This is a genomic window from Streptomyces sp. NPDC037083, assembly GCF_055606485.1.
Genome location: NZ_JBVJSQ010000007.1, coordinates 135154 through 191684, shown reverse-complemented (window position 1 = coordinate 191684; position 56531 = coordinate 135154). Strand labels below are relative to the sequence as shown.

General features: G+C 71.4%; 51 protein-coding genes and 1 tRNA gene (1 of these 52 running past the window's edge). 35 read left to right on the top strand and 17 right to left on the bottom strand.

Annotation, left to right across the window (positions count from 1 at the left end):
* The 8 genes from gap to ACZ7DE_RS20575 all read left to right on the top strand — a co-directional run.
* Window positions 1-197: the end of a type I glyceraldehyde-3-phosphate dehydrogenase gene (gene gap, locus ACZ7DE_RS20610; protein ID WP_470763193.1), read on the top strand. The gene continues 814 nt to the left of window position 1, outside the view; 197 of the gene's 1011 nt are visible here — the last part of the coding sequence; the start codon falls outside the window, past its left edge; the stop codon is at window positions 195-197.
* Window positions 198-341: 144 nt separating this feature from the next.
* Window positions 342-1553, top strand: a complete 1212-nt coding sequence (locus ACZ7DE_RS20605; protein WP_470763191.1) for a phosphoglycerate kinase — start codon at window positions 342-344, stop codon at window positions 1551-1553.
* A 6-nt stretch (window positions 1554-1559) separates the two neighbouring features.
* The gene (gene tpiA, locus ACZ7DE_RS20600; RefSeq protein ID WP_470763189.1) at window positions 1560-2336 is read left to right on the top strand and encodes a triose-phosphate isomerase; all 777 of its coding nucleotides are present in this window, start codon (window positions 1560-1562) and stop codon (window positions 2334-2336) included.
* Between the two features lie 153 nt (window positions 2337-2489).
* On the top strand, window positions 2490-2726 hold the full coding sequence (secG, locus tag ACZ7DE_RS20595; protein ID WP_470763187.1) for a preprotein translocase subunit SecG: 237 nt from the start codon (window positions 2490-2492) through the stop codon (window positions 2724-2726).
* 211 nt (window positions 2727-2937) lie between these two features.
* Window positions 2938-3273 carry an RNA polymerase-binding protein RbpA gene (locus ACZ7DE_RS20590; RefSeq protein WP_003957010.1) on the top strand — a complete coding sequence of 112 codons (336 nt, stop codon included), beginning with the start codon at window positions 2938-2940 and terminating at the stop codon, window positions 3271-3273.
* 152 nt (window positions 3274-3425) lie between these two features.
* A complete protein-coding gene (locus tag ACZ7DE_RS20585) occupies window positions 3426-4694 on the top strand; it encodes an MFS transporter (RefSeq protein WP_470763184.1) in 1269 nt (422 codons plus the stop codon).
* A 73-nt stretch (window positions 4695-4767) separates the two neighbouring features.
* Entirely contained in the window at window positions 4768-6420 is a 1653-nt protein-coding gene (gene pgi, locus ACZ7DE_RS20580; protein ID WP_470763183.1) for a glucose-6-phosphate isomerase, read from the top strand.
* 108 nt (window positions 6421-6528) lie between these two features.
* Window positions 6529-7455, top strand: coding sequence for a hypothetical protein (locus ACZ7DE_RS20575; RefSeq protein WP_470763181.1), 927 nt, complete (start codon window positions 6529-6531; stop codon window positions 7453-7455).
* A 17-nt stretch (window positions 7456-7472) separates the two neighbouring features.
* Here the strand turns inward: ACZ7DE_RS20575 and ACZ7DE_RS20570 are convergent, their stop codons facing one another.
* Genes ACZ7DE_RS20570 through ACZ7DE_RS20560 form a run of 3 tightly spaced genes read right to left on the bottom strand, consistent with a single transcriptional unit; the run spans window position 7473 to window position 11070 of the window.
* Window positions 7473-9755 carry an ABC transporter permease gene (locus ACZ7DE_RS20570; protein ID WP_470763179.1) on the bottom strand — a complete coding sequence of 761 codons (2283 nt, stop codon included), beginning with the start codon at window positions 9753-9755 and terminating at the stop codon, window positions 7473-7475.
* A gap of 53 nt (window positions 9756-9808) precedes the next feature.
* Window positions 9809-10558, bottom strand: coding sequence for an ABC transporter ATP-binding protein (locus tag ACZ7DE_RS20565; protein WP_470763177.1), 750 nt, complete (start codon window positions 10556-10558; stop codon window positions 9809-9811).
* The gene (locus ACZ7DE_RS20560; protein ID WP_470763175.1) at window positions 10555-11070 is read right to left on the bottom strand and encodes a PadR family transcriptional regulator; all 516 of its coding nucleotides are present in this window, start codon (window positions 11068-11070) and stop codon (window positions 10555-10557) included. The genes ACZ7DE_RS20565 and ACZ7DE_RS20560 overlap by 4 nt, the downstream gene beginning before the upstream one ends.
* 122 nt (window positions 11071-11192) lie before the next feature.
* Here ACZ7DE_RS20560 and ACZ7DE_RS20555 point away from each other — a divergent pair, with 122 nt between their 5' ends.
* The 5 genes from ACZ7DE_RS20555 to ACZ7DE_RS20535 all read left to right on the top strand — a co-directional run bounded on the left by ACZ7DE_RS20555 (window position 11193) and on the right by ACZ7DE_RS20535 (window position 17882).
* Window positions 11193-12464, top strand: a complete 1272-nt coding sequence (locus ACZ7DE_RS20555) for an ABC transporter substrate-binding protein (protein WP_470763173.1) — start codon at window positions 11193-11195, stop codon at window positions 12462-12464.
* A gap of 206 nt (window positions 12465-12670) precedes the next feature.
* Window positions 12671-14293, top strand: coding sequence for a glycoside hydrolase family 13 protein (locus tag ACZ7DE_RS20550; RefSeq protein ID WP_470763171.1), 1623 nt, complete (start codon window positions 12671-12673; stop codon window positions 14291-14293).
* Between the two features lie 59 nt (window positions 14294-14352).
* Window positions 14353-15681: an ABC transporter substrate-binding protein gene (locus tag ACZ7DE_RS20545; protein ID WP_470763169.1), complete on the top strand. Its 1329-nt coding sequence runs from the start codon at window positions 14353-14355 to the stop codon at window positions 15679-15681.
* A gap of 6 nt (window positions 15682-15687) precedes the next feature.
* Entirely contained in the window at window positions 15688-17046 is a 1359-nt protein-coding gene (locus ACZ7DE_RS20540; RefSeq protein WP_470763167.1) for an ABC transporter permease subunit, read from the top strand.
* The gene (locus ACZ7DE_RS20535) at window positions 17043-17882 is read left to right on the top strand and encodes a carbohydrate ABC transporter permease (RefSeq protein WP_470763165.1); all 840 of its coding nucleotides are present in this window, start codon (window positions 17043-17045) and stop codon (window positions 17880-17882) included. Before ACZ7DE_RS20540 ends, ACZ7DE_RS20535 begins: the two co-directional genes overlap by 4 nt.
* Window positions 17883-17957: 75 nt before the next feature.
* Here the strand turns inward: ACZ7DE_RS20535 and pgl are convergent, their stop codons facing one another.
* From pgl to tkt, 5 genes are read right to left on the bottom strand one after another with little or no spacing between them, the layout of a single operon-like run.
* Complete coding sequence (gene pgl, locus ACZ7DE_RS20530; protein ID WP_470763163.1) at window positions 17958-18740, bottom strand: 6-phosphogluconolactonase; 783 nt, start codon at window positions 18738-18740, stop codon at window positions 17958-17960.
* Complete coding sequence (opcA, locus tag ACZ7DE_RS20525) at window positions 18737-19867, bottom strand: glucose-6-phosphate dehydrogenase assembly protein OpcA (protein ID WP_470763161.1); 1131 nt, start codon at window positions 19865-19867, stop codon at window positions 18737-18739. The genes pgl and opcA overlap by 4 nt, the downstream gene beginning before the upstream one ends.
* The gene (gene zwf / locus ACZ7DE_RS20520; protein ID WP_470763615.1) at window positions 19864-21387 is read right to left on the bottom strand and encodes a glucose-6-phosphate dehydrogenase; all 1524 of its coding nucleotides are present in this window, start codon (window positions 21385-21387) and stop codon (window positions 19864-19866) included. The genes opcA and zwf overlap by 4 nt, the downstream gene beginning before the upstream one ends.
* Window positions 21388-21390: 3 nt before the next feature.
* Window positions 21391-22509, bottom strand: a complete 1119-nt coding sequence (gene tal / locus ACZ7DE_RS20515) for a transaldolase (protein WP_470763159.1) — start codon at window positions 22507-22509, stop codon at window positions 21391-21393.
* A gap of 33 nt (window positions 22510-22542) precedes the next feature.
* Entirely contained in the window at window positions 22543-24630 is a 2088-nt protein-coding gene (gene tkt / locus ACZ7DE_RS20510; protein ID WP_470763157.1) for a transketolase, read from the bottom strand.
* Between the two features lie 356 nt (window positions 24631-24986).
* Between tkt and ACZ7DE_RS20505 the strand changes: the two genes are divergently transcribed.
* The 3 genes from ACZ7DE_RS20505 to ACZ7DE_RS20495 all read left to right on the top strand — a co-directional run bounded on the left by ACZ7DE_RS20505 (window position 24987) and on the right by ACZ7DE_RS20495 (window position 27582).
* Window positions 24987-25940, top strand: a complete 954-nt coding sequence (locus ACZ7DE_RS20505; protein ID WP_470763155.1) for a heme o synthase — start codon at window positions 24987-24989, stop codon at window positions 25938-25940.
* 95 nt (window positions 25941-26035) lie between these two features.
* Window positions 26036-26392, top strand: a complete 357-nt coding sequence (locus ACZ7DE_RS20500) for a hypothetical protein (RefSeq protein WP_470763154.1) — start codon at window positions 26036-26038, stop codon at window positions 26390-26392.
* Between the two features lie 83 nt (window positions 26393-26475).
* Window positions 26476-27582, top strand: a complete 1107-nt coding sequence (locus tag ACZ7DE_RS20495) for an amidohydrolase family protein (protein WP_470763151.1) — start codon at window positions 26476-26478, stop codon at window positions 27580-27582.
* Window positions 27583-27838: 256 nt separating this feature from the next.
* On the opposite strand, the gene ACZ7DE_RS20490 is transcribed toward ACZ7DE_RS20495, so the two are convergent.
* The 4 genes from ACZ7DE_RS20490 to ACZ7DE_RS20475 are packed head-to-tail and all read right to left on the bottom strand — an operon-like array spanning window position 27839 to window position 31481.
* Window positions 27839-28849, bottom strand: coding sequence for a COX15/CtaA family protein (locus tag ACZ7DE_RS20490; RefSeq protein WP_470763149.1), 1011 nt, complete (start codon window positions 28847-28849; stop codon window positions 27839-27841).
* Window positions 28850-28902: 53 nt separating this feature from the next.
* A complete protein-coding gene (locus ACZ7DE_RS20485; protein WP_470763613.1) occupies window positions 28903-29619 on the bottom strand; it encodes an ABC transporter permease in 717 nt (238 codons plus the stop codon).
* Window positions 29620-29669: 50 nt separating this feature from the next.
* A complete protein-coding gene (locus tag ACZ7DE_RS20480; RefSeq protein ID WP_470763147.1) occupies window positions 29670-30593 on the bottom strand; it encodes an ABC transporter ATP-binding protein in 924 nt (307 codons plus the stop codon).
* A 3-nt stretch (window positions 30594-30596) separates the two neighbouring features.
* Entirely contained in the window at window positions 30597-31481 is an 885-nt protein-coding gene (locus tag ACZ7DE_RS20475) for an AAC(3) family N-acetyltransferase (protein WP_470763145.1), read from the bottom strand.
* Window positions 31482-31664: 183 nt separating this feature from the next.
* On the opposite strand from ACZ7DE_RS20475, the gene ACZ7DE_RS20470 reads away from it, so the two are divergent.
* The 8 genes from ACZ7DE_RS20470 to ACZ7DE_RS20435 are packed head-to-tail and all read left to right on the top strand — an operon-like array spanning window position 31665 to window position 38225.
* Complete coding sequence (locus ACZ7DE_RS20470; protein ID WP_470763143.1) at window positions 31665-32408, top strand: helix-turn-helix transcriptional regulator; 744 nt, start codon at window positions 31665-31667, stop codon at window positions 32406-32408.
* A complete protein-coding gene (gene sufB, locus ACZ7DE_RS20465) occupies window positions 32405-33826 on the top strand; it encodes a Fe-S cluster assembly protein SufB (protein WP_470763141.1) in 1422 nt (473 codons plus the stop codon). Before ACZ7DE_RS20470 ends, sufB begins: the two co-directional genes overlap by 4 nt.
* Window positions 33827-33885: 59 nt before the next feature.
* A complete protein-coding gene (gene sufD, locus ACZ7DE_RS20460; RefSeq protein ID WP_470763139.1) occupies window positions 33886-35067 on the top strand; it encodes a Fe-S cluster assembly protein SufD in 1182 nt (393 codons plus the stop codon).
* Window positions 35067-35384 carry a non-heme iron oxygenase ferredoxin subunit gene (locus ACZ7DE_RS20455; RefSeq protein WP_470763137.1) on the top strand — a complete coding sequence of 106 codons (318 nt, stop codon included), beginning with the start codon at window positions 35067-35069 and terminating at the stop codon, window positions 35382-35384. The genes sufD and ACZ7DE_RS20455 overlap by 1 nt, the downstream gene beginning before the upstream one ends.
* A 7-nt stretch (window positions 35385-35391) precedes the next feature.
* The gene (gene sufC / locus ACZ7DE_RS20450) at window positions 35392-36156 is read left to right on the top strand and encodes a Fe-S cluster assembly ATPase SufC (protein WP_470763135.1); all 765 of its coding nucleotides are present in this window, start codon (window positions 35392-35394) and stop codon (window positions 36154-36156) included.
* Complete coding sequence (locus ACZ7DE_RS20445; RefSeq protein WP_470763133.1) at window positions 36153-37409, top strand: cysteine desulfurase; 1257 nt, start codon at window positions 36153-36155, stop codon at window positions 37407-37409. Before sufC ends, ACZ7DE_RS20445 begins: the two co-directional genes overlap by 4 nt.
* Before the next feature lie 19 nt (window positions 37410-37428).
* Window positions 37429-37896, top strand: a complete 468-nt coding sequence (gene sufU, locus ACZ7DE_RS20440; protein WP_470763611.1) for a Fe-S cluster assembly sulfur transfer protein SufU — start codon at window positions 37429-37431, stop codon at window positions 37894-37896.
* Window positions 37893-38225, top strand: coding sequence for a metal-sulfur cluster assembly factor (locus tag ACZ7DE_RS20435; protein WP_030677253.1), 333 nt, complete (start codon window positions 37893-37895; stop codon window positions 38223-38225). The genes sufU and ACZ7DE_RS20435 overlap by 4 nt, the downstream gene beginning before the upstream one ends.
* A gap of 86 nt (window positions 38226-38311) precedes the next feature.
* On the opposite strand, the gene ACZ7DE_RS20430 is transcribed toward ACZ7DE_RS20435, so the two are convergent.
* A complete protein-coding gene (locus tag ACZ7DE_RS20430; RefSeq protein ID WP_470763131.1) occupies window positions 38312-39130 on the bottom strand; it encodes an AbfB domain-containing protein in 819 nt (272 codons plus the stop codon).
* Window positions 39131-39313: 183 nt separating this feature from the next.
* Between ACZ7DE_RS20430 and ACZ7DE_RS20425 the strand changes: the two genes are divergently transcribed.
* Both ACZ7DE_RS20425 and ACZ7DE_RS20420 read left to right on the top strand, forming a co-directional pair.
* Window positions 39314-39634: a DMT family transporter gene (locus tag ACZ7DE_RS20425; protein WP_470763129.1), complete on the top strand. Its 321-nt coding sequence runs from the start codon at window positions 39314-39316 to the stop codon at window positions 39632-39634.
* Window positions 39634-40269 carry a TetR/AcrR family transcriptional regulator gene (locus ACZ7DE_RS20420; protein WP_470763127.1) on the top strand — a complete coding sequence of 212 codons (636 nt, stop codon included), beginning with the start codon at window positions 39634-39636 and terminating at the stop codon, window positions 40267-40269. Before ACZ7DE_RS20425 ends, ACZ7DE_RS20420 begins: the two co-directional genes overlap by 1 nt.
* Here the strand turns inward: ACZ7DE_RS20420 and ACZ7DE_RS20415 are convergent.
* On the bottom strand, window positions 40160-41122 hold the full coding sequence (locus ACZ7DE_RS20415) for a winged helix-turn-helix transcriptional regulator (RefSeq protein ID WP_470763125.1): 963 nt from the start codon (window positions 41120-41122) through the stop codon (window positions 40160-40162). The genes ACZ7DE_RS20420 and ACZ7DE_RS20415 overlap by 110 nt on opposite strands.
* 188 nt (window positions 41123-41310) lie before the next feature.
* Between ACZ7DE_RS20415 and dapD the strand changes: the two genes are divergently transcribed.
* Entirely contained in the window at window positions 41311-42300 is a 990-nt protein-coding gene (gene dapD / locus ACZ7DE_RS20410) for a 2,3,4,5-tetrahydropyridine-2,6-dicarboxylate N-succinyltransferase (RefSeq protein ID WP_470763123.1), read from the top strand.
* 100 nt (window positions 42301-42400) lie between these two features.
* Here dapD and helR read toward each other — a convergent pair whose 3' ends face one another.
* Complete coding sequence (gene helR / locus ACZ7DE_RS20405; protein ID WP_470763121.1) at window positions 42401-44569, bottom strand: RNA polymerase recycling motor ATPase HelR; 2169 nt, start codon at window positions 44567-44569, stop codon at window positions 42401-42403.
* Between the two features lie 594 nt (window positions 44570-45163).
* Window positions 45164-46099 (bottom strand): 4-hydroxy-tetrahydrodipicolinate synthase, encoded by a 936-nt coding sequence (gene dapA / locus ACZ7DE_RS20400; protein WP_470763119.1) that lies wholly within the window; start codon window positions 46097-46099, stop codon window positions 45164-45166.
* 210 nt (window positions 46100-46309) lie between these two features.
* Between dapA and ACZ7DE_RS20395 the strand changes: the two genes are divergently transcribed.
* From ACZ7DE_RS20395 to ACZ7DE_RS20380, 4 genes are all read left to right on the top strand, one after another.
* Entirely contained in the window at window positions 46310-46729 is a 420-nt protein-coding gene (locus tag ACZ7DE_RS20395; RefSeq protein ID WP_470763117.1) for a phage holin family protein, read from the top strand.
* Window positions 46726-47259, top strand: a complete 534-nt coding sequence (locus ACZ7DE_RS20390) for a DUF3618 domain-containing protein (RefSeq protein WP_470763115.1) — start codon at window positions 46726-46728, stop codon at window positions 47257-47259. The genes ACZ7DE_RS20395 and ACZ7DE_RS20390 overlap by 4 nt, the downstream gene beginning before the upstream one ends.
* 141 nt (window positions 47260-47400) lie before the next feature.
* Window positions 47401-48204: an ArsR/SmtB family transcription factor gene (locus ACZ7DE_RS20385; protein WP_470763113.1), complete on the top strand. Its 804-nt coding sequence runs from the start codon at window positions 47401-47403 to the stop codon at window positions 48202-48204.
* A 57-nt stretch (window positions 48205-48261) separates the two neighbouring features.
* Complete coding sequence (locus ACZ7DE_RS20380) at window positions 48262-49005, top strand: SRPBCC family protein (RefSeq protein WP_470763111.1); 744 nt, start codon at window positions 48262-48264, stop codon at window positions 49003-49005.
* A gap of 15 nt (window positions 49006-49020) precedes the next feature.
* On the opposite strand, the gene ACZ7DE_RS20375 is transcribed toward ACZ7DE_RS20380, so the two are convergent.
* A complete protein-coding gene (locus tag ACZ7DE_RS20375; RefSeq protein WP_470763109.1) occupies window positions 49021-50847 on the bottom strand; it encodes an endonuclease/exonuclease/phosphatase family protein in 1827 nt (608 codons plus the stop codon).
* A 291-nt stretch (window positions 50848-51138) separates the two neighbouring features.
* Here ACZ7DE_RS20375 and ACZ7DE_RS20370 point away from each other — a divergent pair, with 291 nt between their 5' ends.
* The 4 genes from ACZ7DE_RS20370 to ACZ7DE_RS20355 all read left to right on the top strand — a co-directional run bounded on the left by ACZ7DE_RS20370 (window position 51139) and on the right by ACZ7DE_RS20355 (window position 56286).
* Window positions 51139-52566 carry a hypothetical protein gene (locus ACZ7DE_RS20370; protein WP_470763107.1) on the top strand — a complete coding sequence of 476 codons (1428 nt, stop codon included), beginning with the start codon at window positions 51139-51141 and terminating at the stop codon, window positions 52564-52566.
* Window positions 52567-52723: 157 nt separating this feature from the next.
* Window positions 52724-54181 carry an alkaline phosphatase PhoX gene (locus tag ACZ7DE_RS20365; protein ID WP_470763105.1) on the top strand — a complete coding sequence of 486 codons (1458 nt, stop codon included), beginning with the start codon at window positions 52724-52726 and terminating at the stop codon, window positions 54179-54181.
* Between the two features lie 59 nt (window positions 54182-54240).
* Window positions 54241-54310: transfer RNA gene (locus ACZ7DE_RS20360), tRNA-Met, on the top strand.
* A 392-nt stretch (window positions 54311-54702) separates the two neighbouring features.
* Window positions 54703-56286 (top strand): TROVE domain-containing protein, encoded by a 1584-nt coding sequence (locus ACZ7DE_RS20355; RefSeq protein ID WP_470763103.1) that lies wholly within the window; start codon window positions 54703-54705, stop codon window positions 56284-56286.
* The last annotated feature ends 245 nt before the right edge of the window (window positions 56287-56531 follow it).

Sequence of the window (56531 nt, the reverse complement as noted above, 5' to 3'; positions counted from 1 at the left end):
AGGGCTACCTGTCCTACACCGAGGACCCGATCGTCTCCTCGGACATCGTCAGCGACCCGGCCTCCTGCACCTTCGACTCCTCCCTGACCATGGTCCAGGAGGGCAACTCGGTGAAGATCCTCGGCTGGTACGACAACGAGTGGGGCTACTCCAACCGTCTCGTGGACCTGACGGTCTTCGTCGGCGGCCGGCTCTGATCGACAGACCAGGCACCTCGATGTGAGTGCAGGGCTCGGGCGGCGCAGGGACGCGCCGCCCGAGCCCTGCGTCACGTACCGATCAGCCCCCTCACGAGCACGAGCGATCACGAGCACCACGAGCCCTCCTCAGGAGTCCCCGTAATGAAGACGATCGACGAACTTCTCGCCGAAGGCGTCGCAGGCAAGCGGGTCTTCGTCCGCGCCGACCTCAACGTGCCGCTCGACGGCACCGCCATCACCGACGACGGCCGTATCCGCGCCGTCCTGCCCACCGTCAAGACCCTCGCGGACGCGGGCGCCAAGGTCGTCGTGGCCTCGCACCTGGGCCGTCCCAAGGGCGCGCCGGACCCGGCGTTCTCCCTCGCCCCGGCCGCATCCCGGCTGGGCGAGCTTCTCGGCGCCCCCGTCGCCTTCGCGTCCGACACGGTCGGCGAGGCCGCGAAGTCGACGGTCGCCGGCCTGGCCGACGGCCAGGTAGCGGTCATCGAGAACCTGCGCTTCAACGCCGGCGAGACCAGCAAGGACGACGCCGAGCGCGGCGCCTTCGCCGACCGGCTCGCCGAACTCGCCGATGTCTACGTCGGCGACGGCTTCGGCGCGGTGCACCGCAAGCACGCCTCGGTCTACGACCTCCCTGCGCGGCTGCCGCACGCGGCCGGCTTCCTGATCGCCACCGAGGTCGGCGTCCTGAAGAAGCTCACCGAGGACGTCAAGCGGCCGTACGTCGTCGCGCTCGGCGGCGCCAAGGTCTCCGACAAGCTCGCCGTCATCGACCAGCTGCTCGGCAAGGCCGACCGCATCCTCATCGGCGGCGGCATGGCCTACACCTTCCTCAAGGCCCAGGGCCACGAGGTCGGCATCTCCCTCCTGCAGGAGGACCAGGTGCCGGCCGTGCGGGAGTACATCGAGCGCGCGGAGAAGACCGGCGTCGAGCTGGTCCTGCCCGTCGACGTCCTCGTCTCCACGGACTTCCCGGACCTGAAGGCCAAGGCCCCGACGAACCCCACCACCGTCGCCGCGGACGCGATCCCGGCCGACCAGGAGGGTCTGGACATCGGTCCCGAGACCCGCAAGCTGTACGCCTCGAAGCTCGCCGACGCCGCCACCGTCTTCTGGAACGGTCCCATGGGCGTCTTCGAGCACCCCGACTACGCCGAGGGCACCAAGGCGGTCGCCCAGGCCCTCATCGACTCCCCGGCCTTCACGGTCGTCGGCGGCGGCGACTCCGCCGCGGCCGTCCGCCTCCTGGGCTTCGACGAGAACGCATTCGGCCACATCTCGACCGGCGGCGGCGCCTCCCTCGAATACCTCGAGGGCAAGACGCTTCCCGGTCTCGCCGCACTGGAGGACTGACCCCGCATGACCACTCGCACGCCGCTGATGGCGGGCAACTGGAAGATGAACCTCAACCACCTCGAGGCCATCGCCCACGTCCAGAAGCTCGCCTTCGCCCTGTCCGACAAGGACTACGACGCCGTCGAGGTCGCCGTCCTGCCGCCGTTCACCGACCTGCGCTCCGTGCAGACCCTGGTCGACGGCGACAAACTGAAGATCAAGTACGGCGCCCAGGACATCTCGGCGCACGACTCCGGCGCCTACACCGGCGAGATCTCCGGTCCGATGCTCGCCAAGCTGAAGTGCACGTTCGTGGCGGTCGGCCACTCGGAGCGCCGTCAGTACCACAACGAGACCGACGAGCTGGTGAACGCCAAGGTCAAGGCCGCCTACAAGCACGGCCTGACCCCCATCCTGTGCGTGGGCGAGGAGCTGGACGTCCGCGAGGCGGGCAACCACGTCTCCCACACGCTCGCCCAGGTCGAGGGTGGTCTGAAGGACCTCCCGGCCGAGCAGGCCGAGTCCGTCGTGATCGCCTACGAGCCCGTGTGGGCCATCGGCACCGGCAAGGTCTGCGGAGCCGAGGACGCGCAGGAGGTCTGCGCCGCCATCCGCGCGAAGATCGCCGAGCTCTACACCCAGGAGCTGGCCGACGGGGTCCGCATCCAGTACGGCGGCTCCGTGAAGTCCGGCAACGTCGCCGAGATCATGGCGCAGGCCGACATCGACGGCGCGCTGGTCGGCGGCGCCTCGCTGGACGCCGAGGAGTTCGTCAAGATCGTGCGGTTCCGCGACCAGTGATCCGACGGTGACCCACAGTGATCCGACGGTGATCCGAGCTGTGAGTATGCGGTAGCGGCGATCCGTCGTACCCTTGCGGGGGCATAGCGGCTGACGCTATGCCCCCGCTGTTCATCCGAGTCGTTATCCGAATCCGAGGAAGTTGGTCCAGCCGTGGTTTTGGGGTTCTCGATCGCCCTGATCGTCTTCAGCCTGTTGCTGATGCTGCTGGTGCTGATGCACAAGGGGAAGGGCGGCGGCCTCTCCGACATGTTCGGCGGCGGCATGCAGTCCTCCGTCGGCGGCTCCTCGGTCGCCGAGCGCAACCTCGACCGCATCACCGTCGTGATCGGTCTGCTGTGGTTCGCCTCCATCATCGTCCTCGGCATCCTGATGAAGACGAACAACTGATCAGCCTTTCACAGGCACGCACATTCCGGTACGTAAGGCCCCATGTTCGGTACGCGCAGCTGAGCGCGGCCTATCATGGGGCTTGCGTCTAGGTGTGGGAGCTGTAACTCCAATCACTGGACGCGCGTTGGGCCTTACGTAGACTGAGGCGCTCGCAGCGAAGCGAAACGCCGACTCGCTTTGCGGCACCATCACGCAGGGAGTTACGACCGTGGCAAGTGGCAACGCGATCCGAGGAAGCCGGGTCGGGGCGGGGCCGATGGGCGAGGCCGAGCGGGGCGAGTCCGCGCCCCGTCTGCGCATCTCCTTCTGGTGCTCCAACGGACACGAGACGCAGCCCAGCTTCGCCAGCGACGCGCAGGTCCCCGACACCTGGGACTGCCCCCGCTGCGGGTTCCCGGCCGGACAGGACCGGGACAACCCCCCGGACCCGCCGCGCACCGAGCCCTACAAGACGCACCTCGCCTATGTGCGGGAGCGGCGCAGCGACGCGGACGGCGAGGCGATCCTCGCCGAGGCGCTCGCCAAACTGCGGGGCGAGATCTAGGAGTCGGGACCGGCCGGGCGCTGAGGGCGTCCGGCCGCACTCGTTCCGCGTGGACGGCCCTCCGTCCGCCGGGCGATTGTCAGTGGTGCCCTCTACGGTTTTCGCAGCGGTTCCCGTGTGCACGGTGAACCGGCGAGCCGTGAGGGGGAGTTGTGGCGACAGTCGGCACGACGGGGGTGCGCGCACCCGCGTGGCGCGGGGGTTTCGGGCGGTTGTGGGGCGCCGCGGTGATCTCGAGCTTCGGTGACGCGCTGCGGGCGACGGCGCTGCCCCTGCTCGCCGTCCGGCTCACCGACGAGCCCCTGGTCATCGCCTCCGTCACCGCCTGCGGCTACCTTCCGTGGCTGCTGTTCGGACTGCTCGGCGGAGCCGTCGCCGACCGGGTCGACCAGCGGCGTGCGATGTGGGCCGTGGACACCGTGCGCGGTCTGCTCGTCGCCGCCTTCGCGCTCGCCGTGGGCCTCGGCCACGCCTCCCTCCCCCTGCTGCTCGCTCTCGCCTTCCTGCTGACCACGCTTCAGACGCTCTTCGACAACGCGTCCACCGCCCTGCTGCCCTCCCTGGTGGACGCGGAGGTCCTCGGCGGGGCCAACGCCCGTCTTATGACAGGCCAACAGCTCGCGGGCGGTCTGCTGGCCGGCCCGGTCGTGCCGCTGCTGTTCGGTATCGGCGCGTTCCTGCCGTTCGCGGCTGACGCGGGCACGTATCTGCTGGCCGCGGCGCTGGTGGCGTCCCTGCGGGTGCGGCCGCCGGCGCGGGAGCCGCGCCCCGCGGGCAGCACCCTGCGCGCCGAGATCGGCGACGGTCTGCGTCATCTGTGGCACGACCGCGTCCTGCGGTCGGTCTGCCTGGCCACCCTGCTGTGCAACATCGGCATGGGCGCCCTGATCGCCACCCTGGTGCTGCACGTGACGCGCTGGCTGCACGCCGGCGACACCGGGTTCGCCGCCGCCATGACGGTGTACGCGCTCGGCAGCCTCGGCGGCGGTCTCCTCGCCCAGCGGATCGCGCGCCGCGTCGGCCGGGCCCGAGCCCTGCTGCTCGGCGGGTCGATCCAGACGGCGTCGCTGCTGCTGATGGGCACCGTCCAGCACCTCGGCGCCCTGTTCGTGGGCATGCTGCTGCTCGGCTCCATGAACATGGTGTGGAACGTCAACCAGATCACGCTGATGCAGCAGCGCAGCCCGGGGCCCATGGTGGGCCGCATCGCCTCCGCGTTCCGGACGGCCTCCACCTCCGGCGCCCCGACCGGCGCCCTGCTCGGCGGAGCGGCGGCGGGGGCCTTCGGTCTCAACGCGCCCGCACTGCTGGCGGCCCTGCTCTTCGCACTCGCCGTCGCCGCGTTGATACCCGCGGGCAAGGCGGACGTACCTGTTGTTGCCCCGCAGGGCGGTGCCGCGACCGCTCACGTCACCTCCTGATCAACTAGGTTGGGAGCGGCGGGGCAAGGCGTGCTGAACAGCACGGACAGGTGAGGAAGGGCTGAAGTCCGACATGAACGCAGACGGCCGTACGAGGCTCAACCAGACGCCCGAGTGGACCGCTCTGGCCAAACACCGCGAGGAACTCGGCGAGGCAGGGCTGCGCGAGCTGTTCGCGGCCGACCCCGAGCGCGGCGCCGGATACACGGTGCAGGTCGGTGACCTGCACATCGACTACTCCAAGCACCTCGTCACCGACGAGACGCTGCGGCTGCTGCGCGAGCTGGCCGCCGCCGCCGACGTCTTCGGTCTGCGGGACGCCATGTTCCGCGGCGAGAAGATCAACACCACCGAGGACCGCGCGGTCCTGCACACCGCCCTGCGCGCCCCGCGCGACGCGGTGATCGAGGTCGACGGGAAGAACGTCGTCCCCGAGGTGCACGCCGTCCTGGACAAGATGGCCGACTTCGCCGAGCGTGTCCGCTCGGGCGTCTGGACCGGCCACACCGGCCGGCGCATCAGGAACGTCGTCAACATCGGCATCGGCGGGTCCGACCTGGGCCCGGCGATGGCCTACGAGGTGCTGCGCGCCTACACCGACCGCGACCTCACGGTCCGTTTCGTGTCCAACGTGGACGGCGCCGACCTGCACGAGGCCACCCGCGACCTGGACCCGGCCGAGACGCTGTTCATCATCGCCTCCAAGACGTTCACCACCATCGAGACGATCACCAACGCCACCTCGGCCCGCACCTGGCTGCTGGACGCGCTGGGCGGGGGAGAGGCGGCCGTCGCCAAGCACTTCGTCGCCCTGTCGACCAACGCCGAGAAGGTCTCCGACTTCGGCATCGACACCGCCAACATGTTCGAGTTCTGGGACTGGGTCGGCGGCCGTTACTCCTACGACTCGGCCATCGGCCTCTCCCTGATGATCGCCGTCGGCCCGGACCGCTTCCGCGAGATGCTCGACGGCTTCCACGTGGTCGACGAGCACTTCCGCACCGCGCCGGCCGAGTCCAACGTGCCGCTGCTGCTGGGCCTGCTGGGCATCTGGTACGGCAACTTCCACGACGCCCAGTCGCACGCCGTACTGCCCTACAGCCACTACCTGTCCAAGTTCGCCGCCTACCTCCAGCAGCTGGACATGGAGTCCAACGGCAAGTCCGTCGGTCGGGACGGCAAGGAGGTGGAGTGGCAGACCGGTCCCGTCGTCTGGGGCACGCCGGGCACCAACGGGCAGCACGCCTACTACCAGTTGATCCACCAGGGCACGAAGCTCATCCCGGCCGACTTCATCGGCTTCGCCGAGCCGATCGCCGAGCTGAGCGACGAACTCAGGGCGCAGCACGACCTGTTGATGGCCAACTTCTTCGCCCAGACCCAGGCGCTGGCCTTCGGCAAGACGCCGGAGGAGGTGCGGGCGGAGGGCGTGCCGGAGGAGCTGGTGGCCCACAAGACGTTCAAGGGCAACCACCCCACGACCACGATCCTCGCCCGTGAGCTGACCCCCTCGGTCCTCGGTCAGCTCGTCGCGCTCTACGAGCACAAGGTGTTCGTGCAGGGCGCGGTGTGGAACATCGACTCCTTCGACCAGTGGGGCGTGGAGCTCGGCAAGGTCCTCGCCAAGCGCGTCGAACCCGCCCTCACCGAGGGGGCGCAGGTACCCGGACTGGACGCCTCCACCCGGGCCCTGGTCGCCAAGTACCGGGAACTGCGCGGCCGGTAGCGGCGCCGGGCGGGAGAAGCCCGCGACGGGAGGCGGACGGCGCGTGTGCGTCCGTCTCCCGTAGACTCCCCGGCGATCATGTGACCGATGGCTCGGGGGAGTCGCGACGTGACCAGTGCACGCAGGAGATGGACCGACGGCTCGCTCACCGTCCGCTCGTTCCTCAAGCCCCATCGTGTGGCGCGGGCGGTGTTCCACCCGGTGTGGATACCGCCCTCGCTCGATCCGACGGTCGAGACGCTCAAGCGGGTCAGGATCGTCGCCGGGGCGGTGGCGGCGATCGGCGTCTACACCTTCGTCGAGGGCGGTTTCGCCGTCGAGGAAATGCTGGAGAACACGGCGATCGCCTCCGCCGTGCTGTTCTTCCTCACCCCGCTGACGGTCGGCGTGATGCTCTTCGTCTGGCGACGCACCGGCACCGTGCGGCAGCTGAAGGTCCCGCTCGTCGACTCGCTCAAGCTGCTGCTGCTCTTCATCGGCTGCGTGTTCACCACCGTCGGGATCTTCCAGTGGAGCGAGTCGCTGGGGGTGGTCCCGAGGATGCTGCTCACCCTTCTCGGCCTGTGGCTGGCGATCTTCGTGATGGCGGGCGCCGTGCGCCTCTCCGGCAACTTCTTCGGCACCGCCGCCGTGCACCGCTGCCTGCCGCCCCTGCTGGCCACGGTGACGACCTGGCTGATGGCCGTCCCCGACCTCGTCACCGGCGACCTGCACGGCCTGAGCCTCACCATGGGCGTCGTCTTCATCCTGGGCGCTCCGCTGACCGTCACGGGCATCGCCCTGCTGGAGACCCGCCGGCTCAAGCGCCGTTACGGCATCCGCCTCACGGCCCACCCGGCGACCCTGCCGCCGTCGCTGGCCCAGGTCCCGCCGCCGGGGAACCCGTACGGCAACCCGTACCACCACCCCTACGGCGTTCCGTTCGCGCCGGGCCAGGGGCAGCCGTACCACCGGGGCAACCCGTACGGGGACGGCGGTGCGAACCCGTATGCGCCGAGGCCGCCGTACCGCGACGGCCGTTCCCGCGGCGGGTGACCGGGAGGGCCGCGGGGTCAGGCCACCGCGCTCAGGGTGTCCGCGAGTCGCCGCCGGGCCGCGCGGGACGCCGGCAGGGCGGCGAGGGCGGACGCGCCCAGCACCGCCGCCGCGCCGAACAGCGCCAGCAGGACCGGGGACGGTCCCCGGGCGATTCCGGCGCCGATGCCGCTCGACCTGCCCTGGACGTCGATCAGCCAGTGGGCGAGGGGTGTGCCCAGGGCCGTGGCGGCCAGGACCGCGGCCAGCGCGGTGCAGCCGGTGGCCGTGACGGTGACGGCGGTGATCTGCCGGGGGGACAGGCCGACGGCCTTGAGGGCGAGCAGGTCCCGCTCGCCCTCGCGTACCGTGCCGCCGATCGCGGTCAGCAGCTCGATCAGCCCGATCAGGGCGAGGACGGCGATCAGGCCCGCGACCACTCCGCGCAGGGGTGACAGCCCGTCGGCCGGGTTCGTCACGGCGTGCACGTCCAGATGACCCTGCCCGGCGGCGGTCAGCCGTCCGGCCACCTCCCGCGGGTCGGCGCCGGGGCGCAGCCGGAGCTGGTAGAGGGTGGGGCCGAGGCGCGGGTCGTTCTCGCGGAGGGTGTCCAGCGAGGTGGTGATCACCCGCCCGGCGTTCTCCGGTTCGATGCTGCGGCCCACGATGTGCAGGATCTGCGGCTGCTCGCCGACGGTCATCCGCACCCAGTCGCCCACCCGCACGTCGAGCAGGTCGAGGAGGCCCTGTCCGGCCACCGCCTCGTCGCGGCCCCGCGCGGGGCGGCCCTCCGCCAGGGCGTAGGGGTAGGGATCCCGGCTGGTGCCGAGGCCGCGCAGCGCGATGGTGGCCGTCTGGCCCGGCACCAGGGCCGCCACCTCCACGCCGGGGTGGGCGGCGGCGACCTGCGGATCGCGCTCGAGCAGGGCGCGGGCGTCCGCGTCGCTCAGGCCGGAGTCCGCGTGGGCGGTGAGCGCGGCGGGCAGGCCGATCTGCTCGGGGCTGCTGTGGAACCGGTCGATGGTGGTCCAGGCGCTCATCGCGACCACGATCAGCAGCAGCGGCAGGGTCAGCCGGGCCACCGTCGCCAGCGACCGCGGGCGCCCCGGGAACGCCTTGTGCCAGCCGAGCACCAGCGCGGGCGGCAGCCGCAGCCCGAGCGCCCGGCGCGCGAGGCCCGAGAGCCGCCCGCCCACGGCGGCGGCCGGTCGCGGCACCGGCACCGGCGGCACCCGCCCCGCCCGCCAGGCCGCGAGGCCGGTCGTCGCACCGATGAACAGCACCGCCCCCGCCGGCACCGCGGACAGCGCCACGGCGTGGCCGGGCAGCCCCTGCCACACGCCGACGGCGTCGCCCAGGCGTCCCGGGATCCGGCTGCCCAGGGCCTGGGTGAGCGCCGCCGCGGTCACGGCGCCCAGCAGCGCGTACGCGATGTGCTGGAACAGGAAGACGCGGACGACCTGGCCCGGAGTGAAGCCGATCGCCTTGAGGACGGAGATGTCCCGCAGATGGCCCCGGATGCGGGTGGCGATCGCCCCGTGCACCGCGAGCCCCGCCGCGACCAGCGCGCCCAGCCCGAACAGGCCCAGCACCTGCCCGAGGAGCCGGTTGTCGCCCTGTGCCTCGGCCCGGGCCTGCTGCCAGGTGGAGACCTCGCTCACGGCGCCGGCGCCGAGCACCGTCACCGCGCGCTGCACGGCGTAGTCCGTGTCGTCGGGGTCCGCCAGGCGCAGTCCGATCACCTCGCCGTCCGGATCGGGCACGGCGGACGGGAGCGCCCACACCAGCCCCGGCTGCTCGCCCGGGCGGTAGCGCGGCTCGGCGCTGTCGGCGACGCCGAGGACGGTCAGCCTGCGCGCGGTGCCCGGCAGGGTGAGGACGTCGCCGGGTTCGGCCAGCAGCGCGCGGGCGAGGCGGCTCTCCAGGACCACGCCGTCCGCGGTGGCGGGGTTCAGCCAGGTGCCGGACGTCAGGAGCGGACGGCCCACGGTGGGCCGTGCGGGCGTGCCGCGCAGTTCTACGAAGGCGCGTGCGCCCCGGGAGGCGAGGGTGGCGGAGGCGGTGGGGTAGGGACCCGCGGTGGACTCGACGCCGTCCAGCCCCGCCACCTTGTCCACCTGCGCGGACGGGCCGGTGTGGATCCACACGTGCGCGCCGCGCGCCTGCGTGAAGACCCGCTGCCAGGGGTTGGTGGCGTACCCGAACAGGGCCGTGGCCAGCAGCAGCGAGACGACGATGCCGGCGGTGGCGAGGACGAGGAACAGCGCCTCGCCGCGGTGGGTGCGCAGATCGGAGTGCGCCCAGCGCAGGATGGCTCGCACGGGCTCAGCCTCTCGTCTCGCGCCACGCGACGGCACGGTCGTCCACTCGCATGTCAGTCCCTGAGCTCCAGCACGCCGGCCGTCCCGGCCGCGCGCGTGGGCGGGCCGTCCAGTTCCGCGTCGTCGGCGATCCGTCCGTCGAAGAAGCTGATCACCCGGTCCGCGGCGCTCGCCAGCCGGGCGTCATGGGTGACCAGCACGATCGTCTGGCCGCGCTGGTGGAAGCGGGTCAGCAGCCGCGTCACCTCGCGGGTGCCCTTGCTGTCCAGGCTGCCCGCGGGCTCGTCGGCCAGCAGCAGCGGCGGATGGTTGACCAGGGCCCGGGCCAGCGCGACCCGCTGCTGCTCGCCGCCGGACAGCTCGCCCGGCATGCTCCGCTCCTTGCCGGTCAGCCCCAGCTCGGCCAGCAGCCCCTCCCGCTCGGTGCGCGCCTGGCGGGGGGAGACCCCGGCGAGCAGGGCGGGCAGCTCCACGTTGTCGGCGACCGACAGGTTCGACACCAGGTTGAAGAACTGGAAGACGATCCCGATGCGCTTCCTTCGCTCCACCGCCCAGCGCGCCTCGCTGTAGGCGTCGGTGCACTCGCCGTCCAGCCAGATGCTGCCGCCGTCCGGCCGCTGCAGTCCGCCCAGCAGGTGCAGCAGCGTCGACTTGCCGGCGCCGGACGGGCCGGTGATCGCCACGAACTCGCCCTGCCGTACGCGCAGGTCGACCCCGCGCACGGCATGCGCCGGGGCGCCCTCGCCGTGGTGCGTCTTGACGAGGCGTTCGGCGCGCAGCACGGGAGCGGGACTGTCGCTCACTCCAGCTCCTCCAGCTCTTCCTGGCACCGTTCCAGCCAGTCGAGGTCGGCCTGCAGGTGCAGCATCGCGCCCTCGATCAGGAGGTGCGCGACGCGGTTGTCCCGGTTCTCGGCGGCGGCCAGTTTCGACAGGTTGCGCATGGTGGTGAGGTACTGGCGCCGCTGTTTGTTGATGAGGGCGATCTGGTCGGCGAGGCCGGTCTGCGGGGCGAGGGCCAGCTTCATGAAGAACTCGTCCCGTACCCGCGGCTCGTCCGCGGTCTCCGCGTACCAGGCGCGCAGCTCGTCCCGCCCGGCGTCGGTGAGACGGTAGATCTTCTTGTTGGGCCGGCTCGACTGTTCGACCTCTTCGCCCTCGATCAGTCCCGTCTTCTCGAGGCGGCCGAGGGTGACGTAGATCTGGCCGACGTTGGGCTGAGGGTACGCGGACCCCAGCAGTTGCTCAAGGTCCTGCTTGAGCTCGTAACCGTGGGCGGGGCCACGCGCGAGGAGGGCCAGCAGGGGCAGGCGCACTCGTGCTGTCCTCCTCGTCGGCGTAATGTGCTCCAGGCCCTAGTATCGCCCATACCTAACGGGTATACATGGCCCCTGACGAAGGGCGAAGGCGCCCGGCGCCGGTGTACAGGGAGGAACCTATGCGGTGGATCCACGCCGCCGGTAGGGGCCTTCTCGTCCTCGTGGTGGTCCTGACCGGTCACGTCGCCTCCGGCGCGCACGCCGACGACGGGACGGCGGGGGACCGCGGCCCGCTCACCCTGGCCACCGCGGGGGACCTCACCGGCTACCTCGGCCCCCTCCTCGAGGGCTGGAACCGCGCCCACCCCGGCGAGCGGGTCACGCTGGTCGAGCTGCCCGACTCCGCCGACGAGACCCATGCGCAGATGGCCACCGACCTGCGTGACGGCGACCGCAGCCGGTTCGACGTCCTCAACATCGACGTCAACTGGACCCCGGAGTTCGCCGCGGCGGGCTGGATCCGTCCGCTCCCGCGCGACCGCTTCCCGCTGAAGACCTTCCTGCGGCCGGTCGTGGACACGGCGACCTACGACGACCGTCTCTACGCCGTCCCGTACGTGACCAACGCCGGCCTGCTCCTCTACCGCAAGGACGTCCTCGCCGCGGAGGGCGTCCCGCCGCCGCGCACCTGGGCCGAGCTGGAACGGGACGCGAAGACCATCGCCCCGAAGCACGGGCTCGACGGGTACGCGGGCCAGTTCCTGCCCTACGAGGGCCTCACCGTCAACGCGGCCGAGGCCGTCTACTCGGCGGGCGGCACGATCCTCGGCGACGAGGGCGCCCGGGTCACCGTGAACTCCGCGGCCGCCCGCGAGGGCATCGGGTTCCTGGCCCGGGGCGTGCGCGAGGGCTGGATCCCGAGACAGGCGCTGACGTACAAGGAGGAGGAGTCCAAGCGGGCCTTCCGGGACGGCCGCCTGCTCTTCCTCCGCAACTGGCCCTACGCCTACGCCGTGGCGTCCGCCGAGGGCTCCCCGGTCGCCGGGAGGATCGGCGCCGTGCCGCTGCCCGGACCCGACGGGCCGGGCCGGAGCGTCCTCGGGGGCTCCAACCTGGCCGTCAGCGCCCACGCCCGGCACCCCGACTCGGCCGCGCGGCTGCTGGCGTACCTCACCAGCGAGCCCGTCCAGCGCCAGGTCCTGACGCGCGGCGCGCTGCCGCCGGTCCGCGCCGCGCTGTACGAGGACCCCGAGCTGGTGCGGCGATTCCCGTATCTGCCGACCCTGCGCGCGAGTGTGCTCACGGCCGCCCCGCGCCCGAAGAGCGCGCGGTACGACCAGGTCAGCCTGGTGGTGCAGGCGGTCGTGCGCGACGCGATGACCGGGCGCGAGACGCCCGAGGACGCGGTGCGGCGGCTGGCCCGGGAGCTCGCGGCCATTTCGAACCGCTGAATCCCTCCCTAGTTACATGTTAGGTAACGCAGCGGTCTCACCTTGCCTCATAGTGCCCGGATAAGTCCGGATATCACTGGCCAACTGCTCAGTAGCTTGCGCCTATTCATTGACACCCTCGCGACACCCCTACTTAACATGCATGCATAACCGCAGGGCTTACCGCGGGTCTTACCGCAGGGCTTTCACAGAGACGGGTCAATGGGTTGAACAGGCTCCCTTGGTGGCGCGACGCCGTGATCTACCAGGTCTACGTCCGCAGCTTCCTGGACAGCACGGGCGACGGGATCGGCGACCTCGCCGGGGTCCGGGCCGGACTGCCGTACCTCAGGAAACTGGGCGTCGACGGGATCTGGCTGAGCCCCTTCTACCCCTCGCCGCAGCACGACCACGGCTACGACGTCGCCGACTACCGCGACGTCGACCCGGTCTTCGGCGACCTCGCCGAGTTCGACCTGCTGATGGCGGCCGCCCGGCGGCTCGGCGTCAGGGTGCTCCTCGACATCGTCCCCAACCACTGCTCCAGCGAGCACCCCTGGTTCCGCGAGGCGCTCGCCTCCGCCCCCGGCAGCACGGCACGCGCCCGCTTCCACTTCGCCGACGGTCGCGGACCGGACGGCGCCGAACCGCCCAACAACTGGCACGCCATGTTCGGCGGCCCGGCCTGGAGCCGGGTGACCGAGGCCGACGGCCGCCCCGGCCAGTGGTACCTGCACATGTTCACGCCCGAGCAGCCCGACTGGAACTGGCGCAACCCCGAGGTGGCCGAGGAGTTCGACCGGACGCTGCGCTTCTGGCTCGACCGGGGCGTCGACGGCTTCCGCATCGACGTGGCGGCCGGCCTCTTCAAGCACCCCGGTCTGCCCGACTCCCCGGACCCGGAGGCCGACGCCCGCACCCGCGACTCGGTCAACCCGCTCGCCTGGAACCAGCCCGAGGTGCACGACGTGTGGCGGCACTGGCGCTCGGTCTGCGACGCGTACGCGGCACGCGACGGACGCGAGCGGCTCCTCGTCGGCGAGGTCTCGGTCCCGACCGCCCGCGAACACGCCCGGTACGTCCGCCCGGACGAGCTGCACCAGGCCTTCTTCTTCGACCTGCTCAGCGCCCCCTGGGACCCCGAAGCCTTCCGCAAGGTCATCTCCGAGGCCATGCAGGACATCGCCGGCACCGGCTCCACGGTCACCTGGGTCCTCAACAACCACGACCAGGTCCGTACCGTCACCCGCTACGGCGAACCCGCCACGGAAGGCAGCGGGCTCGGCCCCGCCCGCGCCCGCGCCGCCGCGCTGCTGATGCTGGCGCTGCCCGGAGCCGCGTACATCTACCAGGGCGAGGAACTCGGCCTGCCCGAGGTCGTGGACCTGCCCGACGACGTGCTCACCGACCCGATCTTCCACCGCACCGGCAGCCGCGCCCGCATCCGCGACGGCTGCCGGGTTCCGCTGCCCTGGTCGGGGCAGGCGTCACCGTTCGGCTTCACCTCCGGCGCCGAAAGCGCCCGGCCGTGGCTGCCGCAGCCCGAGTACTTCGCCGAGTACGCCACCGACCGCGCCCTCGCCGACACCCGCTCCTTCTGGCACCTGTACCGCGACGGCCTCCAACTGCGCGCCGCACTCCCCCAGTTGGGCGAAGGCGCGCTGCACTGGCTGGACACCCCGCCCGGCGTCCTCGCCTTCGCCCGCGGCGACGGCCTCGTCTGCGCCGTCAACTTCGGTACGACGCCCCAGCCCGCGCCGGTCTCCGGCACACCTCTGCTGTCCAGCGGCCCCTGCCCGGCCGGGGTGCTCCCCGGTTCGACGGCGGCCTGGTGGCTCGGCGACCTCTGACCCACCCCCGATCGACCCGATCGACCGTCATTTCCCCACCCCCCGAAGGGACATCAACGATGATGCGACGACGTACCGCCCTGCTCGCGAGCTGCACCGCCCTCGCCCTGGCGCTCGGCGCCACCGCCTGCGGAGGCGGCGGCCCGGTCGCGGCCGGCGGCGGCGACCAGGCGCTCAGCGGTCAGACGGTCACCGTGGCCGGCGTCTGGTCCGGCAGCGAGCAGAAGAACTTCCAGAAGGTGCTGGACGCGTTCAGCGAGAAGACCGGCGCCAAGACGCAGTTCGTGTCCACCGGGGACAACGTCTCCACCGTCGTCGGCAGCAAGATCGAGGGCGGCAACGCGCCCGACGTGGTGATGGTCCCGCAGGTCGGCGTGTTGCAGCAGTTCGCGAAGAGCGGCTGGCTCAAGCCGCTGTCCAAGACCACGCAGCAGGCGGTCGACGCCAACTACGCGAAGGTGTGGAAGAACTACGGCAGCGTCGACGGCACGCTCTACGGCCTCTACTTCAAGGCCGCCCACAAGTCGACGGTCTGGTACAGCCCCGACGCCCTCACCCAGGCCGGCGTCAAGACGCCGACGACGTACGACGACCTGCTGAAGGCCGGACACACCGTCTCCGACTCCGGTCTCGCCGCCTTCTCGGTGGCCGGGCAGGACGGCTGGACGCTCACCGACTGGTTCGAGAACGTCTACCTCTCCCAGGCCGGACCCGAGAAGTACGACGCCCTCGCCGCCCACAAGCTGCCGTGGACCGACGCGTCCGTGGTCAAGGCGCTCGGCACGCTCGGCGAGCTGTTCAAGGACAAGCAGCTGATCGCGGGCGGCCAGAAGGAGGCCCTGAACACCGACTTCCCGGGCTCGGTGGAGAAGGTGTTCGGGCCCAAGGCCGAGGCGGGCATGGTCTACGAGGGCGACTTCGTCGCCGGTGTCGCCAAGGACCAGTTCGGCAAGACGATCGGCCAGGACGCGAACTTCTTCCCCTTCCCCGCGGTCGACGGCGGCAAAGCCCCGGTGGTCAGCGGCGGCGACGCGGCCGTGGTGCTGAAGGACGGCAAGAACGCCAAGGCGGGCATGGCGCTCCTGGAGTACCTGGCGACCCCCGAGGCCGCGGCCGTGTGGGCGAAGACCGGCGGCTTCCTGTCCCCCAACAAGGCGCTCGACCTCGCCTCGTACGGCGACGACGTCACCCGCGCGACCGCCAAGTCCCTCGTGGGGGCCGGGGACTCGGTCCGCTTCGACATGTCCGACCAGGCCCCGGCGGCGTTCGGCGGCACCAAGGGCGCCGGGGAGTGGAAGCTGCTCCAGGACTTCCTGCGCGACCCGTCGGACCCGAAGGGGACCGCGGCACGGCTCGAGGCCGCGGCCGCCAAGGCGTACAAGGGCTGACGGGGCATGACCGCGACCCTTGTGAAAGAGGCGGGTGCACCGCCCGCCGGCGCCGCCGCCCGTACCCGGCGCACACGGCGGCGTGGCCGGATCATCGCCCTGCTGTTCGCGTTCCCGGCGCTGCTCCTGCTCGGCGCGCTCGTCGTCTATCCCGTGCTGTTCTCGATCGGCCGTAGCTTCTTCGACGCGTCCGGCACCCGCTTCGTCGGCGGCGAGAACTACAGCGAGATGTTCCGCGACCCGGCCACCCTCAAGGCCGTCCGCAACACGGCCGTCTGGGTCGTCGTCGCGCCGGCCCTGCTCACCGGCCTCGGCCTGGTCCTCGCCGTCCTGGTGGAGAAGGTCCGCTGGGCGACGGCCTTCAAACTGCTGCTGTTCATGCCGATGGCGGTGTCCTTCCTGGCCGCGGGCATCATCTTCCGGATGGCGTACGACGAGGACCCCGACAAGGGCGTCCTGAACGCCGCCGTCGTCTCGGTCCACGACGCCTTCCAGGGCACGTCGCCGTATCCCGCGGCCCGGGTCCGCGAAGGCGGGGCACTCACCTCGGGGGCGGACGGCTCGTACCGGACGAGCGCACATGTGTCACCGGGCCACTCGGTGGCGCTCGCCCTGGTCGGCGTCCCACCGAAGGAACTGCCCGCGGGCGCCGAGCCCGCGTACCCGGCCGCGGGCCGCACCGCCGCGCCGGACGAACTGCGCGGGGTGGTCTACCTGGACTTCACGCCCGGTGGGGGAGGGGAACAGGGCAAGGTCGACCCGCGGGAGAGCGGACTGCCGCAGACGAAGGTCGAGGCGGTGCGCGACGGCAGCACGGTCGCGAGCACCACGACGGCGTCGGACGGCTCCTTCCGCTTCCCGGGGCTGGACGCCGGCTCGTACACGCTGAAGCTGCCCGCGTCGAACTTCGCGCAGCCGTACGACGGCGTCTCCTGGCTCGGACCTGCTCTCGTCACGCCGGCGATCATCGGCGCGTACCTGTGGATCTGGACCGGCTTCGCGATGGTGCTGATCGGCGCCGGACTCGCGGCGCTGCCCCGGGACGCACTGGAAGCCGCGCGGATGGACGGGGCGAACGAGTGGCAGATCTTCCGGCGGATCACCGTGCCGCTGCTGGCGCCGGTCCTGACCGTGGTCTTCGTGACGCTGGTGATCAACGTGATGAAGGTCTTCGACCTCGTCTACATCATCGCGCCGGGCCCGGTGCAGGAGGACGCGACCGTGCTCGCGACGCAGATGTGGCTCGTGTCGTTCGGCGGCGGCAACAACCAGGGGCTGGGCAGCGCCCTCGGGGTCCTGCTTCTGCTCCTGGTGGTCCCGGCCATGGTCTTCAACGTCCGTCGTTTCCGAAGGAGTCAGCGATGAACGCGGTACGGCGCGGCCTGGGCAACGGTGTCGTGCAGGTTCTCCTCGTACTGGTCGGCCTGGTCTGGGTGACACCGCTCGCGGGGCTGTTCCTCTCCTCGCTGCGATCCGCCCAGGACACCGCGAAGGGCGGTTGGTGGACGGTGTTCGCCGCCCCCGGCCAGCTGTCCTTCGACAACTACTCGGCGCTGCTGAAGAACTCCGGGATGACGCAGGCGTTCTGGAACACGGTGCTCATCTCGGTGCCGACGACCGTCCTGGTCGTGGTCCTCGCGGCGCTCGCCGGATACGCGTTCGCCTGGCTGGACTTCCCGGGCCGGGACGCCGTCTTCCTGGGCGTGGTGGCGCTGTTGGTGGTGCCCGTGCAGATCGGGCTGCTGCCCGTGGCCAAGCTCTTCGGGCAGCTGGGGCTGTTCGGCACGATTCCCGGCGTGGTGCTGTTCCACGTGGCCTACGGGCTGCCGTTCGCGGTGTTCCTGCTGCGCAACTACTTCGCCGAGATGCCGAAGGAGATGCTGGAGGCGGCCCGGATGGACGGCGGCAGCGAGTGGCGCATCTTCACCCGGCTGGTGCTGCCGGTGGGACGGCCCGCCATCGCGAGCCTCGCCATCTTCCAGTTCCTGTGGGTGTGGAACGACATGCTGGTGGCCCTGCTGTTCGCCGACAGCTCCGCGCAGCCGCTGACGGTCGCCCTGCAGTCCCAGGTACGGCAGTTCGGCAGCAACGTCGACGTGCTGGCGCCGGGCGCGTTCCTGTCGCTGGTGGTCCCGGTGGTGGTGTTCTTCGCCTTCCAGCGGCACTTCGTGCAGGGGGTGATGGCGGGGTCGGTCAAGTAGACCGACCGACCCGCCGGGAGGCCGCGGGCGGCAGGTCGGGGCGGCGGGGGCGCGAAGGCCTCCGCCGCCCCTCGCTCACGGGGACGCCGGCGGGTACAGCGCGCGCGGCAGCTGGGAGGCCGCCGCGTTGTCCAGGAGCCACAGCGTGCGGGCCCGGCCGTACGCGCCCGCCGCCGGGGCCTGGATCTCGCCCGCACCGGACAGGGCGATCGCCACGGCCTGCGCCTTGTCCTCGCCGGCCGCCAGCAGCCACACCTCACGGGCCGCCCGGATCGCCGGCAGGGTCAGGGTGACCCGGGTCGGCGGCGGCTTGGGCGCGCCGTGAACGCCGACCACCGTGCGCTCGGTCTCCCGCACGGCCGGCAGCTCGGGGAAGAGCGAGGCCACATGGGTGTCCGGGCCGACGCCCAGCATCAGGACGTCGAAGGCGGGCACGGCGCCGTGGTTCTCGGGGCCGGCCGCGCGGGCCAGCTCCTCGGCGTAGGCCTCCGCGGCGGATTCCACGTCGGCGCCGTGCGGACCGTCGGACGCGGGCATGGCGTGCACGCGCTCGGGGTCCACGGGGACGGAGTCCAGCAGGGCCTCACGGGCCTGCGTGACGTTGCGCTCCGGGTCGCCCTCGGGCAGGAACCGCTCGTCGCCCCACCACAGGTCGAGGCGGCTCCAGTCGACGGCGTCACGGGCGGGCGCGGCCGCCAGCGCGGCCAGCAGACCGTTGCCGTTGCGGCCGCCGGTGAGGACCACGGACGCCTGGCCCCGGGAGGCCTGCGCGTCCACGATCTTCGTGATCAGACGGGCCGCCGCGGCCTGCGCCATCAGTTCCTTGTCGTGGTGCACGACCAGCTGGGGAGTGCTCACTGCGGATCCGCTTTCCTGACCGGGGGCATCTGCGCCGGCGTGGGCCGGTCGGCGTCGCCCTGGCCCGACGGGGCGGGCGACGGGGCCGGTGCGGCGGCGCGGCCAGCGGCTGCCGGCTCCGGCACCGTGCGGACCGGGAGGGACGGCGCGGGCTGGGAGGCGGCCTCGGCGCGCTCCGCCTCCCGCTCCGCGGCCGACTGGATCCCGCCGAGCCGGTCCACGCCGAACCGCAGCGCGGACGCGTACGTGTCGTCGGGGTCGAGCCTGCGCAGCTCCTCCGCGAGCAGCTCGGACGTCTCGCGGCGCTTGAGCGCCACCGCGCGGTCCGGCTGGCCCGGCAGTGCCAGCGTGGCCATCGCACCGTCCGACCGGTGCAGCGTGATCGGGCCGCCGGTCGTCTCCATCCGGACCTGGGTCAGACCGGGACCGGCCGAGATCGCACGGCGGACGTGCACATGGAGCCGGTCGGCGAGCCACATCGCGAGCAGTTCGACGCTCGGGTTGGACTCCTCGCCCGCCACCTCGGCGGAGACGATCTCGCAGCTGACCTGGTCGAGCGCGGCGGCCAGCATCGAGCGCCACGGGGTGATCCGGGCCCACGCCAGGTCGGTGTCGCCCGGCTCGTAGCTCTCGGCACGGGCCCGCAGCTCGTTGACGGGCTTCTCGGCCGCGTAGCTGTCGGTGACCCGGCGCTGGCCCAGGGCGCCCAGCGGGTCGCCCGCCGGGTCGCGCGGGGCGTCCACCGACCACCAGACCACCACCGGCGCGTCCGGCAGCAGCAGCGGCAGGACGACGGACTGGGCGTGGTCGGACACCTCGCCGTAGAGCCGGAGGATGACGGTCTCACCGCTGCCGGCGTCCGCGCCCAGCCGTACCTCGGCGTCGAGGCGGGACTGGGTGCGGCCCCGGGAGGTGCGCGAGACGCGCTTGATGACGACGAGCGTGCGCGAGGGGTGCTCGTGCGAGGCGTCGTTGGCGGCCTTCAGGGCGTCGTAGGCGTTCTCCTCGTCCGTGACGACGACGAGGGTGAGCACCATGCCGACGGCCGGCGTGCCTATCGCGCGGCGGCCCTGCACCAGCGCCTTGTTGATCTTGCTGGCAGTGGTGTCCGTGAGGTCTGTCTTCATGGCCGGCGCCAGCTCCGTCCGTCTCGCTCGAGCATCTCGTCGGCCTCGACGGGCCCCCATGTGCCCGACGGGTACTGGGCGGGCTTGCCGTTCCTGTCCCAGTACTCCTCGATCGGGTCGAGGATCTTCCAGGACAGCTCCACCTCTTCCGTGCGGGGGAAGAGGTTCGAGTCGCCCAGCAGCACGTCGAGGATCAGCCGCTCGTAGGCCTCGGGCGAGGACTCGGTGAAGGACTCGCCGTAGGCGAAGTCCATCGACACGTCACGGATCTCCATGGAGGTGCCGGGCACCTTCGATCCGAAGCGGACCGTGATGCCCTCGTCCGGCTGGACGCGGATGACGATCGCGTTCGCGCCGAGCTCCTCGGTGGCCGTGGAGTCGAAGGGGGAGTGCGGGGCCCGCTGGAAGACGACCGCGATCTCGGTGACCCGGCGGCCGAGCCGCTTGCCGGTGCGCAGATAGAAGGGGACCCCCGCCCAGCGGCGGTTGTCGACCCCCAGCTTGATCGCCGCGTAGGTGTCGGTCTTCGACTTGGGGTCGATGCCGTCCTCTTCGAGGTAGCCGACGGCCTTCTCGCCGCCCTGCCAGCCCGCCGCGTACTGACCGCGCACGGTGTCGCGGCCGAGGTCCTTGGGCAGCCGGACGGCGCCGAGCACCTTCGTCTTCTCGGCGGCCAGTGCGTCCGCGTCGAAGGAGGAGGGCTCCTCCATGGCCGTGAGGGCCATGAGCTGGAGCAGGTGGTTCTGGATGACGTCACGGGCGGCGCCGATGCCGTCGTAGTAGCCGGCCCGGCCGCCGATGCCGATGTCCTCGGCCATGGTGATCTGCACATGGTCCACGAAGGACCGGTTCCAGATCGGCTCGAACATCGTGTTGGCGAAGCGCAGCGCCAGGATGTTCTGGACGGTCTCCTTGCCCAGGTAGTGGTCGATGCGGAAGACCTGGTCCGGGGCGAAGACCTCGTGGACGACCTTGTTGAGCTCCTCGGCCGAGGCGAGGTCGTGGCCGAACGGCTTCTCGATCACCGCGCGCCGCCAGGAGCCGCTGCTCTGGTCGGCCAGCCCGTGCTTCTTCAGCTGCTGGATGACCACGGGGAAGGAGCGCGGCGGAACGGAGAGGTAGAAGGCGAAGTTGCCGCCCGTGCCCTGTGCCTTGTCGAGTTCCTCGATCGTGGCGCGCAGCCGCTCGAAGGCGTCGTCGTCGTCGAACGTGCCCTGCACGAAGCGCATGCCCTGGACGAGCTGCTGCCAGACCTCCTCGCGGAAGGGCGTGCGGGCGTGCTCCCTGACCGCGTCGTGGACCTCCTGCGCGAAGTCCTCGTGCTCCCACTCGCGGCGCGCGAAGCCCACCAGCGAGAAGCCCGGCGGCAGCAGCCCCCGGTTGGCGAGGTCGTACACGGCGGGCATGAGCTTCTTCCGGGACAAATCGCCCGTGACGCCGAAAATGACCAGGCCCGACGGCCCCGCGATACGCGGGAGCCGTCGGTCTGCGGGGTCACGCAGCGGGTTGCTGCTCGACAGAGTTCAGCCCTCCGAGGGGGCGAGGCGCTGCAGCTCCGCCTCGGTCGACTTGAGCAGGTCGTTCCAGGACGCCTCGAACTTCTCCACGCCCTCGTCCTCCAGCAGCTGGACGACCTCGTCGTAGGAGATGCCGAGCTTCTCGAGCGCGTCGAGCTCGGCACGGGCCTGCTCGTAGGTTCCGGAGACGGTGTCGCCGGTGATCTGCCCGTGGTCCTCGGTGGCGAACAGCGTCGCCTCCGGCATGGTGTTCACCGTGTTCGGCGCCACCAGGTCGTCCACGTACAGGGTGTCCTTGTACGCGGGGTCCTTCACACCGGTGGAGGCCCACAGCGGACGCTGCTTGTTGGCGCCCGCCTTCTCCAGCGCGGCCCAGCGCTCACCGGAGAAGACCTCCTCGTACGCCTGGTAGGCGAGCCGGGCGTTGGCGAGGCCCGCCTTGCCGCGGGCGGCCTTGGCCTCGTCGGTGCCGAGCGCGTCGAGCCGCTTGTCGATCTCGGTGTCCACGCGGGACACGAAGAAGGACGCCACGGAGTGGATCTTCGACAGGTCCAGGCCGCGCTCCTTGGCCTGCTCCAGGCCGGCCAGGTAGGCGTCCATGACCTGGCGGTAGCGCTCCAGGGAGAAGATCAGCGTGACGTTGACGCTGATGCCCAGACCGATGACCTCGGTGATGGCCGGCAGGCCGCCCATCGTGGCCGGGATCTTGATGAGCGTGTTGGGGCGGTCGACCAGCCAGGCGAGCTGCTTGGCCTCGGCGACCGTCGGCTTGGTGTGGTGCGCCAGGCGCGGGTCGACCTCGATCGACACCCGGCCGTCCTGGCCGCCGGTGGCGTCGAACACCGGGCGCAGGATGTCGGCGGCGTCCCGGACGTCCGCCGTCGTGATCATGCGGATGGCCTCTTCGACCGTGACCTTGCGGGCGGCGAGGTCCGACAGCTGCTGGTCGTAGCCGTCTCCCTGCGAGATCGCCTTCTGGAAGATCGACGGGTTGGTGGTGACGCCCACGACGTGCTGCTGGTCGATCAGCTCGGCGAGGTTGCCGGACGTGATCCGCTTGCGCGACAGGTCGTCCAGCCAGATCGCGACGCCTTCTTCGGAGAGGCGCTTGAGTGCGTCTGTCATGGAATTACATCTCCTACGTGTCGTATGTGAGCGTCAGCGCTGGGCGGCGGCGATGGATTCCCGGGCCTTCGCGGCCACGTTCTCGGCAGTGAAGCCGTACTCCTGGAAGAGGACCTTGCCGTCGGCGGAAGCACCGAAGTGCTCCAGGGAAACGATGCGGCCGGCGTCCCCGACGTACTTGTGCCAGGTCAGACCGATGCCCGCCTCGACCGCGACGCGAGCCCTGACGGACGGCGGCAGGACGCTGTCCCGGTACCCCTGGTCCTGCTCCTCGAACCACTCCACGGACGGCATGGACACGACCCGGGTGGGCACCCCGTCGGCCTCCAGCCGCTCGCGGGCCTCGGCGGCGACGTGCACCTCGGAGCCGGTCGCGAGGAGGATCACCTCGGGCGTCCCCGTCGAGGCCTCGAACAGGACGTACCCGCCCTTGGCGGCGTCCTCGTTGGGCTCGTACGTCGGCACGCCCTGGCGGGTGAGGACGAGCCCGTGCGGGGCGCCCTTGCCGAAGACCTTGGTCCAGCGCTTGAGGATCTCGCGCCAGGCGATCGTGGTCTCGTTGGCGTCGGCGGGGCGGACGATGTTCAGGCCCGGGATCGCGCGCAGCGACGCGAGGTGCTCGACGGGCTGGTGGGTGGGGCCGTCCTCGCCGAGTCCGATGGAGTCGTGCGTCCACACGTACGTCACCGGCACGTGCATCAGGGCGGACAGCCGGACGGCGTTGCGCATGTAGTCGGAGAACACGAGGAACGTGCCGCCGTAGATGCGGGTGTTGCCGTGCAGGGCGATGCCGTTCATCTCCGCGGCCATGGAGTGCTCGCGGATGCCGAAGTGCACGGTGCGGCCGTACGGGCTCGCCTCGGGCAGCGGGTTGCCCTCGGGCAGGAACGACGACGTCTTGTCGATCGTCGTGTTGTTGGAGCCGGCCAGGTCGGCGGAGCCGCCCCACAGCTCGGGGATGACCGCGCCGAGCGCCTGGAGCACCTTGCCGGACGCGGCCCGGGTGGCGACGCCCTTGCCGGGCTCGAAGACCGGGAGCTTCTCCTCCCAGCCGGCCGGCAGCTCGCCCGCGGCGATGCGGTCGTACTCGGCGGCGCGGTCGGGGTTGTTGTCGCGCCACTGCTGGAAGGACTTCTCCCACACGGCGCGGGAGGCCTGGCCGCGCTCCAGGGCGCGCCGGGTGTGGGCGATGACGTCGCCCGCGACCTCGAACGTCTTGTCCGGGTCGAAGCCCAGGACGCGCTTGGTGGCCGCGACCTCGTCGTCGCCGAGCGCCGAGCCGTGCGCGGCCTCGGTGTTCTGCGCGTTGGGCGCGGGCCAGGCGATGATCGAGCGCATCGCGATGAAGGACGGCTTGTCCGTCACCTGCTTCGCGGCCTCGATGGCGTCGTAGAGGGCCTGCGGGTCCAGGTCGCCGTCCGGCTTCGGGGCCACCCGCTGCACGTGCCAGCCGTAGGCCTCGTAGCGCTTGACGGTGTCCTCGGAGACGGCTGTCTCGGTGTCGCCCTCGATCGAGATGTGGTTGTCGTCCCACAGCAGGATCAGGTTGCCCAGCTTCTGGTGGCCGGCCAGCGAGGACGCCTCCGCGGAGATGCCCTCCTGCAGGCAGCCGTCACCGGCGATCGCGTAGACGAAGTGGTCGAAGGGTGACTCGCCCTGCGGGGCCTCCGGGTCGAACAGTCCGCGCTCGTAGCGGGCCGCCATCGCCATGCCCACGGCGTTGGCGACGCCCTGGCCCAGCGGGCCGGTGGTCGTCTCGACGCCCGTGGTGTGGCCGTACTCCGGGTGGCCCGGGGTCTTCGAGCCCCAGGTGCGGAACGCCTTCAGGTCGTCCAGCTCGAGGCCGAACCCGGCCAGGTACAGCTGGGTGTAGAGGGTCAGGGACGAGTGGCCCGCGGACAGCACGAAGCGGTCGCGGCCGACCCAGTCGGCGTCCGCCGGGTCGTGCCGCATCACCTTCTGGAAGAGGGTGTAGGCGGCAGGCGCCAGGCTCATCGCCGTACCGGGATGGCCGTTGCCGACCTTCTGTACGGCATCGGCGGCCAGGACGCGGGCGGTGTCGACGGCCCGCTGGTCCAACTCGGTCCACTCGAGGTCTGTGGTGGTCGGCTTGGTGCTCACCCTGGGTCAGGGCTCCTCTCCACATGTCACGCATGTCGAATGCCGGTGCACGCGGCGCCCACCGGCCGTTGTCGAGCCTACCCCCGTGAGAACGTGCATTTTTTCGAGTCATTCCAGAGTGCCGGGCGTGTTCGGGGTGCGCCTCCCGACCGGCGGGTTTCCTGGTTCGGCATGTGAATACGCAGCCGCTCGTACGAGTGCTCAACAGAGTGACCCCCGGCTCTTCCGGAGGCGTCCGCCAACACGAGCGGACCCCCGCGAATATCGGGGTATGGGCAACGTCTACAGTGGCGTGGTACGCGCGAGCCTTTACGGGGAGTTCACACCCGCGGGCTTGCTGGGAGTCTCTGTCAGGGGTGTGCGTGACGGCCGTTGAATCCCGTCCAGTGGGGATTGTCGGGGCGAGCCAGAGCCCGAGCCGGCGGCCGGTCGGGGCCCGGGTCAAGGCGTTCGTGGCGCTGACCAAGCCACGGATCATCGAGCTGCTGCTGATCACCACCGTTCCGGTGATGTTCCTGGCGCAGCAGGGCGTTCCGGACCTCGGCCTGGTGCTCCTGACCTGCCTCGGCGGCTATCTGTCCGCGGGCGGAGCGAACGCGCTGAACATGTACATCGACCGCGACATCGACGCGCTGATGGACCGCACCTCGCAGCGGCCGCTGGTCACCGGGATGGTCAGCCCGCGTGAATGTCTCGCCTTCGGCGTCACCCTCGCGGTGGTGTCCACTCTCCTGTTCGGTCTGACCGTCAACTGGCTGTCGGCGTGGCTCGCCCTCGGCGCGCTCCTCTTCTACGTCGTCGTCTACACGATGATCCTCAAGCGCCGTACCTCGCAGAACATCGTGTGGGGCGGCATCGCGGGCTGCATGCCGGTGCTGATCGGCTGGTCCTCGGTCACGAACTCCCTCTCCTGGGCCCCGGTCGTCCTCTTCCTCGTCATGTTCTTCTGGACGCCGCCGCACTACTGGCCGCTGTCGATGAAGGTCAAGGACGACTACGCGCGCGTGGGCGTGCCGATGCTGCCGGTCGTCGCCTCCAACAAGACCGTCGCCAAGCAGATCGTCCTGTACAGCTGGGTGATGGTCGCCGTCTCGCTGCTCCTGCAGCCGCTGGGCTACACCGGCTGGTTCTACACCGCGGTCGCGCTCGTGGCCGGCGGCTGGTGGCTGTGGGAGGCGCACGCGCTGCAGAGCCGGGCCAGGGCGGAGGTCACGGGCGGGAAGCTGAAGGAGATGCGGCTGTTCCACTGGTCCATCACCTACGTGTCGCTGCTGTTCGTGGCCGTCGCGGTGGATCCCTTCCTGCGCTGAGCCCCCCTCCGCACGGCTGAACGGCCGGGGCGCGTGGTCAAGGCCACGCACCCCGGCCGTCGCCGTTCGATCTACCCGTCGGTAGCATCCTGGCCATGGCAGACACCAAGCAGGTTGACGAGGCGGCCGACGCCAAGCGGGCCGCGAAGGCGGAGCGCAGGGCGGCGCGGCTGGCCAAGCAGATCAGCGCCTTCTCCAAGGCGCACGGCGGGGCCGAGAGCCAGATCGCGTACATCGGCGAGCGCGGCGCCCGCATCGTCCTCGTCGGCGAGGACGGCGGCTGGGGCGACCTCGTGGCGCCCTCGGTCGCGGTGGCCGAGCAGGCCGTGCAGAAGGCCGGGGTGACCGCCCACGAGTCCTTCGACGGCGAGTTCGCGGCGAAGGTGCGCACGGGCCCGTACGAGTGGACCCGGATGGCGGGCATCCAGGTCGGCGGACCGAAGAACGGCTGATCGCCCTCTCACGCAACACCTGACACCCGGTTCACCCGTTAGGACCCGTGGAAGCGACGTGGTCCATCTCCCGGGGAGTCCGGATGCTCGAAACGCCGTCCTTGGTGGACCAGTACTGCCACGGCGTCCTGAGAACGGAGCTGGGCCTCGGCACCTTCGAGGCCCAGCTGGCCCGCACCGAGGGCCCGCCCGCCCCGGGCACGACGCTCTTCGACACGCAGACCGGGTTCGCCGTACGCCGCTGGTGCCCCCCGCTGCTCGGTCTGGAAGCGCACGCCCCACCCGCCCGCTATCTCGCCCGGCGCCGTGAACTCGGCGTACTGGAAGCGGGCCGCAGGCTGCTGCGCGGCAGCGGCATCACCACCTACCTGGTCGACACGGGCCTGCCCGGGGACCTGACGGGACCGGACGAGCTGGCCAGCGCGGGGGCCGCCGAGGCCCGGGAGATCGTGCGGCTGGAACTCCTCGCCGAACAGGTCGCCGACACCTCCGGCACCGTCGAGTCCTTCCTCGCCAACCTCGCCGAGGCGGTCCACGGGGCCGCCGCGACCGCCGTGGCCTTCACCTCCGTCGCGGGCGTGCGGCACGGCCTCGCCCTCGCGCCCGAGCCGCCCGGTCCGGGCGAGGTGCGGGGCGCGGCCGGCCGCTGGCTGGCCGGGCGCGGGGTCGGCGGCGAGCTGAGCGACCCGGTGCTGCTGCGGCACCTGCTGTGGATCGCCGTCGCCTCGGGCCTGCCCCTCCAGCTGCACGCGGGACTCGGGGCGCCCGGAGCGCGCATCGACCGCACCGACCCCGCGCTGCTCACCGACTTCGTCCGCGCGACCGCCGGCCTGGGCACCGACCTCGTGCTGCTGCACGGCTACCCGTACCACCGGCACGCCGCCCACCTCGCCGGCGTCTTCCCGCACGTCTACGCGGACTCCGGCGCGGCCCTCGTCCGGACCGGCGCCCGCGCCGCGACGATCCTCGCGGAGATCCTGGAGCTGGCCCCCTTCGGCAAGATCCTCTTCTCCAGCGGGGCGCGGGGGCTGCCCGAACTGCACGTGGTCGGGGCGAGGCTGTTCCGGGAGGCCCTGGGACGGGTGCTGGGGTCGTGGGTCGCCGAGGGCGCGTGGTCGCCGGCGGACGCGCAGCGCGTCGCGGGGCTGATCGCCGCCGGGAACGCGCGCCGGGTGTACGGGCTGGGCTGAGGCGGGTGCGCGGGCCGGCCCCGAGGCGTGCCGTGGGGCAGAGCACTCGCAGACCGGCGCCCGGGTGCCCTTGGCGTAGCGGGTTCGTGCTCGTCCGTCGCCCCGGCCCGCCGGCGCTCCGCGCGTGCGGCCCGCCGGCGATCGCCGGCGCGGGTGTCCCGGCTGTGTGCCGTCGGTATCAGCCGCCCTGGCGGGGCGAGCCCGCACGGGCCTGCCCGGGCCCCCTGCGCTCGAGGAGCCGGTGACGACGCGCGACTCAGGCGCGCGTGCCGACGGTCGCCTCGGACGCCGGGTTCGGCAGGCCGATCGTCGTCCCGTCCCGTTCGCGCAGCGCCAGCGGCACGCGCAGGACCGCGATCCACACCAGCGCCGAGCCGAGCATGTGCAGGCCGACCAGGAGCTCGGGCAGGTCGGTGAAGTACTGGACGTAACCGATGACGCCCTGGGCGAGCAGCACCAGGAACAGGTCCCGGGTGCGGTCCAGCGGGCTCTTCGGCGCGTCCACCGCCTTGAGGATGAACCACAGGGCGAAGGTCAGCGTCACCACGATCCAGGCGAGGACGGCGTGCAGCTTGGCCACCGTCTCCCAGTCCAGCGGCATCCGCTCGACCTCGCTGGAGTCGCCCGCGTGCGGGCCCGCGCCGGTGACCACCGTGCCGACGGCGATCAGCAGCGCCGAGGCGAGGACCAGGAACCACACCAGCTGCCGCACGGGCTTGCCGACCAGCGCGCGGGGCTCGCCGTCGCCCTCCCGGGAGCGCTGCCACATCAGCGCGGCGACGGCGATCAGCGCCGAGGCGGCCAGGAAGTGCGCCGCGACCGTGTAGGGGTTGAGACCGACCAGCACGACGATCCCGCCGAGCACGGCGTTGCTCATGACCAGCCAGAACTGCGCCCAGCCCAGTCGGGTCAGGCTGCGGCGGTACGGCTTCTGGGACCGCGCGGCGATGATCGCCCAGCCGACGGCCGCGCAGAGCACGTAGGTCAGCATGCGGTTGCCGAACTCGATGGCGCCGTGGATGCCCATCTCGCCGGTCGCGGTGAGCGAGTCGTCCGTGCACTTGGGCCACGTCGGGCAGCCCAGGCCGGAGCCCGTCAGCCGGACGGCGCCGCCGGTGACCACGATGACCACGGACATCACGAGCGCGAACAGGGCGGCCCGCTGAACCGTCCGGGAGGACGGGGTCCAGCGTTCGGCGATGAAGGCGAGGGGGTTGCGCACGGCGGCTACGGCGTCGGCACGGGTCACGTTTGGCACGCCTCCCATCGTAAGCGGCTGCTTGTGCACGCTTTCACGAGGGGCCGGTCTGTGGCCGTCCGCTACTCCCAGCGGAAGAACCGGCCGGCCGCCGCCAGACCCACGACGGCCCAGACGGCCAGGATCCCCAGGTCGCCCCACGGCATGCCGGCGCCGTGCTGGAGCACGTCCCGCAGGCCGTCGGAGAGCGCCGTGATGGGCAGCAGGCCGAGCACGTCCTGCGCGGCGGACGGGAACTTCCCGAGGGGGACGATCACCCCGCCGCCCACGAGGAGCAGCAGGAAGACCAGGTTGGCCGCGGCCAGCGTCGCCTCCGCCTTCAGGGTGCCCGCCATCAGCAGGCCGAGGCCGGAGAAGGCGGCCGTGCCCAGGAGCAGGAGCAGCACGACGGCCACCGGGTTGCCGTGCGGGTCCCAGCCCAGCGCGAACGCGATCGCCGTGAGCAGGATCACCTGGAACACCTCGGTGACGAGCACCGACAGCGTCTTCGCCGTCATCAGGGCCCAGCGCGGGAGAGGCGAGGAGGCCAGGCGCTTCAGCACGCCGTAACGCCGTTCGAATCCGGTGGCGATGGCCTGCCCCGTGAAGGCCGTCGACATCACGGCGAGCGCGAGGATGCCGGGGGCGAGGAAGTCCACCGCCTCGCCCGCGCCGGTGTCGACGATGTCCACCCCGCTGAACAGGACCAGCAGGAGGGTCGGGATCACGACGGTGAGCAGCAGCTGCTCGCCGTTGCGCAGGAGCATCTTCGTCTCCAGCGCCGCCTGGGCCCCGATCATGCGGGGGAGGGGGGCGGCCCCCGGGTTCGGCGTGTAGGTGCCGGTGGCGGTCACGAGCGCAGCTCCTTGCCGGTCAGCTCAAGAAAGACGTCCTCCAGGGTGTGCCGCTCCACCGAGATGCGGTCCGGCATCACCCCGTGCTGCGCGCACCACGAGGTGACCGTCGCCAGCAACTGCGGGTCGACCTTGCCCATCACCCGGTAGGAGCCCGGGGTCAGCTCGTCGGCGGAGCTGTCGGCGGGCAGCGCCTTCAGCAGGGAGCCGACGTCGAGCCCGGGGCGGCCGGTGAAGCGCAGGGTGTTCTCGGCGCCGCCGCGGCACAGCTGCTCGGGGGTGCCCTGGGCGATGACCCCTCCCGCGTCGATGATCGCGACGTCGTCGGCGAGCTGTTCGGCCTCGTCCATGTGGTGGGTGGTCAGGATGACCGACACACCGTCCGCGCGCAGGTCCCGCACGAGGTCCCAGGTGGCGCGGCGGGCCTGCGGGTCGAGGCCGGCGGTCGGCTCGTCCAGGAACACCAGCTCCGGACGGCCGACGACGGCCATCGCCAGCGCGAGACGCTGCTGCTGGCCGCCGGAGAGCCGGCGGTAGCTCGTCCGGCCGCAGGAGCCGAGGCCGAGGCGCTCGACGAGGGCGTCGACGTCCAGCGGATGCGCGTGCAGCTTCGCCACGTGCCGCAGCATCTCCTCGGCCCGCGCACCGGAGTAGACGCCCCCCGACTGCAGCATCACGCCGATCCGGGGGCGCAGCTCGCCGGCCTGGCCCACCGGGTCGAGGCCGAGGACGCGGACCGTGCCGGAGTCCGGCCTGCGGTACCCCTCACAGATCTCGATCGTGGTGGTCTTGCCGGCGCCGTTGGGTCCGAGGACGGCGGTGACGCCCGCCCCGGCCGTCAGGTCGAGGCCGTTCACCGCGGTCTTCGCCCCGTACCGCTTCACCAGGGCCTGGACCCGGACGACAGGCTCGCTTCGCATGGCTCAAGAGTCTAGGTTCGCGGACGGGCGCCCGGACCGGGGGGTACGGGAAAGCGGCCGTGCACGACGGGCGGCCCGGTCGGACGCGTCGGCGAACCCGTCCTCGCGGGGCCGGTGCAGGGGCAGCCACCGGGTCGCGTACGCCACCGCGTCCGCGACGGAGAACAGCCGGGCGTCGGCCGCGCCGACCCTGCCGCGCACGACGTCGCGGTCGCGCTCGAAGTCGTGGCCGAGCTCGTCGAAGCGGTCGGAGACGATCGACACCTCGGTCACCTTCTCCCAGCCGTGCGGCCCGGGCCGCCCCACCTCCACGAGCGGGGCGGGAATCCGGTACTCGGCCAGGTGGAAGCTGGTGCAGGCGTCGTAGCCGGCGCCCAGGAGCAGCACCCGCGCGCCCAGCTGCTCCAGCCGCGCCAGCGGGCTCCGCTCACCCAGCCGGCAGTCCGGCGCGTGCCCGTCCACGATCTCCGCCGCCCGCGCCCCGAGGGCCGCGAAGGAGGTCTGGGGGTGGGCGCTGCGCCGGGCGCCGGGCCAGGTGCGGACGGTCTCCGGGATCACCCCGACCCCCAGCGAGGGGGAGACGAGCGGGTCGTAGGCGGGCATGGTCGCCCGGATGGTCCCCTGCCACGCCTCGGGCACCGGCGGATCTGCCCACAGCGCCGGATCGGACAGGTCCCCGGTCTGCGTCGGGACGACCAGCGTGCCGTCCGGTCCGAGTGCGTCCAGAAGACCCCGCACGACCGTGGCGGCGCCTCCGCAGACCCAGCCGAGTGAGCTGAGCGAGGAGTGGACGAGGAGGATTTCTCCGGGTTCGACACCCAGCGCGCCGAGCTCCGCGGCGAGGGTGTGCCGGGTGACGAGTGGGCCGGTGGGAGGGGGTGTGGGCATGGTCAGGCAGTGTCGTGGAAGGGGGTCCGGCGGGCCAGTGTTTTGTCGGCCGCGCTTTCCGGCTTTGATCGATCAGAGATCGTTTCCCCAGGTCAGATTAGGTATGCCTAAGTGACGCAGGGCACCGTTCGCTGATCCGGGCGCGGCTTGCCTGCCTCCGAGGAATTACGCAACAATGGCGTTGTGAAAAACGTCGGCGAGGCTCGGGAGACCCCCACGGGGGCCCCTCAGGAGGAGCTCGCGACCGGAGAGCGGTCCACCCGCAACCGTGTCGCGCGATCCATCCTGGACCACGGGCCCTCGACCGTCACCGAGCTGGCAGGACGCCTGGGGCTCACCCCGGCCGCCGTGCGCCGTCACCTCGACGCGCTGGTCGCCGACGAAGTCGTCGAGGCCCGCGAGCAGCGGGTGTACGGCGCGCGCACGCGCGGGCGCCCCGCCAAGGTGTTCGCCCTCACCGACTGCGGCCGTGACGCCTTCGACCAGTCCTACGACAAGCTCGCCGCGGACGCCCTGCGCTGGATCCAGGAGCGGTTCGGCGGGGACGAGGCGGTCGTCGCCTTCGCGCGCGCCAGGATCGCCGAGCAGGCCGCCGCGTACCGCGAGGCCGTCGAGGCCGCCGCCCCCGAGGAGCGGACCGAAGCCCTGGCCAGGGCCCTGAGCGCGGACGGGTACGCTGCTACGGCGCGCAGCGCACCGGTCGGCGAGCAGCTGTGCCAGCACCACTGCCCCGTCGCCCATGTCGCGGAGAAGTTCCCGCAGCTCTGCGAGGCGGAGACCGAGTTCTTCTCCCAGCTGCTCGGAACGCACGTCCAGCGACTGGCGACCATCGCCCACGGCGACGGCGTCTGCACGACGTTCATCCCCAGAGTTTCCACAGCCACCCACAACGCATCCGCAAGCACGGCCGGGAGGAACCCCGCATGACGCTCCCCACGGAGACTGCCCACCCCGAACTCGAGGGCCTGGGCAAGTACGAATACGGCTGGGCCGACTCCGACACGGCCGGCGCCTCTGCGAAGCGCGGCATCAACGAGGACGTCGTCAAGGACATCTCGGCGAAGAAGTCCGAGCCGGAGTGGATGACGAAGCTCCGCCTCAAGGGCCTGCGGCTCTTCGAGAAGAAGCCCATGCCGAACTGGGGCTCGGACCTGTCGGGCATCGACTTCGACAACATCAAGTACTTCGTGCGCTCCACGGAGAAGCAGGCGGAGTCCTGGGAGGACCTGCCCGAGGACATCAAGAACACGTACGACAAGCTCGGCATCCCCGAGGCGGAGAAGCAGCGCCTCGTCGCCGGTGTCGCGGCCCAGTACGAGTCCGAGGTCGTCTACCACCAGATCCGTGAGGACCTGGAGGAGCAGGGCGTCATCTTCCTCGACACCGACACCGCTCTGAAGGAGCACCCGGAGCTCTTCAAGGAGTACTTCGGCACCGTCATCCCGGTCGGCGACAACAAGTTCGCGTCGCTGAACACCGCGGTGTGGTCCGGCGGCTCCTTCATCTACGTGCCGAAGGGCGTGCACGTGGAGATCCCGCTCCAGGCCTACTTCCGTATCAACACGGAGAACATGGGCCAGTTCGAGCGGACCCTGATCATCGTCGACGAGGGCGCCTACGTGCACTACGTCGAGGGTTGTACGGCCCCGATCTACAAGTCGGACTCGCTGCACAGCGCCGTGGTCGAGATCATCGTCAAGAAGAACGCCCGCTGCCGTTACACGACCATCCAGAACTGGTCGAACAACGTCTACAACCTGGTCACCAAGCGCGCCGTGGCGTACGAGGGCGCGACCATGGAGTGGATCGACGGCAACATCGGCTCCAAGGTGACGATGAAGTACCCGGCCGTCTACCTGATGGGCGAGCACGCCAAGGGCGAGACCCTCTCCATCGCCTTCGCGGGCGAGGGCCAGCACCAGGACGCCGGCTCCAAGATGGTCCACATGGCGCCGAACACGTCGTCCAACATCGTGTCGAAGTCCGTGGCGCGCGGCGGCGGCCGTACCTCCTACCGCGGTCTCGTCGAGATCGGCGAGGGCGCCCACGGCTCCAAGTCCAACGTGCTGTGCGACGCGCTGCTCGTCGACACCATCTCCCGCTCCGACACGTACCCCTACGTGGACGTCCGCGAGGACGACGTGTCCATGGGCCACGAGGCGACCGTCTCCAAGGTCTCCGAGGACCAGCTCTTCTACCTGATGAGCCGCGGTCTGAGCGAGTTCGAGGCGATGGCGATGATCGTGCGAGGCTTCGTCGAGCCGATCGCCAAGGAACTGCCCATGGAGTACGCCCTCGAGCTCAACCGGCTGATCGAGCTGCAGATGGAAGGCGCGGTCGGTTAAGACCGTCTCCCGGCAAGCAGCTAGCGAAACTGACGTAGGAAGAGAGCAGACCGACAGCCATGGCTGAGGCTCAGAACATCCCCGTGGGCTCCACCACCGCGGGCCAGATCGCGGTGGCCGCAGAGTCGACCGTCGCCACGCGCATGAGCGCGCCCCCGTCCTACGACGTGGCGGACTTCCCCGTCCCCCACGGCCGCGAGGAGGAGTGGCGGTTCACGCCGCTGGAGCGGCTGCGCGGGCTCCACGACGGCACCGCCGTCGCGACCGGCGAGGGCGTGAAGGTCGCCGTCGACGCGCCCGAGGGCGTCATCGTCGAACTCGTGGACCGCGACGACCCCCGCCTCGGCAGGGCGGGCGTCCCGGTGGACCGGGTCGCCGCCCAGGCGTACTCCGCGTTCGAGAAGGCCGGCGTGGTCACCGTCCCCAAGGAGACGGTGCTCACCGAGCCGATCCGCATCGCGGTGCACGGCGAGGGTGGGGTCTCCTACGGCCACCAGGTCGTCGAGCTGGGCGCCTTCGCCGAGGCCGTCGTCGTCATCGACCACACCGGTGACGCCGTGGTCGCCGCCAACGTCGACTACGTCCTCGGGGACGGCGCGAAGCTGACCGTCGTCTCGGTCCAGGACTGGGACGACAAGGCCGTGCACGTGGCCCAGCACAACGCGCTGATCGGCCGGGACGCGACCTTCAAGTCGTTCGTGGTCACCTTCGGCGGCGACCTCGTCCGTCTGCACCCGCGCGTCTCCTACGCCGGCACCGGCGGCGAGGCCGAGCTGTTCGGTCTGTACTTCACGGACGCCGGTCAGCACCAGGAGCACCGCCTCCTGGTCGACCACAACACCCCGCACTGCAAGTCGAACGTCGCCTACAAGGGCGCCCTCCAGGGCGAGGCCGCGCACGCCGTGTGGATCGGTGACGTGCTCATCGAGGCCAAGGCCGAGGGCACGGACACCTACGAGATGAACCGCAACCTGGTGCTGACCGACGGCGCCCGGGTCGACTCCGTGCCCAACCTGGAGATCGAGACCGGCGAGATCGTCGGCGCCGGGCACGCCTCCGCCACCGGCCGTTTCGACGACGAGCAGCTCTTCTACCTGATGGCCCGCGGCATCCCGGCCGACGAGGCCCGTCGCCTGGTGGTCCGCGGCTTCTTCGCCGAGCTGGTCCAGCAGATCGGCGTCGACGACATCGAGGAGCGGCTGCTCACGAAGATCGAGACCGAGCTGGAGGCCACCGTCTGATGGCCTACGTACGCGCCTGCGGACTGAGCGAGCTGGAGGAGGACACCCCGAAGAGGGTGGAGCTCGACGGCACGCCGGTCTCGGTCGTCCGGACCGCGGGGGAGGTGTTCGCCATCCACGACATCTGCTCCCACGCGAACGTCTCGCTCTCCGAGGGCGAGGTGGAGGACTGCCAGATCGAGTGCTGGCTGCACGGCTCCTCGTTCGACCTGCGCACCGGCAAACCGTCCGGCCTTCCCGCGACGCGCCCCGTCCCCGTATACCCCGTAAAGATCGAAGGGGACGACGTGCTCGTCTCCCTCACCCAGGAGTCCTGAGGCCCCCATGGCAACGCTTGAAATCCGAGACCTGCACGTCACCGTCGAGGCCGACAACGCCACGAAGGAGATCCTCAAGGGTGTCGACCTGACCGTGAAGCAGGGCGAGACGCACGCCATCATGGGCCCCAACGGCTCCGGCAAGTCGACTCTCGCCTACTCGCTCGCGGGTCACCCGAAGTACACGATCACCGGTGGCACCGTCACCCTCGACGGCGAGGACGTCCTCGAGATGTCCGTCGACGAGCGCGCCCGCGCGGGCCTGTTCCTCGCGATGCAGTACCCGGTCGAGGTTCCCGGTGTGTCCGTGTCGAACTTCCTGCGCACCTCCGCCACCGCCATCCGCGGCGAGGCCCCCAAGCTCCGTACCTGGGTGAAGGAGGTCAAGGAGACCATGGAGCGGTTGTCCATGGACCCCTCCTTCGCCGAGCGCAACGTCAACGAGGGCTTCTCCGGCGGTGAGAAGAAGCGCCACGAGATCCTGCAGCTGGAGCTGCTCAAGCCGAAGATCGCGATCCTCGACGAGACCGACTCCGGCCTCGACGTCGACGCGCTGCGGGTCGTCTCCGAGGGCGTCAACCGCGTCCGCGAGACCGGCGAGGTCGGCACCCTGCTGATCACGCACTACACGCGCATCCTGCGCTACATCAAGCCTGACTTCGTCCACGTCTTCTCCGCCGGCAGGATCGTCGAGTCCGGCGGCGCCGAGCTCGCCGACAAGCTGGAGAACGAGGGCTACGAGGCATACACGAAGGGTGGCGTATCCGCGTGACACAGCTGCCGGGCCTCCTCGACGTCGAGGCGATCCGCAAGGACTTCCCCATCCTGGACCGCCAGGTCCACGACGGTAAGAAGCTCGTGTACCTGGACAACGCGGCGACCTCGCAGAAGCCGCGCCAGGTACTGGACGCCCTGAACGAGTACTACGAGCGCTACAACGCCAACGTCCACCGCGGTGTGCATGTGCTCGCCGAGGAGGCCACGGCGCTGTACGAGGGCGCGCGCGACAAGGTCGCCGCGTTCGTCAACGCGCCGAGCCGCGACGAGGTGATCTTCACCAAGAACGCCTCCGAGTCGCTCAACCTCGTGGCGAACATGCTGGGCTGGGCCGACGAGCCCTACCGCGTGGACCACGAGACCGAGATCGTCATCACGGAGATGGAGCACCACTCCAACATCGTGCCGTGGCAGCTGCTGTCGCAGCGCACGGGCGCGAAGCTGAAGTGGTTCGGCCTCACCGACGACGGCCGGCTCGACCTGTCGAACATCGACGAGATCATCACGGAGAAGACGAAGATCGTCTCCTTCGTGCTGGTGTCGAACATCCTCGGGACCCTCAACCCGGTCGAGGCGATAGTGCGCCGTGCGCAGGAGGTCGGTGCGCTCGTCTGCATCGACGCCTCGCAGGCCGCGCCGCACATGCCGCTGGACGTACAGGCCCTGCAGGCCGACTTCGTGGCCTTCACCGGCCACAAGATGTGCGGCCCGACCGGCATCGGCGTGCTCTGGGGCCGCCAGGAGCTGCTCGAGGACCTGCCGCCGTTCCTCGGCGGCGGCGAGATGATCGAGACCGTGTCGATGCACTCCTCGACCTACGCTCCGGCCCCGCACAAGTTCGAGGCGGGCACCCCGCCGATCGCCCAGGCCGTGGGCCTCGGCGCGGCGATCGACTACCTGTCCTCGATCGGCATGGACAAGATCCTCGCGCACGAGCACGCGCTCACCGAGTACGCGGTGAAGAAGCTCGGCGAGGTCCCCGACCTGCGGATCATCGGTCCGACCACGGCCGAGGACCGGGGCGCGGCGATCTCCTTCACACTCGGCGACATCCACCCGCACGACGTGGGCCAGGTGCTGGACGAGCAGGGCATCGCGGTCCGGGTGGGCCACCACTGCGCCCGGCCCGTCTGCCTGCGCTACGGAATTCCCGCGACCACGCGAGCGTCGTTCTATCTGTACTCCACACCGGCCGAGATCGACGCTCTGGTCGACGGTCTGGAGCACGTACGGAACTTCTTCGGCTGAGGGGTTGGCGAGCGAGCGGATGAAGCTGGACTCGATGTACCAGGAAGTCATCCTGGACCACTACAAGCACCCGCACGGGCGTGGTCTGCGTGATGGCGACGCCGAGGTGCACCACGTGAACCCGACGTGCGGGGACGAGATCACCCTGCGGGTGAAGTACGACGGCACGAAGATCGAGGACGTCTCGTACGAGGGCCAGGGCTGTTCCATCAGCCAGGCGAGCGCCTCCGTCCTGAACGACCTGCTGGTCGGCAAGGACCTGGCCGACGCGCAGCGGATCCAGGAGACCTTCCTGGAGCTGATGCAGTCCAAGGGCAGGATCGAGCCCGACGACGCGATGGAGGAGGTGCTGGAGGACGCGGTCGCGTTCGCCGGCGTCTCCAAGTACCCGGCCCGGGTCAAGTGCGCCCTCCTCAGCTGGATGGCGTGGAAGGACGCGACGGCCCAGGCCCTGGGCGGAGCCGACGCCGAAAGGAACACGGCATGAGCGAGACCGTTGAGATGAAGCCGGCCTCGGAGGAAGAACTCCGCGAGGCGCTGTACGACGTCGTCGACCCCGAGCTGGGCATCGACGTCGTCAACCTCGGCCTGATCTACGGCATCCACGTCGACGACGCGAACATCGCGACCATCGACATGACCCTGACGTCGGCGGCCTGCCCGCTGACGGACGTCATCGAGGACCAGGCGAAGTCCGCAACGGACGGCCTGGTTAACGAGTTGCGCATCAACTGGGTCTGGATGCCGCCGTGGGGCCCGGACAAGATCACGGACGACGGCCGCGAGCAGCTGCGCGCGCTCGGCTTCAACGTCTGAGGACCTGACAGGTGTGGCCCCCCGGCAACTGCCGGGGGGCCACACCTGTCTGTACCCGCATCATCTGTGTGCGGCGCCGACTGCGCTCAGCCGAGGCCGTCGACGACGCGGAACGAGAAGTCCTGGCGGTTGCCCGAGTTGTAGCCGTACTGGTCCAGGCGCAGTTGGAAGTTCTCGTGGCGCAGGGCGCGGTCGGGGTAGTTCACCGACCGGAACATCACGGTGTCCGCTGAGGACGGCGACGCGCAGAACGTGGCGTCCTGCGAGAACAGGGACGAGCCGTCGTTGCCTTCCGCGCGAAGCACGAAGTTGCGGTGACGCAGGTACGACCCGTCGGCCGTCCTGAACGAGTAACAGGAGCCGTCGGACAGCCCCTTGACCACCTCGAAGGTGGAGTCCGCGCGCGACTCCGAGCCGCGCGGCGCGTCGAGCTTCACCAGACCGCCGCTCACATGCCAGTAGCGGTCGGGGTAGTTGACCGCCTGGACCGACCGCCGGTAGCTCGTCGGCTTCGGCTCGGCCGGCTTCTTCGTCGGCGACGCGGAGGGGGAGGTCGACGCGCCCGGCGACGAACTGGCCTGCGGCGTGGGCGAGGACGACGGTGAGGCGGACGCGCTCTTGTGGCCGATGGGCGTCGCCGACGCGCTCGCGGAGGGCGTGGCGAAGGAGATCAGGCCGCCGCCCTCCGTCTCGTCGTCCGACAGCGTCTGCCCCTGACGAGCATCCGACTTCTCGTCAGCAGGCCTGTCGTTCAAGGCGATCGCGGTCACGCAGGCCACGATGGTGGCCACGGCGAGACCGCCGGCCAACCACAGGCGTCGTGTTCCGGGGGCCCGGGAGCTGTCCGGGGCCCAGCCGTTCTCCCAGGGTTCTTCCTGAGACGGCCGGGACTTGTTTTCTGGCATGCGCTGTTCCTCCAGCGGCGCCCCTGACGGCGGCCGCGGCTGCGATGGCCCGGTGTGTGAACGGTGAAACAGTAGTGGAACGGGTGGCTCGCGTTCATCCGTTTGGGCGAGCGCTTTCCATAACGCTTTCGAATCTGCGCCTGATGTGTACGACCGTACGCATCGTTGTGTACGCTCGTACACATGGGATACCTGACGCTCGCCGGCGCCATCGCCGCCGAGGTGGCCGCGACGACCGCGATGAAGTACAGCGACGGCTTCAGCAGGTTCTGGCCCTCACTGCTGACGGCCGCCGGCTACGTCGTCTCCTTCCTTCTCCTCGCCCGGACCCTGAAGACCGTCGGGATCGGCACGGCGTACGCGATCTGGTCCGGGGCCGGCACCGCCGCCATCGCCCTGATAGGGCTGGCCCTGTTCGGGGAGTCCCTGACTCTCGCCAAGGTCGCCGGCATCCTGCTGATCGTCGGGGGAGTGGTCGTGCTGAACCTCGGGGGTGCGCACTGATGCCCCGCCGCCACGACCCCGAACGGCGCCAGCGGATCATCGACGCGGCGATCCGCGTCGTCGGGGCCAAGGGCCTGGCGGGACTGAGTCATCGCTCGGTCGCGGCCGAGGCGGACGTGCCGCTGGGCTCCACCACCTACCACTTCGCCACCCTCGACGAGTTGATGACCGCCGCCCTGCGGCAGGCCAACGAGGGCTTCGCCAAGGTGGTCGCGGCACGCGGCGGACTGGCGGACACGGGCGCCGACCTGGCCGCCGAACTGGCCGGACTGCTCGGCGAGTGGCTGGCCGGCGACCGCACCGGGGTCGAGCTGGAGTACGAGCTCTACCTCGCCGCGCTGCGCCGCCCCGCGCTGCGCCCCGTCGCCGCCGAGTGGGCCGAGGACGTCGCCGCCCTGCTCGCCCGGCGCACGGATCCGCTCACCGCACGCGCGCTGGTCGCGCTGATGGACGGGATCTGTCTGCAGGTGCTGCTGACGGGCGTGCCCTACGACGAGGAGTACGCGCGGCAGGCACTGGCACGGCTCATGCCCCTGGCTCCCCCGGCTGCGGACCCGGCGGTGGCTGCGGATGGGGTCGTCCGTGCGGACGTTCCGCCGGGCCCGCCGCCGCGTCGAGGCCTCGGACGACGCTGAGCGCCTCCTCGACGCTCCCCGCCACGTCCGTGACCGGATACTGCACATGCCGTACGACCCGTGCCCGGTCGACGACCAGCGTCAGCCGCTTCAGCCGGCTGGCCCCGGCCGCACGGAACGTCGGCAGCCGCAAGGCGCTGACCAGCGTCAGGTCGGCGTCGGACAGCAGGGGCAGACCGAGCCGTTCGGCTTCCGCGAACGCCCGCTGCTCGTCAGGTCGTTGGGTGGACACCCCGTGCACCGACGCCCCGGCCGCACGGAATCCGGCCAGCCGGTCGCGGTAGGCGCGGGACTCCAGCGTGCAACCCGGGGCGCCCGGGATGTCGGACCATTCCGGGGGATACGCCTCGGCGCGGGCATAGGCGCCGGGGAAGCAGTAGAGGACGGTGCAGCGGGTGTCGCCGGCGACCGGATCGCGCACCGCGCCCCGATCGTCCACCAGCAGCAGCTCGGGCACCCGCGTGCCGACCAGGGCGTGCACCCGTCCGGCCTCCAGGGACGCCTCCTGGGCCGTGGCCGTGGTGGTTCCGTCGCCCAGGACCCAGGCGTCGCCCCAGTCCTGGAGGGCGACCAGCACGGGCAGCAGGGCGCGGCCGCGCGGGGTGAGGCGGTACTCGTGGCGCACCGGCCGCTCCTGGTACGGCACCCGGGCGAGCACCTCCGCCTCCACGAGAAGGCGCAGCCGCTCGGTCAACACCTTCCGGGACAGGCCGAGTTCACGCTGCAGCTCGTCGAAGCGGTGCACGCCGCGCGCGGCGTCCCGGACGATCAGCAGGGTCCACCAGTCACCCACCACGTCCAGGGCCTGCGCGATGGCACAGCCGGAGTCCTCCAGGCTCGTCCTGCGCGCCATGCCCCGCTCCCTCTCCGGTCAGCTCCCTCCGCCCCGTCCGGCTCGTCACCTCACCGACCGGGACCGTCATGCTGACACAGTTGGTTCCCAGGGGGAACTCACGAGGTCGGCCCCATTCCCCGGCCCGCCACCTGAGACACCGCTGTGCGGGTTGGCCTCTGCGGGCCCGCGCCGGTTAGGTTGCCGTCATGACCGACACGACTGCTCCTCGCACCACCGGCGCCGCGGCCTGCGGCCTCGCCACGATCGCCGCCGACGGCACTGTTCTCGACACCTGGTTCCCCGCGCCCGGGCTCCTCGCGCAGCCCGGCCCGTCCGGCACCGAGCGCCTGTCGGCCGAGAAGGCCGTGGAGCTGCTCGGCGAGGGCGCGGCCAAGGCGATCGGCCCGGACGCCCGCCGCGGCGTCGAGGTGGTCGCGGTCCGTACGGTCATCGCCTCCCTGGACGACAAGCCGCTCGACGCGCACGACGTCTACCTGCGCCTGCACCTGCTCTCCCACCGGCTCGTGAAGCCGCACGGGCAGAGCCTGGACGGCATGTTCGGCCACCTCGCCAACGTCGCCTGGACCTCGCTCGGCCCGGTCGCCGTCGACGACGTCGAGAAGGTCCGGCTGAACGCCCGCGCCGAGGGCCTGCACCTCCAGGTCACCTCCATCGACAAGTTCCCCCGCATGACGGACTACGTCGCCCCCAAGGGCGTCCGTATCGCCGACGCCGACCGGGTCCGCCTCGGCGCGCACCTCGCCGAGGGCACCACGGTCATGCACGAGGGCTTCGTCAACTTCAACGCCGGCACGCTCGGCACGTCGATGGTCGAGGGCCGCATCTCCGCGGGCGTCATCGTCGGCGACGGCTCGGACATCGGCGGCGGCGCGTCCACGATGGGCACGCTGTCCGGCGGCGGCAACGTGATCATCTCCATCGGAGAGCGCTGCCTCATCGGCGCCGAGGCGGGCGTCGGCATCGCCCTCGGCGACGAGTGCGTCGTCGAGGCCGGCCTGTACGTCACCGCGGGCACCCGGGTCACCATGCCCGACGGCCAGATCGTCAAGGCCCGCGAACTCTCCGGGGCCTCCAACATCCTCTTCCGCCGCAACTCGGTCACCGGCGCGGTCGAGGCCCGCCCGAACAACGCGGTATGGGGCGGCCTGAACGAGATCCTGCACAGCCACAACTGAGACGACCACAGCTGAGACGACCGCGCGAGGCGTCGTCCGTTGCGCGGAGTGCCCTTTCGCCCTTGGGGGAGAGGGCACTCCGCGTTCCGGGGCGGTGGGGTCAGGGGGTTGTCAGGATCACCAGTCGCTGGGTCGCCCGGGTCATGGCGACGTAGTGGTCGACCGCTCCTTCGATGCCCTCGCCGAACTTCTGCGGGTCGACGAGGACGACCAGGTCGAACTCGAGTCCCTTCGACAGCTCGGGTGTCAGCGACCGGACGCGGGGCGTCGCGCGGAACGTGGGATCGCCGATGACGCAGGCGATCCCGTCGGCGTGGGCGGCGAGCCACGCGTCGAGGATCGAGTGCAGCTGCGTGACGGACCCGCGCACGACGGGGGAGCCGCCGCTGCGGATCGAGGTCGGCACGTTGGCGTCAGGGAGCGCGGCCCGGATGACCGGCTCGGCCTCCGCCATGATCTCCCGCGGCGTCCGGTAGTTGATGCTCAGCGAGGCCAGGCCGATCCGGTCGAGGCCGACGCGTCCGAGCCGCTCCTGCCACGACTCTGTGAACCCGTGCCTGGCCTGGGCTCGGTCCCCGACGATGGTGAAGCTGCGGGAGGGGCAGCGCAGCAGCAGCATCTGCCACTCGGCGTCGGTCAGTTCCTGCGCCTCGTCGACGACGATGTGCGCGAACGGGCCGGCCAGCAGGTCCGGGTCGACGGTGGGCAGTTCGGCGTCGTCGACCAGGCTGACCTTGGCGTCCTCGCCGCTCAGCATCGTCACCAGGCCCTCGCCGTCGTCGCCGTCGGCGCCGGAGTCGGCCACCGCCCGGATCAGGTTGTCGACGACCTGGTCCATACGCTCGCGCTGGGCGGCGATGGCGGCCTTGTGCCGGCGGGTGCGTCGGGCCGCCGCCGGGTCGCCGAGCCGTTGCCGCGCCGCGTCCAGGAGCGGCAGATCGGACACCGTCCAGGCCTGGGCCTGCGCGCGCTGAAGCCGCGCCACGTCGTCGGGCCCGAGCCAGGGAGCGCACATCCGCAGGTAGGCGGGCACCGTCCACAGGTCGCCGACGAGGTCGGCCGCCTCGAGCAGCGGCCACGCGCGGTTGAAGGCCGTCGCCAGCTCCCGGTTCTGCAGCAGCGACTTGCGCAGCAGGGCGGGCGGGGCGTCGCCGTCGTGCTTGTCCATCAGGATCGTGAGCAGTTCCTCCCAGACCTGCTCACGCGCCTCGTTGTGCGGGGTGCCGGGGTCCGCGGCCTCGAACGCCACGGCCCAGTCGTCGGCGCTCAGCCGGACGTCGGACCAGTGGGTCGTGACCGTCATCCCCTTGGGGGGCGGCTCCTCGTAGAAGGCGACGGCCCTCTCGATCGCCCTCACCAGGTCCGCGGACGACTTCAGACGGGCCACCTCCGGGTCGGCCTCGGCAGCCGCCTCGGCTCCCTCGGCGACGAGGTCCCGCAGGGTGCACGTCTGCACGCCCTCCTCGCCGAGGCTGGGCAGGACGTCGGCGACATAGGCCAGGTAGGGCCGGTGCGGCCCGACGAACAGCACACCTCCCCGGCGGTGACCGAGGCGCGGGTCGGAGTAGAGGAGGTAGGCGGACCGGTGCAGGGCGACCACGGTCTTGCCCGTGCCGGGACCTCCGTCGACGACGAGCGCGCCGCGGGAGCTCGCCCGGATGACGGCGTCCTGGTCGGCCTGGATGGTGCCGAGCACGTCCCGCATCCGGGCCGAGCGGTTGCCGCCCAGACTGGCGATGAAGGCGGACTGGTCGTCGAGTGCCGCGTGCCCGGCGAACCCGTCCGCGGTGAACACCTCGTCCCAGTAGTCGCTGATCCGGCCACGGGTCCAGCGGTACCTGCGGCGGCTGGCCAGGCCCATCGGGTTGGCGTGGGTTGCTCCGAAGAACGGCTCGGCCGCGGGGGAGCGCCAGTCGAGCAGCAGCCGCCGTCCCGTGCTGTCGGTGAGCCCGAGCCGTCCGACGTACACGGGCTGTCCGTCGTCCGCGCCGACCATGTGCCCGAGGCACAGGTCCAGACCGAAGCGGCGCAGGGTGCGCAGGCGAGCGGTCAGCCGGTGGATCTCCGCGTCGCGGTCCATCGCCCCCCGGCCCATGCCCCCGGGCGCCCTGCGCTCGGCGTCGAGACGGTCGGACACCTCGGCGATCGACTGCTCCAGGCACTCCGCGACGGCCGCGAAGTGCTGCTCGTCGCCGGCGATCAGGTTCGGGTCGGCCTTGTGGGAGAGGCGGTCGGGAAGGTCGAAGGCCCCGGTGGTCAGGGGGGTCACGTCATCAGCTCCGATGTGAGATCGGTCGGGACCACGGTGGGTTCGTGCCGCCGGGGTCCGCACATTCTCGTCGTCTCGCGGTGTTCGCGTGTTCGCGCGCCTGGGAAATTCGCCAGGTCATGGCCTAGGTCGGAGATTGTGCGCCATCACGGGGGCCTTGCCGCAAGCCCCCCGGTGCGCTATACGTTGAGAGTGGCAAGGAGTGGGTCGACCTCCTTGCCTTCGCTGTTTCCGACTTGCCTTCGCGGTTTCCGACGCCCCCGCCGGCCGTCGGGTGCCCGCGCGCCGCCTGCCGGCCGTCGGGTGCCCGCGCGCCGCCTGCCGGCCGTCGGGCTGCCCGCCCGTCGGCTGCAGCCCGCAGACTGGCGCCCCCTGCCGCCCGTCGGCTACTGCCCGCAGCCGCCAGCCCCAGCCGGCCGTCGGCTACTGCCCGCAGCCTGTAGCCCGTCGCCCCTCGCCCGACGGGCCCGACGCGGACCTCTGACCAGCCCTCGCCCGTCGTTCTTCCGCCCGGTGAGCCCGGTGAGCCCGGTGAGCCCGGTGAGCCCGGTGAGCCCGGTGACCCGGTGAGCCCGGTGAGCCCGGTCAGGCCGGTCAGGCCGGAAGGGGCGTCAGGCGTTCGTAAGCCGCGCGCAGCCCGGCGACCGTCTCGCGGTCGGCCGGGCGCAGCGGTGCGCGGACCGGGCCCGCCGACAGGCCCAGGTCGGCCAGCAGAGCCTTGGCGGTGACGGCCCCCGGCAGGCCCGACGCCATCATCGCCTCCACCAGTTCCGTGGCCCCTCGCTGCAGCCGGGCGGCTTCGGCGGTGTCCTTGGCGTCGAACGCGTCCAGGACGGCCCGCAGCCGGTCCGGAACCACGTTCGCGACCGTGCTGACGTATCCCGCCCCGCCCACCGCGTACAGCGCGAGGTTGTGCTCGTCACAGCCCGCGTAGTACGCCAGCCCGGTGCGCGCGAGCACCTTCTGGGCGGCGAGGAAGTCGTAGGAGCAGTCCTTGACCGCGACGACCCCCGGGTGCTCGGCGAGCCGGAGGACGGTGTCCGGCTCGATCCGGGTGCCGGTGCGGCCCGGGATGTCGTACAGCATCACCGGCAGCGCGGAGGAGTCCGCGACCTCACGGAAGTGGGCCTCCACGGCGTCCTGCGGGGGCCTGCTGTAGTACGGGGTGACCACGAGCAACCCGTCCGCGCCCGCCTTCTCCGCGGCTCGCGCGAGCGCGACGGTGTGGCGGGTGTCGAAGGTGCCCACCCCCGCCACGATCGACGCCCGGTCTCCTACCGCCTCCCGCACGACCGCCACCAGCTCCGCCTTCTCGGCGTCCGTCGTGGTCGGCGACTCGCCCGTGGTGCCGGAGAGCACCAGGCCGTCGCAGCCCGCGGACACCAGCCGGTCGGCCAGTCGCTGCGCGCCGTCGTGGTCGAGCGCGCCGGAGTCGGTGAAGGGCGTGACCATCGCGCACAGGGCGCGGCCGAAGACCGGTGCCGAGGACGGGGCGGGTGGCGGGGCGCAGGGCGAGGTGGCTGTCGTCATGGGAGTAGTCTCGGCGGCGCGAACAGTGAAGCTCTACTTAATTCTTCTACGAGATAATGGTAAGAGTTGCTGCGCAATGGGGTGGCTGGTCCTGTGCTCCAGATCTTTCCCCGGGGGCGAGGCCGACGTCCGGGGCGGTGCGGCGCAGGGGTAGTGCGGACCGGCGGGGGTACCCGGATGTCTCCGGAGACCGAGAGGAGGCGGAGCATCGTGACCGGGACCACGGACTTCCGGCCCGTCCACGACGGGCATCGCACGGTCGGCGAACTCGTCGGCCAGGCAACCGAACAACTCTCCCAGTTGGTGCGGCAGGAACTGGCCCTGGCCAAGGAGGAGCTGGCCGAGAAGGGGCGGCGCGCCGGACGCGGTGGCGGTCTGCTGGGCGCCGCGGGCGCGTTCGGCTACGCGGGCCTGCTCGGCCTCGCCGGCACGGCCGTGGCCGCCATCTCGCTGGCGCTGCCCGTCTGGGCGGCGGCGCTCATCGTGACGGCGGTGCTGTTCGTGATCGCCGGCGTGCTGGCCGCGGCGGGCCGTGCCCAGTTGCGCAGGGCGGCGCCACCGACTCCCGAGGAGACTCTCGTCAGCGTCAAGGCCGATGTCGAGGAGATCAGGGAAAGGGCGCATCGATGACGGACAAGGCAGCGGCGGACCTGCGCCGGCAGATCGAGCAGACCCGGCATCAACTGGGGGTGACAGTCGAGGAACTGGCGGCCAAGGCGGACGTGCGCGGACGCGCCCGGGCGCGCGCCGCCGACCTGCGGGACCGCGCGGGCGCGATGACCGTGCAGCTGCGCAGCACGGCCTCCGAGGCCGGGCGCCACATGCAGGAGCGGGCGAACCGCGCCGGTCATGTGGTTCAGGAGCGGGCGAGCCGCGCGGGGCACGTCACGCAGGAGAAGGCGAGCCGGGCGGGGCACACCGTCCAGGACAAGGCCCTGCGTGCCGGGCACACCGCCCAGGAACGGGCTGCCCAGGCACGCCATGAACTCCAGGAGAGGGCGGCGGAGACGGGGCACACCGCGGAGCGGTCTCTTCCCGTGCCGGTCCGGGCGCCCGTGCGGTTCGCTCAGCGGCATCCGCGTCCGGTGGTGATCGTGGGCGCCGCGGCGGTGGCGCTCGTGGCGGCCGGGGTGATCGGCAGGCGCCGGGCGAAGCGCTGATCGTCCCCGCGCCGGCGTCGGCCCGGGCGGACGGATCCAGGCCCGGTATCCGCGGTAGGCGGGTACCGGGCCTTTTTCTCCCCTCTCACCGAAAACTCAGATGTCCTGGACAAAAAAAGTTTTCGGTGGGACGGTGGACGCATGCTGGACGTCACCGTGATCGAGGACCCCGAAGCCGCAGCGGCATCACTGGACCCCATACGGGCCGGGCTGCTCGCCGAACTGGCCGCCGGACCGGCCTCCGCCGCGATGCTGGCCGGAAAGGTCGGGCTGCCGCGCCAGAAGGTGAACTACCACCTCAAGGCGCTGGAGCGACACGGCCTGGTCGAGCTGGCCGGCGAGCGCCGCAAGGGCAACGTCACCGAGCGGCTGATGCGGGCCACTGCCGCGTCGTACGTGATCTCACCGCTCGCGCTCGCGGCGGTGCAGCCCGATCCGGACCGCTTCCGCGACCAGCTGTCCGCGCGCTGGCTGCTCGCGCTCGGCGCCCGGCTGGTGCGCGACGTCGGCACGCTGATCACCGGCGCCGCGAAGGCCCGCAAGGGTCTGGCGACGTACGCCCTGGACGGCGAGGTCCGTTTCGCCTCGGCCGCCGACCGTGCGGCGTTCGTCCAGGAGCTGACGGCCGGCGTCACCGCCCTGATCCGCAAGTACGACGCCCCGGACAGTGCGGGGGGCCGCGACCACCGAATCGTCGTCGCCGTCCACCCGACGGTCACGGCCCACGCCGAGGCCCGGGCCCGGCCCCAGGCGGAGACTCGGCCCCAGGCGGAGAGCCGGGCGGAGCCCCAGCCCGTGGCAGAGACCCAGGCCGAGACCCGGCTCCCGGCCGAGACCCAGCCCCTGGCCGAGACCCAGCCCCTGGCTGAGACCCGGGCACCGGAAGGCGACCGTCAGGAACTCGACCGTCAGGAACAAGACCGTCAGGCACGCGGCCGTCAGTAACCGATCGCACCGTCATCAACCGTCTTCGTGCACCGTACGCATCATCAGGAGCCCGTCATGTCCAAGGAATTCGAGATCGCCCGCGAGTTCGAGGTCGACGCCACGCCGCAGCAGGTGTGGGACGCCTTCACCGCGGGGACCGGCGGCTGGCTGTGGCCGATGGAGGAACCCGAGCCGCGCGAGGGCGGCAAGGGCCCCTTCGGCTCCACGGTCACCGTCTGGGACCCGCCGCACCGCTACACCAACCGCGTCGAGAACGTCGACGGCATCTCCGAACAGACCCTCAACCAGCTCGACTACACCGTCGAGCCGCGCGACGGGGGCCGGCGCGCCTGGGTGCGCTATGTGCACAGCGGCATCTTCGTCGACGACTGGGACAACCAGTACGACGCCGCGGGCCGGCACACCGACTTCTACCTGCACACACTGCGCGAGTACCTGACGCACTTCGACGGCCGCCCGGCCGCCTTCGTGACCTTCGACGGACCCGAGGCGTCCAAGGCCTCCGACGCGCTCACCGCCGTGGAGCGGGCTCTGGGCCTCGCGGACGACACGGCCGAGGGCGCGCGGGTGCGGGCATCGGGCCCCGGGGGCGGGCTCCTCGACGCGGTGGTCGACTACCGCAACCGGTACTTCGTCGGGCTGCGCACCGACAGCGCTCTCGTCCGCTTCTTCGGCCGCAACCACTGGGGCTACCCGGTCGGCGTCAGCGTCCACGACTTCGCGCCGGACGCCGACGCCGAGGCGAACGAGACCGCCTGGCGGGGCTGGCTGGACGCGGTGTTCAGCCAGCCCCGGTGACCGTCCGTCCGGGCCTTACGGCTCGAAGCGCAGCACCTGCGGGTCGTGGTCGCTGATCTGGTCGTGGAACTCCGAGTTGATGTGCACGCTGTCGTACTCGAAGCCGCAGCCCCGCCGGATCGACGGGCTCACCAGGATCTGGTCCAGAACCTGCTGGTTGCCCTGGTAGTCGTAGCTGTAACGCTCGCTCCTGGGCAGCGACTTGATCGCCGACCACAGCGCGCCGTCGCTCTCCAGGATCTGCGCGGTGCCGGAGAACTCGAAGTCGTTGATGTCGCCGAGCGCGACGACGTCCGCGTTCTTCTGCGCGGCCAGGATGTCCTTGACGAACGCGTTGACCAGCGTCGCCTGCTGGTGGCGCTGGACTTCCGAGCTGCGCACCACCGGCTGGTACTGCGAGGTCAGGCCCTGGTCGCCGCCCTTGGAGTTGAAGTGGTTGGCGATCACGAAGACCGTGCGGCCGCGGAAGACGAACTCGCCGGCCAGCGGCTTGCGGCTGCTCGCCCAGGCGGCGTTCGCCGGGTCGATGCGGCCGGGGGAGGCGGTGAGCTGCGCCTTGCCGTGCACCTTGGTGACGCCGACGGCCGTGCTCGCGTCGCCGCCCGCGCGGTCGGTGAAGGAGACCCGCTCCGGGTTGAAGAGGAACACCTGGCGGATGTTGCCGCCCGGCTCGCCGCCGTCGGTGTTGTTCGTCGGGTCGATCGAACGCCAGTCGTACGTGGGGCCGCCCGCGGCCACGATCCCGTCGATCAGCTTGCCGACCGTCACGTCGGCGGCGGTCGTACCGTCGTTCGTCGCGCCGTTGTTGTCCTGGATCTCCTCCAGGGACACGATGTCGGGCGACTTCAGGTTGTTCACGATCGCGGAGGCGTGCTCCTCGAAGGTGGCGTCGGACGGGTCGAGGTTCTCGACGTTGTACGTCGCGACCGCGAGCTCGCCCTTCTTCTGCTTCTGCGTCGTCTCCCGCTCCAGACCGCCGCTCTTCAGCGTCCCGAGCTGGTTCGCGACGAGGGTGTAGCCGCCGAACTGGTTGTAGTCCAGCGGGCCGGCGGTGACGCCGGTGAGGGTGTCGCCGACGTTCGCGACGGGGAAGTCGGCGGTGGCGCCCAGCGACTGGATCTGCAGCCGGCCGGTGTTCTGCGACTCGTAGGAGCCGTACACCGTGCCGCCGCGCCGACTGGCGTTCTCGCGCGGCTTCACCGTGACCCACAGCTCGGTGTACGGGTCGGTGGCGGTGACCACGCGGGCGTCGGCGACCTGGACGTTCATGCCCTCGAGGGACTCGTAGTAGTCCAGGGCGTACGTGCCGGGCCGCAGGGCGAGCCCGTTGACCGAGTTGCTCGCGGCGGCGTCGCCGGCCGGGGCGTACGCGGCCGGCACCGACTTCGCGTTCACGACGGTCGCGGCCGGGACCGCGTTGCCGCTGGCGAGGACGGTCACCGTCGGCTTGGTGATCTCGGTGATCGACTGGTTTCCGGTCGACGTGCCGCCGGGCACGAACTCCGACACCGTGCCGGTGACCGTGACCGAGTCGCCGACGGCGACCTTCGGGGCGGAGCCGGTGAAGACGAAGACGCCCTCACTGGTGGCCGGATCGGCGTCCGGGTTCGGATCCTGGATCCAGAACCCTCTGGACGAACCGTAGGTGCGCACGCCGGTGACGATTCCGGCCACACCCGTGACCGCCTTGCCGGCGTACGGCGATATCCGGGTCGTGCCCTGGATGTCGTGAATGGCCACCGTCTCCGCGTGCGCGGGAGCGGTGAGGGCGACGGTGGAGGCCGCGGAACAGGCGGCGGCGACGGTGAGCGCGGCGAGACGCGCGGACTTCTTGCTCGGCAACGGAATCCCTCCGGGGACGTACGTGAGCGCCGGGACGAGGGTGGAGCACTGATCGAGGGGCCGCGACCGGCGAGGCGGTACGCGACGCGCGTAGAAATCCGGTGAACAGATGTGCAGTGGATTTCTACGCGCGTCAATCTCCTGCCTGGTCACGCCACTTGTCAAGGTTTCAGCCATGTACGGAGCCCGACGGGGAGATGAACCGGGCGGCATGTGCCCATATCCGTCTAGGCTGAGTGGCCCAGTGCCCCAACGGGCCGGTGGCACCACGCGCCCTAGGAGAACCAGCCGATGTCAGACAGCTCCCCCCTGCCGCCGGTGCGGCTGCACCCCGAAGCGGAGCTGGCGCGAGACGCCCTGTCCACGCCGTTGCTCTCCCGGGCCGCCCTGCTCGCCCGCTGGGCCGGCCCAGGCACCCGCGTCGACGCCGGCGGCGGGCTTGTGGAGGAGCAGCTCGCGGCGGCCGCCGAGGTGCTCGGCCTGACCGGGGAGGACGCCGCCGCGCACGCCGGCGAGGCCTGGCGGGTCGCCGTGGACGCCGGGCTCGTGGAGGTCGTCGACGAGGAGGCCGGCACCGTCGCGGCCGGCGAGGACCTGGCCCTGCTGACCGGCGGCGCTCCGCACGACGTCCTCGCCGTCTGGCTCGCCGCCCTGGAGAGCGTGCTCGCCGACGCGACCGTCCCCGACCTGGACGAGCTGATGGAGGCGATGGACGAGGGCGGCGAGATCGACTTCTCCCGGCTCGACTGGAACCCCGAGGCCGAGGCGGAGTTCCTCGACGGCGTCCTCGGCAACCTCTACCTGCTGACCGCCAGCGAGGACGGCCCCGGCGAGGGCCCCGTCCCGCTCCCCGCGCTCGCCGCCTCCATGATCATCCCCGGTGACATGGAGGAGCCCACCAACGACGTCCTGGAACAGGTCTCGGACGCGATGATGCGGCTCGACGACCAGTTCCGCATCCTGGAGCCCATCGGCCTCGTCGCCTACCGGCCCGTGGACGAGGCCCTGATGGCCGACCCCGACGAGGAGCCCACCGCCCCCCTCGACGACACCGACGTCTCCCGCTACGGCATGGTCCGCCTCACCCCGCTCGGCCTGTACGGGCTGCGGGCCCGCCTGCGGGAGGCCGGCTTCGACGCCCCGGCCGTCGGCGACCTGGCCGACAAGGGCGCCGACGTCCTCCTCGACGGCAGCGCCGGCTACGGCTCGCGCGCCGCGCTCGCCGAGACCGAACACTGGCTGGCGCACCGCGAACCCCTCTCCGCCGCCCGGGAGTTGCTGGCCGCCGCCCGCGGCTCGGACCCAGGCGCGCCGCTGCGCCGGCTGCGCTGCCAGCAGGCCCTCTCGCTCGTCGGCGGCCAGGCCGAACCCGCCGTGCGCGAGGTGCTCGACGACGCCGAACTCGGCGGCCTCGCCCGCGTCTGGCTGACCGAGCTCGGCGCGACCGACGTGCCCGCCCCGTCCGAGGACCTCGTCTTCTGGCTCACCGTCGACACCCTGGCCGCGCAGCTGGCCGCCGAGGGCAACTCCGAGGAGCTCCAGGCCCTCGTCGAAGGGCTGGCCCAGCAGCACAGCGGGTTCTTCGCGGCCGCCTGGCGCGTCGACCACCCGGCCACCCCGGACGTCCTGGAGGCGATGGGCCGCCTGCACCCCGACAAGCGCATCGCGAAGGAAGCCCGCAAGGCCGCCTTCAAGGCGCGCTCGCAGCAGGGCGGATAGCTTTTCGGGGGCGCGCCGACGGGGTCCGTACCCATTCATGGAAGCAGGTCCCCGGAAGTCGCCCCCCGTTCAACTCCCGTTCAGGCATGGGCGGGACGGTGACGCCGAACCGAGGTCCGCCACCCTCCACGGCACTTCCACCGTCTCAGGAGACACCATGTCGCTCACCCGCAGGGACTTCGCCAGACAATCCGCGCTCACCGGCGCCGGGGTCGCGCTGGCGGGCAGCGTAGGCGCCCTCGCCACCGCGCCGAACGCCCTCGCCGCCACGGACGCCGAGGACACCGCGGACGCCTCGCGGAACCCGGCGGCGACCGGGCACCACGGGGTCGGCTACGGACCGCTGCTCCCCGACCCCGACGGCATCCTCGCCCTGCCCGCGGGCTTCAAGTACCGCGTCGTCACCTACAGCGGCAGGACCAAGCTGGAGTCCGGCGAGATCACCCCGTCCAACCACGACGGCACCGCCGCGTTCTGCGGCCCGCGCGGCGCGACCCTGCTCGTCAACAACCACGAGCTGAAGGGCCCTCGGTCGAACTGGCAGTACCCGGTCCCGCTGACCGAGGGCCTCGTCTACGACCCGGCGGCCTCCGGCGGCTGCACGGTCGTCGAGGTGCGCCCCGGCGGCCACGTCGCCGAGTGGGTCGGCATCGCCGGCACCTCCACCAACTGCGCGGGCGGCAGCACCCCCTGGGGCACCTGGCTCAGTGGCGAGGAGACCGAGGACAAGGCCGGCCAGAACGGCATGACCAAGGACCACGGCTACGTCTTCGAGGTCGACCCCGCCGACCGCCGTGCCAACCGTGCCCCCAAGCCGATCAAGGCATTCGGCCGGTACGCCCACGAGGCGGTCGTCATCGACCCCAAGCGCGGCCACGCCTACCTCACCGAGGACGCCTCCGGCCCCAACGGCCTGCTCTACCGCTGGACCCCGCCGGCCGGCTTCCACCACGGCCGCGGCCAGCTGCGCACCCTCGCCGACGACGCGGGCGTCCTGCAGGCCTTCAAGTGCTTCGACTCCGCCGGCGCCTTCGTCGACGACCTCTCCCGCGCCACGAAGATCGGCACGGTCTACGGCGTCGACTGGATCGACGTCCCCGATCGCGACGCCAGGTCGGTGTCCGTCCGCAAGCAGTTCACCGCCGGCCAGGTCACCCGCGCCCGCAAGCTGGAGGGCATGTGGTGGGGCGACGGCGGCGCCTACATCGTCTCCTCCTACGCCCGTGAAGAGAGCCCCGTCCAGCACGACGGCGCCGTCTGGTTCTACGAGCCCAGGCGCCGCACGCTGACCCTGAAGGTGCTGCTCGGGGTGAACCCCGACCCGTCCGCCGACGGCGCCTTCGACGGCCCCGACAACATCACCGTCTCCCCCTACGGCGGCCTCGTCATCGCCGAGGACGGCGAGGGCGTCCAGCACCTCTTCGGCGCCACCGACAGCGGCCGCACCTACCCCATCGCCCGCAACGAACTCAACATCGGCACCGAAGACAAGCCGGAGTACAGCGAGTTCACCGGCGTCACCTTCTCGCCCGACGGCCACACCCTGTTCGCCAACATCCAGACGCCGGGCATCATGCTGGCGATCACGGGCCCGTGGAAGCGGCAGAAGCGGTGAGCGGCGAGCGGTAATTAATTCGTTCGCCCGGTCTGCGGCCGTCCTCCTAAAGTGATGCACGTCCAGGTGCGAAGGCAGGACCTACTTCCACTCATAATGGGGCGGCCGCGGGTTCGAATCCCGCCACCGGCACAACACGCCGGTGTAGCTCAGGGGTCAGAGCACCTTGTCGGTTCCGCCGGCCTCGATCTCTGGACACCACAACTTCACAGCACCTCCCGGTGCGCGGGCTGCGGCTACTTCTTTGCAACAGAAATCCACGCCGCCGCCGACTTGATCTCGGGAGGCGCAGCATGAGGTGGGTGCCCGGTGCGCAGGCAACGGTTACTTCATTGGATCGGACGGTCGCGGGTTCGAGTCCCGTCGTCGACCCAGGGTCGACGTAGCTCAGTCGGTAGAGCATCTGGCTAAGTCCGTCGCCGACTCCTGATCTCGGGCACCCTCCTTTTGTTGCGCCTTCCCCCAAAGAACGGTTCGCCGAACGGCGAACCCGATGAAAGACGAATTCGGGGGAATTCATCATGGCGCGCTTCAATATCCGTGCCCGAAAGACACAGCCCACCTCGCCCGTGACCACCACGGGCCAGGTGCTCCGCACCCACCAGGGCGGCCGGGGGCACGAGCGGGACGCCCGCTCCGAGCTCTTCCTGCTGGCGGTGGCCAACTTCGTCTCCCAGCAGACCTTCTACGAGTCCGGCGCCGACCGGGACGACCGTTTCGCGGGGCTCGTGCGCGAGCTCGCCGTCGGCGACCCGGCCTGGACCGCCGGCCTGCTCGGCTGGCTGCGCGGCGAGGGGAACCTGCGGACCGCCGCGATCGTCGGCGCCGCCGAGTACGTCAAGGCACGCCTCGACGCGGGCGCGACCGAGGGGCCGTCCAACCGGCAGGTCGTGGCCTCCGTGCTGCAGCGGCCCGACGAGCCCGGCGAACTGCTCGCCTACTGGACGGCGACGTACGGCCGTACCCTCCCCAAGCCCGTCAAGCGCGGTGTCGCCGACGCCGTCCGGCGTCTCTACACCGGCAAGGCGCTGCTGAAGTACGACACCGCGTCCAAGGGTTACCGCTTCGGCGACATCCTCAACCTGGTGCACGCGGCGCCGGACCCGGCCAAGCCGTGGCAGGGCGATCTCTTCCAATACGCCCTGGACCGCCGGCACCACCCGGACACGGCCGCGGTGCCCGAGTCGCTGCCGGTTCTGGCGGCTCACCGGGACCTGATGGCGCTGCGGCCCGCCGAGCGGCGCGCGGTCGTGACCGGGGAGCGGGGCGCGCGGCGCCTGGCCGAGGCGGGCATGACCTGGGAGGCGCTGGCGGGCTGGCTCCAGGGGCCGATGGACAAGGCGGCCTGGGAGGCGGTCATCCCGTCCATGGGAGCGATGGCGCTGGTCCGCAACCTGCGCAACTTCGACGAGGCCGGGGTCTGCGACGAGGTCGCCGCCCTGGTGGCGGCGAAGATCAGCGACCCGGCGGAGGTCGCACGCTCGCGGCAGTTCCCGTTCCGGTACCTCGCCGCGTACCAGCACGCGCCCTCGCTGCGCTGGGCGTACCCGCTGGAGCAGGCGCTCGGCCACTCGCTGGCCGGCGTGCCCGCGCTGCCCGGCCGCACCCTGGTGCTCGTCGACCGCTCGGGCTCGATGTTCTATTCGCGCCTGTCGGACCGCTCGGAGCTCAACCGCGCGGACGCCGCGGCGGTCTTCGGTACGGCGCTGGCGCTGCGGGCGGCGGACGCGGACCTCGTCGAGTTCGGCACCAGCAGCAACGTGATCAAGTTCCGTAAGGGGGAGTCGATGTTGAAGATTCTGGAGCGTTTCGGTGACCTCGGCGGCACGGACACCACCGAGGCCGTGCGCCGCCACTACCGGGGGCACGACCGGGTGCTGATCGTCACCGACGAGCAGTTCACCGCGAGCGGCCACGGCGACCCGACCGACCAGGTCCCGGCGAGTGTGCCGGTCTACACCTGGAACCTGGCCGGCTACCGGGCGGGCCACGGCCCGTCGGGCGCGGCCGGCCGGCACACCTTCGGCGGGCTCTCGGACGCGGCCTTCCGCATGGTGCCGCTGCTGGAGGCCGCCCGGGACACGAAGTGGCCGTGGGCGGCCTGAGCGCCGACGGGAGCCGGCCGGGCCGCACGATCCGGCGACGGCCGGGCCGCCGGTCCTGAACCGGTGGCCGGCCGTCCCGCCCGGGGGACGGGAGTCACAGGAACGGGACGGGAGTCACAGGAACCGACAGCGGAAACGCCGCCGGGGGGGGCCCTCTCTACAAACGAGAGGGGGGGACCCCGCGGCGGTTTTCTTTTTTTCCTTTTTTGCCCCCCAGCACGACCTCTCCCACTTCCGTCCCCAGA

Excerpts from the sequence above, each read along its gene's own strand:
- ACZ7DE_RS20380 (WP_470763111.1), top strand. The coding sequence starts at position 48,262 with ATGTCCAAGGAATTCGAGATCGCCCGCGAGTTCGAGGTCGACGCCACG.
- ACZ7DE_RS20485 (WP_470763613.1), bottom strand. The coding sequence starts at position 29,619 with ATGATCGGGGCCCAGGCGGCGCTGGAGACGAAGATGCTCCTGCGCAAC.
- ACZ7DE_RS20545 (WP_470763169.1), top strand. The coding sequence starts at position 14,353 with ATGATGCGACGACGTACCGCCCTGCTCGCGAGCTGCACCGCCCTCGCC.
- sufD (WP_470763139.1), top strand. The coding sequence starts at position 33,886 with ATGGCTGAGGCTCAGAACATCCCCGTGGGCTCCACCACCGCGGGCCAG.
- ACZ7DE_RS20500 (WP_470763154.1), top strand. The coding sequence starts at position 26,036 with ATGGCAGACACCAAGCAGGTTGACGAGGCGGCCGACGCCAAGCGGGCC.
- ACZ7DE_RS20455 (WP_470763137.1), top strand. The coding sequence starts at position 35,067 with ATGGCCTACGTACGCGCCTGCGGACTGAGCGAGCTGGAGGAGGACACC.
- ACZ7DE_RS20480 (WP_470763147.1), bottom strand. The coding sequence starts at position 30,593 with ATGCGAAGCGAGCCTGTCGTCCGGGTCCAGGCCCTGGTGAAGCGGTAC.
- sufB (WP_470763141.1), top strand. The coding sequence starts at position 32,405 with ATGACGCTCCCCACGGAGACTGCCCACCCCGAACTCGAGGGCCTGGGC.
- ACZ7DE_RS20365 (WP_470763105.1), top strand. The coding sequence starts at position 52,724 with ATGTCGCTCACCCGCAGGGACTTCGCCAGACAATCCGCGCTCACCGGC.
- ACZ7DE_RS20540 (WP_470763167.1), top strand. The coding sequence starts at position 15,688 with ATGACCGCGACCCTTGTGAAAGAGGCGGGTGCACCGCCCGCCGGCGCC.
- tpiA (WP_470763189.1), top strand. The coding sequence starts at position 1,560 with ATGACCACTCGCACGCCGCTGATGGCGGGCAACTGGAAGATGAACCTC.
- ACZ7DE_RS20475 (WP_470763145.1), bottom strand. The coding sequence starts at position 31,481 with ATGCCCACACCCCCTCCCACCGGCCCACTCGTCACCCGGCACACCCTC.
- ACZ7DE_RS20355 (WP_470763103.1), top strand. The coding sequence starts at position 54,703 with ATGGCGCGCTTCAATATCCGTGCCCGAAAGACACAGCCCACCTCGCCC.
- ACZ7DE_RS20430 (WP_470763131.1), bottom strand. The coding sequence starts at position 39,130 with ATGCCAGAAAACAAGTCCCGGCCGTCTCAGGAAGAACCCTGGGAGAAC.
- pgi (WP_470763183.1), top strand. The coding sequence starts at position 4,768 with ATGAACGCAGACGGCCGTACGAGGCTCAACCAGACGCCCGAGTGGACC.
- ACZ7DE_RS20535 (WP_470763165.1), top strand. The coding sequence starts at position 17,043 with ATGAACGCGGTACGGCGCGGCCTGGGCAACGGTGTCGTGCAGGTTCTC.
- ACZ7DE_RS20385 (WP_470763113.1), top strand. The coding sequence starts at position 47,401 with ATGCTGGACGTCACCGTGATCGAGGACCCCGAAGCCGCAGCGGCATCA.
- ACZ7DE_RS20420 (WP_470763127.1), top strand. The coding sequence starts at position 39,634 with ATGCCCCGCCGCCACGACCCCGAACGGCGCCAGCGGATCATCGACGCG.
- ACZ7DE_RS20370 (WP_470763107.1), top strand. The coding sequence starts at position 51,139 with ATGTCAGACAGCTCCCCCCTGCCGCCGGTGCGGCTGCACCCCGAAGCG.
- ACZ7DE_RS20435 (WP_030677253.1), top strand. The coding sequence starts at position 37,893 with ATGAGCGAGACCGTTGAGATGAAGCCGGCCTCGGAGGAAGAACTCCGC.
- ACZ7DE_RS20495 (WP_470763151.1), top strand. The coding sequence starts at position 26,476 with ATGCTCGAAACGCCGTCCTTGGTGGACCAGTACTGCCACGGCGTCCTG.
- sufU (WP_470763611.1), top strand. The coding sequence starts at position 37,429 with ATGAAGCTGGACTCGATGTACCAGGAAGTCATCCTGGACCACTACAAG.
- ACZ7DE_RS20490 (WP_470763149.1), bottom strand. The coding sequence starts at position 28,849 with ATGGGAGGCGTGCCAAACGTGACCCGTGCCGACGCCGTAGCCGCCGTG.
- sufC (WP_470763135.1), top strand. The coding sequence starts at position 35,392 with ATGGCAACGCTTGAAATCCGAGACCTGCACGTCACCGTCGAGGCCGAC.
- ACZ7DE_RS20555 (WP_470763173.1), top strand. The coding sequence starts at position 11,193 with ATGCGGTGGATCCACGCCGCCGGTAGGGGCCTTCTCGTCCTCGTGGTG.
- ACZ7DE_RS20425 (WP_470763129.1), top strand. The coding sequence starts at position 39,314 with ATGGGATACCTGACGCTCGCCGGCGCCATCGCCGCCGAGGTGGCCGCG.
- dapA (WP_470763119.1), bottom strand. The coding sequence starts at position 46,099 with ATGACGACAGCCACCTCGCCCTGCGCCCCGCCACCCGCCCCGTCCTCG.
- ACZ7DE_RS20390 (WP_470763115.1), top strand. The coding sequence starts at position 46,726 with ATGACGGACAAGGCAGCGGCGGACCTGCGCCGGCAGATCGAGCAGACC.
- ACZ7DE_RS20605 (WP_470763191.1), top strand. The coding sequence starts at position 342 with ATGAAGACGATCGACGAACTTCTCGCCGAAGGCGTCGCAGGCAAGCGG.
- ACZ7DE_RS20415 (WP_470763125.1), bottom strand. The coding sequence starts at position 41,122 with ATGGCGCGCAGGACGAGCCTGGAGGACTCCGGCTGTGCCATCGCGCAG.
- opcA (WP_470763161.1), bottom strand. The coding sequence starts at position 19,867 with ATGAAGACAGACCTCACGGACACCACTGCCAGCAAGATCAACAAGGCG.
- tal (WP_470763159.1), bottom strand. The coding sequence starts at position 22,509 with ATGACAGACGCACTCAAGCGCCTCTCCGAAGAAGGCGTCGCGATCTGG.
- dapD (WP_470763123.1), top strand. The coding sequence starts at position 41,311 with ATGACCGACACGACTGCTCCTCGCACCACCGGCGCCGCGGCCTGCGGC.